The 57,671-nt window shown below is 43.8% G+C and carries 47 protein-coding genes (2 of these 47 running past the window's edge); 46 read left to right on the top strand and 1 reads right to left on the bottom strand.

The window, feature by feature from the left end:
• The 39 genes from QNO02_RS27365 to QNO02_RS27175 form a co-directional block, all read left to right on the top strand.
• Positions 1 to 1,754 carry the 3' end of an S-layer homology domain-containing protein gene (locus tag QNO02_RS27365; protein ID WP_289390505.1) on the top strand. It extends 1,807 nt beyond the left edge of the window, so 1,754 of the gene's 3,561 nt are visible here — the last part of the coding sequence; its start codon lies beyond the left edge, outside the window; the stop codon is at positions 1,752 to 1,754.
• Between the two features lie 138 nt (positions 1,755 to 1,892).
• On the top strand, positions 1,893 to 4,541 hold the full coding sequence (locus QNO02_RS27360) for a hypothetical protein (protein ID WP_289390504.1): 2,649 nt from the start codon (positions 1,893 to 1,895) through the stop codon (positions 4,539 to 4,541).
• A gap of 135 nt (positions 4,542 to 4,676) precedes the next feature.
• Positions 4,677 to 5,270: a hypothetical protein gene (locus QNO02_RS27355; RefSeq protein ID WP_289390503.1), complete on the top strand. Its 594-nt coding sequence runs from the start codon at positions 4,677 to 4,679 to the stop codon at positions 5,268 to 5,270.
• 148 nt (positions 5,271 to 5,418) lie between these two features.
• Positions 5,419 to 5,691, top strand: a complete 273-nt coding sequence (locus QNO02_RS27350) for an alpha/beta-type small acid-soluble spore protein (protein WP_017691962.1) — start codon at positions 5,419 to 5,421, stop codon at positions 5,689 to 5,691.
• A gap of 255 nt (positions 5,692 to 5,946) precedes the next feature.
• Positions 5,947 to 7,149, top strand: coding sequence for a methionine adenosyltransferase (metK, locus tag QNO02_RS27345; RefSeq protein ID WP_091036339.1), 1,203 nt, complete (start codon positions 5,947 to 5,949; stop codon positions 7,147 to 7,149).
• 208 nt (positions 7,150 to 7,357) lie between these two features.
• A complete protein-coding gene (locus QNO02_RS27340) occupies positions 7,358 to 11,182 on the top strand; it encodes an S-layer homology domain-containing protein (RefSeq protein ID WP_289390502.1) in 3,825 nt (1,274 codons plus the stop codon).
• A gap of 117 nt (positions 11,183 to 11,299) precedes the next feature.
• On the top strand, positions 11,300 to 12,523 hold the full coding sequence (locus QNO02_RS27335; RefSeq protein ID WP_289390501.1) for a stalk domain-containing protein: 1,224 nt from the start codon (positions 11,300 to 11,302) through the stop codon (positions 12,521 to 12,523).
• A 230-nt stretch (positions 12,524 to 12,753) separates the two neighbouring features.
• Positions 12,754 to 15,477, top strand: coding sequence for a stalk domain-containing protein (locus QNO02_RS27330; protein ID WP_289390500.1), 2,724 nt, complete (start codon positions 12,754 to 12,756; stop codon positions 15,475 to 15,477).
• A gap of 47 nt (positions 15,478 to 15,524) precedes the next feature.
• On the top strand, positions 15,525 to 16,685 hold the full coding sequence (locus QNO02_RS27325) for a sensor histidine kinase (RefSeq protein ID WP_074092506.1): 1,161 nt from the start codon (positions 15,525 to 15,527) through the stop codon (positions 16,683 to 16,685).
• A 7-nt stretch (positions 16,686 to 16,692) separates the two neighbouring features.
• The gene (locus tag QNO02_RS27320) at positions 16,693 to 17,415 is read left to right on the top strand and encodes a response regulator transcription factor (RefSeq protein WP_026081439.1); all 723 of its coding nucleotides are present in this window, start codon (positions 16,693 to 16,695) and stop codon (positions 17,413 to 17,415) included.
• A gap of 324 nt (positions 17,416 to 17,739) precedes the next feature.
• Positions 17,740 to 18,150: a hypothetical protein gene (locus tag QNO02_RS27315; RefSeq protein WP_219845530.1), complete on the top strand. Its 411-nt coding sequence runs from the start codon at positions 17,740 to 17,742 to the stop codon at positions 18,148 to 18,150.
• A gap of 456 nt (positions 18,151 to 18,606) precedes the next feature.
• Positions 18,607 to 20,496, top strand: coding sequence for a helicase-related protein (locus QNO02_RS30435; RefSeq protein WP_289390499.1), 1,890 nt, complete (start codon positions 18,607 to 18,609; stop codon positions 20,494 to 20,496).
• 66 nt (positions 20,497 to 20,562) lie between these two features.
• Complete coding sequence (locus QNO02_RS27305; protein ID WP_289390498.1) at positions 20,563 to 21,453, top strand: ComFC family protein; 891 nt, start codon at positions 20,563 to 20,565, stop codon at positions 21,451 to 21,453.
• Positions 21,454 to 21,696: 243 nt separating this feature from the next.
• On the top strand, positions 21,697 to 22,101 hold the full coding sequence (locus QNO02_RS27300; protein ID WP_289390497.1) for a TIGR03826 family flagellar region protein: 405 nt from the start codon (positions 21,697 to 21,699) through the stop codon (positions 22,099 to 22,101).
• Positions 22,102 to 22,278: 177 nt separating this feature from the next.
• The gene (gene flgM, locus QNO02_RS27295) at positions 22,279 to 22,563 is read left to right on the top strand and encodes a flagellar biosynthesis anti-sigma factor FlgM (protein ID WP_047840678.1); all 285 of its coding nucleotides are present in this window, start codon (positions 22,279 to 22,281) and stop codon (positions 22,561 to 22,563) included.
• An 11-nt stretch (positions 22,564 to 22,574) separates the two neighbouring features.
• Entirely contained in the window at positions 22,575 to 23,078 is a 504-nt protein-coding gene (locus QNO02_RS27290; protein WP_289390496.1) for a flagellar protein FlgN, read from the top strand.
• Between the two features lie 19 nt (positions 23,079 to 23,097).
• Positions 23,098 to 24,654 carry a flagellar hook-associated protein FlgK gene (gene flgK, locus QNO02_RS27285; protein ID WP_289390495.1) on the top strand — a complete coding sequence of 519 codons (1,557 nt, stop codon included), beginning with the start codon at positions 23,098 to 23,100 and terminating at the stop codon, positions 24,652 to 24,654.
• A 24-nt stretch (positions 24,655 to 24,678) separates the two neighbouring features.
• Positions 24,679 to 25,599: a flagellar hook-associated protein FlgL gene (flgL, locus tag QNO02_RS27280; protein WP_289390494.1), complete on the top strand. Its 921-nt coding sequence runs from the start codon at positions 24,679 to 24,681 to the stop codon at positions 25,597 to 25,599.
• A gap of 18 nt (positions 25,600 to 25,617) precedes the next feature.
• Positions 25,618 to 26,187 (top strand): DUF6470 family protein, encoded by a 570-nt coding sequence (locus tag QNO02_RS27275; RefSeq protein WP_289390493.1) that lies wholly within the window; start codon positions 25,618 to 25,620, stop codon positions 26,185 to 26,187.
• Between the two features lie 39 nt (positions 26,188 to 26,226).
• Positions 26,227 to 26,712: a flagellar assembly protein FliW gene (fliW, locus tag QNO02_RS27270; protein WP_353959133.1), complete on the top strand. Its 486-nt coding sequence runs from the start codon at positions 26,227 to 26,229 to the stop codon at positions 26,710 to 26,712.
• A gap of 1 nt (position 26,713) precedes the next feature.
• Entirely contained in the window at positions 26,714 to 26,953 is a 240-nt protein-coding gene (csrA, locus tag QNO02_RS27265) for a carbon storage regulator CsrA (protein ID WP_289390492.1), read from the top strand.
• A 150-nt stretch (positions 26,954 to 27,103) separates the two neighbouring features.
• The gene (gene hag / locus QNO02_RS27260) at positions 27,104 to 27,994 is read left to right on the top strand and encodes a flagellin Hag (protein WP_289390491.1); all 891 of its coding nucleotides are present in this window, start codon (positions 27,104 to 27,106) and stop codon (positions 27,992 to 27,994) included.
• Between the two features lie 165 nt (positions 27,995 to 28,159).
• Positions 28,160 to 30,037, top strand: a complete 1,878-nt coding sequence (locus tag QNO02_RS27255; RefSeq protein ID WP_289390490.1) for a glycosyltransferase — start codon at positions 28,160 to 28,162, stop codon at positions 30,035 to 30,037.
• Between the two features lie 133 nt (positions 30,038 to 30,170).
• Entirely contained in the window at positions 30,171 to 30,959 is a 789-nt protein-coding gene (gene rfbF / locus QNO02_RS27250; protein ID WP_289390489.1) for a glucose-1-phosphate cytidylyltransferase, read from the top strand.
• 25 nt (positions 30,960 to 30,984) lie between these two features.
• Positions 30,985 to 31,665: an LbetaH domain-containing protein gene (locus QNO02_RS27245; RefSeq protein ID WP_289390488.1), complete on the top strand. Its 681-nt coding sequence runs from the start codon at positions 30,985 to 30,987 to the stop codon at positions 31,663 to 31,665.
• Between the two features lie 20 nt (positions 31,666 to 31,685).
• Complete coding sequence (locus QNO02_RS27240) at positions 31,686 to 32,600, top strand: NAD-dependent epimerase/dehydratase family protein (RefSeq protein ID WP_353959087.1); 915 nt, start codon at positions 31,686 to 31,688, stop codon at positions 32,598 to 32,600.
• A 71-nt stretch (positions 32,601 to 32,671) separates the two neighbouring features.
• A complete protein-coding gene (locus QNO02_RS27235; RefSeq protein WP_289392902.1) occupies positions 32,672 to 33,670 on the top strand; it encodes a class I SAM-dependent methyltransferase in 999 nt (332 codons plus the stop codon).
• A gap of 41 nt (positions 33,671 to 33,711) precedes the next feature.
• A complete protein-coding gene (gene rfbC / locus QNO02_RS27230; RefSeq protein ID WP_289390487.1) occupies positions 33,712 to 34,266 on the top strand; it encodes a dTDP-4-dehydrorhamnose 3,5-epimerase in 555 nt (184 codons plus the stop codon).
• A 12-nt stretch (positions 34,267 to 34,278) separates the two neighbouring features.
• Positions 34,279 to 36,093 (top strand): glycosyltransferase family 2 protein, encoded by a 1,815-nt coding sequence (locus tag QNO02_RS27225; protein ID WP_289390486.1) that lies wholly within the window; start codon positions 34,279 to 34,281, stop codon positions 36,091 to 36,093.
• A gap of 26 nt (positions 36,094 to 36,119) precedes the next feature.
• Positions 36,120 to 37,214, top strand: a complete 1,095-nt coding sequence (gene rfbG / locus QNO02_RS27220; protein ID WP_289390485.1) for a CDP-glucose 4,6-dehydratase — start codon at positions 36,120 to 36,122, stop codon at positions 37,212 to 37,214.
• A gap of 244 nt (positions 37,215 to 37,458) precedes the next feature.
• Entirely contained in the window at positions 37,459 to 37,848 is a 390-nt protein-coding gene (locus QNO02_RS27215) for a flagellar protein FlaG (protein WP_289390484.1), read from the top strand.
• Between the two features lie 12 nt (positions 37,849 to 37,860).
• On the top strand, positions 37,861 to 39,441 hold the full coding sequence (gene fliD / locus QNO02_RS27210) for a flagellar filament capping protein FliD (protein ID WP_289390483.1): 1,581 nt from the start codon (positions 37,861 to 37,863) through the stop codon (positions 39,439 to 39,441).
• A gap of 22 nt (positions 39,442 to 39,463) precedes the next feature.
• The gene (gene fliS, locus QNO02_RS27205) at positions 39,464 to 39,850 is read left to right on the top strand and encodes a flagellar export chaperone FliS (RefSeq protein WP_289390482.1); all 387 of its coding nucleotides are present in this window, start codon (positions 39,464 to 39,466) and stop codon (positions 39,848 to 39,850) included.
• Positions 39,843 to 40,199, top strand: a complete 357-nt coding sequence (locus QNO02_RS27200; protein ID WP_289390481.1) for a hypothetical protein — start codon at positions 39,843 to 39,845, stop codon at positions 40,197 to 40,199. The genes fliS and QNO02_RS27200 overlap by 8 nt, the downstream gene beginning before the upstream one ends.
• Positions 40,200 to 40,447: 248 nt before the next feature.
• On the top strand, positions 40,448 to 40,645 hold the full coding sequence (locus QNO02_RS27195; protein ID WP_024631599.1) for a cold shock domain-containing protein: 198 nt from the start codon (positions 40,448 to 40,450) through the stop codon (positions 40,643 to 40,645).
• Positions 40,646 to 41,066: 421 nt separating this feature from the next.
• The gene (gene hpf, locus QNO02_RS27190) at positions 41,067 to 41,630 is read left to right on the top strand and encodes a ribosome hibernation-promoting factor, HPF/YfiA family (RefSeq protein WP_017691993.1); all 564 of its coding nucleotides are present in this window, start codon (positions 41,067 to 41,069) and stop codon (positions 41,628 to 41,630) included.
• Positions 41,631 to 42,418: 788 nt separating this feature from the next.
• Complete coding sequence (gene secA / locus QNO02_RS27185; protein ID WP_289390480.1) at positions 42,419 to 44,923, top strand: preprotein translocase subunit SecA; 2,505 nt, start codon at positions 42,419 to 42,421, stop codon at positions 44,921 to 44,923.
• A 353-nt stretch (positions 44,924 to 45,276) separates the two neighbouring features.
• Positions 45,277 to 46,390 (top strand): peptide chain release factor 2 gene (gene prfB, locus QNO02_RS27180; protein WP_124116498.1). Its coding sequence is split into 2 segments (ribosomal slippage): positions 45,277 to 45,348 and positions 45,350 to 46,390, totalling 1,113 coding nucleotides; the frame shifts between segments, so codons are not numbered across the junction.
• Between the two features lie 134 nt (positions 46,391 to 46,524).
• Complete coding sequence (locus tag QNO02_RS27175; RefSeq protein WP_091013287.1) at positions 46,525 to 47,433, top strand: YitT family protein; 909 nt, start codon at positions 46,525 to 46,527, stop codon at positions 47,431 to 47,433.
• Between the two features lie 317 nt (positions 47,434 to 47,750).
• Here the strand turns inward: QNO02_RS27175 and cls are convergent, their stop codons facing one another.
• Positions 47,751 to 49,199 (bottom strand): cardiolipin synthase, encoded by a 1,449-nt coding sequence (gene cls, locus QNO02_RS27170; RefSeq protein ID WP_289390479.1) that lies wholly within the window; start codon positions 49,197 to 49,199, stop codon positions 47,751 to 47,753.
• A gap of 331 nt (positions 49,200 to 49,530) precedes the next feature.
• On the opposite strand from cls, the gene argC reads away from it, so the two are divergent.
• The 7 genes from argC to argH form a co-directional block, all read left to right on the top strand.
• Complete coding sequence (argC, locus tag QNO02_RS27165; RefSeq protein WP_091036394.1) at positions 49,531 to 50,580, top strand: N-acetyl-gamma-glutamyl-phosphate reductase; 1,050 nt, start codon at positions 49,531 to 49,533, stop codon at positions 50,578 to 50,580.
• Positions 50,581 to 50,711: 131 nt separating this feature from the next.
• On the top strand, positions 50,712 to 51,950 hold the full coding sequence (argJ, locus tag QNO02_RS27160) for a bifunctional glutamate N-acetyltransferase/amino-acid acetyltransferase ArgJ (RefSeq protein ID WP_289390478.1): 1,239 nt from the start codon (positions 50,712 to 50,714) through the stop codon (positions 51,948 to 51,950).
• A 338-nt stretch (positions 51,951 to 52,288) separates the two neighbouring features.
• The gene (argB, locus tag QNO02_RS27155) at positions 52,289 to 53,128 is read left to right on the top strand and encodes an acetylglutamate kinase (protein ID WP_289390477.1); all 840 of its coding nucleotides are present in this window, start codon (positions 52,289 to 52,291) and stop codon (positions 53,126 to 53,128) included.
• A gap of 359 nt (positions 53,129 to 53,487) precedes the next feature.
• Complete coding sequence (locus QNO02_RS27150) at positions 53,488 to 54,741, top strand: aspartate aminotransferase family protein (protein ID WP_289390476.1); 1,254 nt, start codon at positions 53,488 to 53,490, stop codon at positions 54,739 to 54,741.
• 199 nt (positions 54,742 to 54,940) lie between these two features.
• The gene (gene argF / locus QNO02_RS27145; RefSeq protein WP_017692003.1) at positions 54,941 to 55,906 is read left to right on the top strand and encodes an ornithine carbamoyltransferase; all 966 of its coding nucleotides are present in this window, start codon (positions 54,941 to 54,943) and stop codon (positions 55,904 to 55,906) included.
• A 324-nt stretch (positions 55,907 to 56,230) separates the two neighbouring features.
• Positions 56,231 to 57,466 (top strand): argininosuccinate synthase, encoded by a 1,236-nt coding sequence (locus tag QNO02_RS27140; RefSeq protein WP_017692004.1) that lies wholly within the window; start codon positions 56,231 to 56,233, stop codon positions 57,464 to 57,466.
• 106 nt (positions 57,467 to 57,572) lie between these two features.
• On the top strand, positions 57,573 to 57,671 hold the start of the coding sequence (argH, locus tag QNO02_RS27135) for an argininosuccinate lyase (RefSeq protein ID WP_036612430.1). Its footprint extends 1,305 nt past the window's final position; only the first 99 of its 1,404 coding nucleotides appear in the window; it begins with the start codon at positions 57,573 to 57,575; its stop codon lies off the right edge, out of view.

Here is a 57,671-nt window from a genome sequence, read left to right as displayed (position 1 = left end):
ATAACGATACATTCCCAGTGAAAAGTGTAACTCCAGCTGATGCAAGTAACAAAATCTTCTATGTTGAGTTTTACACTCCTTTGGAGCAAGGCACTTACAGCTTGAAAATTGCCGATATCAAAGATACAACTGCACTTTCTAATACTCTTGTAGAGTACAATGGTACTTTTGTTGCTACGGATGTAAATGCACCTAGCGTGTTCAAATCCGATTATAACAATGCAAATCACAAAGTTACATTGAACTTTGGTAGAGAAATGGATTTGGCTTCTCTGAGCACAAAATCCAATTACTACATCGAGTTCAAAAAAGGTACTGCGGCAGCACAAACTATCGCTTTGCCTGTTGAAGTTACTGTGAGCCCTGTGAATAATGGAAGATCTGTAGTGCTGACGTTCCCAGAAAACATTGATGGAACTGCAGTAACATTTGGTACTACGGGTTCAGTTCGTTCTATCACTGCAGCAGGAGTTAAATCTCAAACTGGCCAGTTTGTTTCTCTTACACCAACAGTACTTTCTAACGTAGAAGACAACAGACTTGCTTGGGATACTGTGGTACAAAAAGATGCTAAAACTTTCGAGTTGACGTTCTCTCATGTTGTATCTGGTGCATCCGTAGGTGATTTCACAATCAACGGAACTTATCCTTCTTCTGTTACTGTAAAAGATAACAAAGTAACATTGAAAACAAGTGATGAGTACACTGGTAATAGCGTAATTAGATTGCTCACTAACAACGGAGTACAAACTTACGCTGGCAATAAAGTGAACAACACTGCAGATGTTGTTAAAGAAACAACTAATGCTATTGCGCCTAAAGTAACTGGAAGCACTAGTGTAGCATTGCAACAAACAAATCGTGCTTTTGTACTTCCTTTCTCTACAGAGTTGGCAACAACTTTTGAAGGAGTAACTTTAGAAACTCAAATCGCAAACGATTTGATCGTAAGAGATTTGTCTGTTATGAACACTGAGCCGTTAACTCCGCTTGCTGATTACACAACTAAGATTGTTAGTGTAGATGGTGGTACAAACAATGCTGTTGAAGTAACACTTAAAAAAGTTTATGAAAACCCATTGTCTGTACAAGTTAGCAACAAAGCGCAATTCATTCGTGCTCAAGCTGACAAAACTAAAGTTGCTGGTGAGTCCAGTGTCTACAATGTAGCTGGTAATCAAGAGAAAGCTGATTCCAGTATCGCTGTAAGCAATGCTCGCATTACAACTGCACCAGTTGCTAGTGTTAAAGCAGAAGTTACTAACGGTGGTATTAAATTAGTAGCTAAAGAAGGTGGAGTTAACACGGATACCTTTACTTTTGCGAAAACTGGTGTTGCTGGTCATGTTGTAACGGTTAATGCTACTGGAGTAACTGCTCAAGATGATGCTACTGTTGCTGAAATCGTTGCTGAGCTCAACAAACCAGTACACAACCTGAAATTTACAGCTGAAGTAGTAGATGGAACAACTCTTCCAACTGGTAATTTCACTTTTGATGGTGGTTCCGATGCTACTGCTGGAAAAGTAACTATTAAGCTGAACAAAGCTGTAGCTGCTATTATTGGTCAAGTGGAAATTGGTGAAGGTTCTTACGATGCTGATTTCGTATCTGCAACTGACAAATCTACAATTGTCGTTGATACTAAACAAGCAGCTAATATTGCTGGTCAATCTGCTGTCTTAAAGGTTGAAGATGTTAATGGATTTGCCATTACTCTTAACATTCAAGCAGTTGGTGTTCTGCAACCATAAGCTTTTAAAATAGTTATCAAGAAGGAAGCCGGAGATTAAATTCTCTGGCTTCTTTTTTTATACAACAACATCGTAACTTTCTCTCCCTGCTAAACGTTTATACTATATAGCAACAAGCAACTTATGGGAGGTTTGGAAGTGGATCATAAAAAGGTCATAACGACTTTGATAACTAGTATGTTATTCATCAGTTCAAGTGGAGGGCTAGTAGCTGCCGCAAGTACACCAGCTAACTCAGGTAAACCTGCTACAAATAACAGCGCAACAACAAAGAAGCAACAGACAACAACCACGAACAAAGTAGTACATACACTGGCCAAGGTACCTGTGGTCAAAGTAACTGCACGTAGTACCGTGAAGTTAACCGACGTCAATATCTTGTCTCAAGACGACGGGAACACGGTGACGTATACACTGACGTATAAAAATAATGACAGCACACCTATGATGATGCTCGATTATTGGAGCAAAGTGAAAACAAAAGGCGGAACAAGCTTCTCTCCAAAGCTGATCGCTAAGGATCAGGAGAAAAAGACGGTATCACCAGGTTCCACGGTGGATCTCACATATGTTATGAAGGTTGGACGTGAAGTGAAATTAAGTGATCTGAACTTCCTGATTGTAAAATGGGATTTCAGTAAACCGAATTATGAAAGCACGCTGGGGAAATTCAATGTTCCCGCATCATATAGCATCACTACACCTGTAGGCAAAACGAAGACGGTTCGTCTGAGTGATTCGGCCGTCAAGGTTAAAGTCTCGGGTATTAAAGTGTATCCAGGTGAAAATAAGAAACAATACGTCAAAGTTGGCGTGAACTTGAATAATATCAGTTACAAGCTATTGGATAATCCAAATATCAAGTGGATTCTACGTACACCGGGAGGTACGAATTATCCATTGACCCCGGATAAGGATAGTACAGGTGTCAGTATTCAGGCACAGGCCAATAAAACGTTAAATTTAATGGCTTCTTTGCCTACAGCATTGAAACTGGAAAAGTCTGAATTACTTCTTGTGGAAGAACAAGGTGAAGAGAAGACTGCTCTGCCAGTGGCAGCACTACAGCTTCCTGAAGCTAGCCAAACCAATGTAAACGTAGCAGCCAATCAACCTAACATCATTTCAATCGATGGACAACCTGTATCGACTCTATTGGAATCTGCTCGTGTCCGTGGTGAGGATGAAGAGTTTGATCTAACGATGCAGTGGGTCATTAAGAACCAAGGGAAAAAAGAAGTTAAGGTTCCCAAATACGCATTAGAGATCCGTACAGAAGATGGTACTTCCTATCCGATCGAGACGAAAGCGCTAGATGATCTGAAGTTGAAGCCAGGTGCGACTAAAACGATCAAGCTGATCACTACGATTCAAGGAGATGGGGATACTAGCAAGATTAAACTATATGCGATGACACCGACGACCAAAGATGAGAGCAAAGAAGGGGAAACGTCTGGTGGAGGCACGAGTGGTTTTGAGTTCTCCTATCCGGTTGGCATCTATGCTATTCCTGAATCCGTAACAAGTGGAGATGGACTTACGACAGAAACGGTAATTAAAAATAGTAAAGGTACATTCGGTGTATCTGTAGGCTCCTTGCAACGGCTTCCTTGGACAGACAGTGATATTATTGCTGCCAAGGTCACTATTCGTAATGCATCAGCCAAAACGGTCCAATTGCCTGAGCTGGAAGCGATGTTCACAATTGATTCCGCTAGAATTGATGGAGATACGAAGCTGATTAGCGCGCAAGGCGGTAAGTTGCTCGGTTCGGGGATGGTCATGGAAGCTTATCTTCTGACGAAGATTCCATCTGAACTCAACATGAGCCGCCTGGAATTGACGTTGCTGGAGAAAGTAAGTGAGGAAGAAAAGAATGATTGGATTACTCTTAGTACATCCGGTTTAATTCAGCCCCTCTCTTATGTAGGCGAAGGGAAAACCTATACTCAAGGAACTGCAGACAAAGAAACAGAGCTGGGCATACGCAGAACCTATGTGTATCCGGGATCTTCGTCCGATATTGTATATACCGAATTCGAGATGACGAATAAGTCTCTGCGTCAAAGTGGCCTTGCGAAGTTGGTAGGATACTACAAAACAGCAGATGGTCAATATTACAAAGCAACAGCCAAGCAGGCAAACCGTGTACCAGGGCCAGGTCAGAAGAGCATCGTGACGTTCTGGGCTAAAGTGCCGAAAAGTGTAAAAACATTATCTGATATGCGTTTGATTGTAGGTGAAGGAGTTGCTGATAACAAGTTTGTCACCGGTGAAGGTGAGGCGACGGCTTATGTTAATGCCATGTCATTCGAGGTGCAGCCGAAATCATTATCTGTTCTATCTTCTCTGAATGATATAGACTTGTATCCGTTCAAATTCTCGGGCAGCAATATTAAAGCTTATCTTACAGGAGGAACGGCAGTACAGATTGAGATGATCTACTCTTTAACACAGGAGGAAGCTGTGGATAGTGGAGAGTATGGACACAAGCTGATTCTGTCTCTAACCGATGGGTCAGGTAAAGTATTTGATAAAGAGATCACACCAGGAACTGATCTGAAGACAGGCACTAACCAGACGCTGAACTGGAGTATTGATGATACGGTATTTGATAAAATACGTGGTGGCTCATATCGCGTAGCCTTGTATGATGTTTTTGAAGGTCAACGAATTCGTCTTGCAGAACAAGGTTATAGTTACGATGTATCCAAACTGCCTAAAGAAGAACCGATCATCCCGGAGTTCCCGGAAGAGGGTTCTAATAATCCCAATAATAATCGGTAATTTGTACGAAAATTAAGATATTTTAAAGCTAAGACCTCGCTTCCACATCTACGGAAGCGAGGTTTTGCTTGTCGCATGGCGCTTTTTTCTCTATAGTTAAAATTAATAGATTACCAGAGGAGGAAAATGATTCACATGAAACCTTATATGAAAGTATCCCTTGCTGCACTCGCCATTGGTGTTGGCGTCTGGGTTGGGTCGGTATACAGCAATACAGCCATTGGAGCAGGCACCAGCCAACCAGGAACAGCAGATGATCCGGTTGTAACAAAGAGTTATGTAGATCAGCAGATTCAACAGGCTTTGGGCGGTAAGATCCCGACAGGAAACGGTAGTACCAATACGGGAACAGACAGCAATGCAGGAAATGGTAACAACACCGGCTCTGCAGGAACCGGGAACTCCGGTAGCACAGGTGGAGACACATCCCTTCCTCCACTGGTCTCGGGCGCTTCTGAAGCCGTTGAGATCGTAACCGTGAAGCCGGGTCAACAGCTGATCGGCAAGTCTGGCGCGGAGTTCATTGTACGTAGCGGCAAAGCTGTGATCGTCAGTGAAGGTACGAACGGTGTAGCTGATCTGACAGACGGGATTGACCTGACGAATGGACAGGCAGCGCCGACCAATCACCTGCTCTCTTTTCCAAGGGATGGACGAGGGATCACGGTATTGGAAGGAAACAAATACAGCTTAACTGTAATGGTTCGTGGTGGATATACTTTGAAATAGGATTTGTAGCTGTTAAAGGAATTATTCATTAGTCATACATTTCATTTGCTCAGATTACCCAGTTCTAACAAACATTAATACGGCTAGCCAACCTTGTTCCTGCTCACTCTATAACTGTTGACAATCATTTAATGGAGGTGCAGGAACCATGGCTAGAAGCAATCGCAAAGTGGTACCCGAAAGTCGTCAAATGCTGGATCAGATGAAGTATGAGATTGCTGCAGAGTTTGGTCTCAATGTGGGCTATGGTGGCAGAGGGTTGGCTGGTGCGGATACAGAATTTGGATCTGAACTGGGTGAAGTGAGTGATCATTCTTATGGGCAATACAAAGGGTGGGGACACCTGACTTCCCGCGAGAATGGATCGGTTGGTGGAGAGATCACCAAAAGGCTAATTCGTCAGGCAGAACAGCACTTATAGGGCATTTTCCTTACCCCGTTTCGTTTGACACGTCTTGACAAATACGTTAAGATGGCATTTGAGGTATGCAACCTTTTCCACTAGGGAAAGGTTGATTTTCGTTTGAGGCAATTACCTGAAAAATCCTTATCTTCGGTACTGCGGACCCTGCGTCCTTATTCCATTTTGGAAAGCTTCGAGGGTACAGTGAACGAATCGCTGTCATGTTTTGTTCGGGCAATCGCCATACTACTAGTTATGGGAGGTTGAAACTTCATGTCTGTTAAAGGCCGGCATCTATTTACATCGGAGTCTGTAACTGAAGGGCATCCGGATAAAATCTGCGATCAGATCTCAGACGCCGTATTGGACGCGTTTCTTGCAAACGACCCCAATGCTCGCGTAGCTTGCGAAGTTTCCGTAGCCACAGGCTTAGTGCTTGTCATCGGTGAAATCAGTTCAGCTTCTGAATACGTGGACATTCCGTCCATCGTTCGTAATACAATTAAGGATATTGGCTACACACGTGCCAAGTTCGGTTTTGATTATAACACTTGTGCAGTTCTGACTTCTCTGAATGAGCAGTCCGCTGATATTGCCCAAGGTGTTAACGCAGCGCTTGAGAACCGTGACCCGGAACAAGTCGCTCGTGAAACAGAAAACATTGGTGCAGGTGACCAAGGTCTGATGTTCGGTTTTGCAACGAACGAAACACCGGAACTTATGCCTTTGCCAATCGCTCTGTCCCACCGTATCGCACGCCGTCTGGCGGAAGTGCGTAAGAACGGTACATTGGAATATCTCCGTCCGGATGGTAAAACGCAAGTAACGATTGAATACGACGGTGACAAGCCGGTACGTGTGGATACAATCGTTGTGTCTACTCAGCACGCTGAAGAGACTACACTTGCGCAGATCCAAAAAGATATCAAAGAACATGTAATCTTGCCTGTTGTTCCAGCCGAATTGCTGGATGAGCAGACTAAATATTTCATCAACCCAACAGGACGTTTCGTTATTGGCGGACCTCAGGGAGATGCAGGCCTTACGGGACGTAAAATCATCGTAGATACCTACGGCGGTTATGCACGTCACGGCGGTGGTGCGTTCTCTGGTAAAGATCCGACAAAAGTAGACCGTTCCGCAGCATATGCGGCTCGTTACGTAGCGAAAAACCTTGTAGCTGCAGGACTTGCAGATAAAGTGGAAATCCAGCTCGCTTACGCGATTGGTGTAGCCAACCCGGTATCGATCAACGTGGATACATACGGAACTGGCAAAGTCAGCGACGAGAAATTAGTTGAGCTTGTGCGTAACAACTTCGATCTTCGTCCGGCTGGCATCATTCGTATGCTGGATCTGCGTCGCCCAATCTACAAACAAACTGCTGCTTACGGTCACTTCGGCCGTACAGACCTGGATGTACCTTGGGAGCAAGTGGACAAAGTAGATCTTTTGAAAACTCAAGCAGGTCTGTAAGTTAGGTGCAATAGTAATGGAGCCCTTGATTCCGATAAGGAATTAAGGGCTTTTTTGTGCTTCCATCGATTTTACTGCTTGTCATGGACAAAGGAAAAATTATGGAATAATTCCCCAAATAACTAAATGAAATCCCTTCTCTAACCGAAATACATAATGAGGTCTGTACATCAGACAGGAGAAGAAATGCAGATAAGGGGGAAGATCAGTGGAATTGAAGAGAATTGCAAGAAAAGGCATACTTGGACTCTTGATCGTCATGCTAATAGCTCAAGGTTGGCTTACGGGTTGGAGAGGAATGGATCAAAGAGCATATGCTGGAGGTGAGTTAACTGCAAACGGAATAGTAAATACAGTTCCTGCGGTGAACGGCAAAAACGTCGATGGATCATCGCCTTTACGTATTGAATTTGCGAGACCCGTTTCAAAAGTAATCGGTCCGGAAAGTAAGATATCCATTAAACGTGTCAACGATGATTCTGAGGTTGTTTCTGTAGACGTATCCAGTGAACTGGTAACGATTGAAAGCACAGGGCCAATCACGAATCCTTCTGTACCTGTGAACGATACCGAACCGTCTACAGGAGAAGATACAGCTTCACCACCACCTGAAGGGAAATTTGTAAGCATCCAAATCCCAAAAGGGAATATTATTCCAGGTGGAACCTATTACGTTCAAATTGATGCAAATGCATTTGCTTACACAGATGGTGAGAATCTTACTTTATTTCCAGGATTATTGAACAAAGCGTGGACGTTTAGTACTCAAAATATAGGCTTGCCGGCAGTTACAGGCAAGAGACCCCAGAACGCAGCAGTTCAGGTGAAGCCTTCGGATCATCTGACAATGTCGTTTAGTCTACCGGTTGTTGCTGGAGCAGGCACGCTTCAGATTTATCAAGGGAGCGTAACAGGAACTGCATTTGAAGCAATTCCAATCACGTCTAATGGATCATCCCGTATTTCAGGATTAGGAACTCAGACGATTACGATTGATCCTGTGAAAAATTTTAATAATAATAGTACATATTACATTGTAATACCTGAAGGTTTTTTGCGAGATCAGCAGGGAAATGACATCCGTGGAATCAGCGGCATGGATTGGGGATTCAATGTGCAGTCGGACCCAACTTCCCTGACGGTGTCCACGTTGTCTCCTACCAATGGCACCACGAATGCGCCTTTGTCGGGCAATCTAACGGTGACGTTCAACAAGGAACTGGACCGTAGCTTCCCAGGTCAAGCCATTCTCAAGAAAGCAAATGGAGCAACCGTTGGTTCGACGACAACCTTTAGTTCGAACAACAGACAACTGATTATTACGCCAACAAGCACATTAGAGAATAATACGAATTATGTTGTCGATATTCCTGCCAATACGTTTCGTGATCAAGCAGGTAATACATTCGCAGGTTTGAATGGGTCTACATCGTGGGCTTTCAAAACCTTAAGCAGAGATACAACATTACCTGTAATTAAGAGTGCCAAGATGCACAGTAACAACACGATTCGTCTAACGTACGACAAGTGGCTTAGCAGCATCAGTCCACTGAGCAGCAGTTATACCGTTACCGTGAATGGAGAGAAGCGAAACGTTAGTTCCACTTATATTTCAGGTGACAGTGTATATGTTGTCTTGGATACGGGTGTAGCGGTAGGACAGGTTGTGCGGATCGCATATGCACCCGGTACTACAGGTAATCGTCTTACAGATCAGTCATCCAATGCTGCGGCTGCTTTTGGCGCAAGAGATGTGGAGAATGGTTTAGATTCTGTCATGTCCAAGCCGCGGGAAGGTAACGTGTATTACAGTACAATTACGTTGTACTACCCTGAGACGGTATATATTACTTCAAGTGATGCAGCAAGACAATTCAGTGTAACGGCGGATCAGTATGCTGTAGGCATCAATAGCATATCGATCAATGGCAGCTCTGTGGTGACGTTGAACCTCAGTCGATCCATTACGGATGGTGAAGTCGTTCGGGTTGCATACACGCCAGGTTCATGGCCTGTAAAAGATACACGTGGACAGGCTCTTGCTGGATTCAGCGGCTTCTATGTCCGCAATTCAATTGATACTAAACCACCTGAGTTTAAGAGTGCTGAGGTGAGTGGTAACAAGTTATGGATGCGTTACAATGAACCACTGAGCACGACAAATAAACCGCTTAATAGCCAATATTCTGTTCTGGTCGATGGTAAGCCAGTCTTCGTTAATGATTCCGAGATCGAAAATGATCTGGTCACGTTAACGTTGGCTTCGACGGTGAAAGATACGCAAAATATATCGTTATCATATGTACCTGGAGCATTGCGATTAACGGATCTCAACAATAACCCAGCAGGATATCTCAATCTGACTCCAGTAACGTACACATATGGTAATGGCAAAATCCTGTCGGCTACGCTTCAAGGAGACACGGTTCAGATTAATTTCCGTGATTCAATCCAGTCCCAGGCTGCACTAACAGCATCTCAGTTCAATGTAGTGATTGGTAATTCAACGACAACCGTATTGTCTGCTTCAGCTTCTGGCTCTGTGGTGACGTTGAAAGTGGATACTTCAACAGTAGCATCGACAGCTACTCCGACGGGAACGGTGAGTTATGTACCTGGGGCGGTGCCGTTACGTGATGCGTCGAATGTCACGATAACAGCATTTGGTCCACTTACGTTACAACAGACGAATAATAGTTCCAACAACAATAATCAGTCGGGAAATCGTCCTTCCTGGTTGTCGGAATTGGATGCATCGAGCTATGGTCAGTCTTTACTTGTAATGAATAATACTACGGGTTCTGCTGTATCTGCGATGTCCCATTATAATCGCCCGACTCGTCAATTCAACGTGGATGCAACCAAGTTGCTTCAGTCCTTTGAATACGCTGGAGCAAACGGGAAATTGACTCAGCCGGTGGTATTTGAGATACCGGATAGTGAATCGGCTGCGTATGTTGGCTTCCCATTAAGTGCACTGACTCAGATTGCTGCAAGTTATCGTACAGGCACTATTGGTGTGAAATATGGAGATCTTCTCTGGACGGTGCCACTGTCTAATTTAGATATGGCGGCTATGAGTCGGAGTGTAGGAACGTCAAACACAAGTACAACGACAGGAGCAGCAGTTCCATCCTTATACGTTCAGTTAGAGACGGTACCTGTGTCTTCATCGGGGACGATGGAAGGCTTGATTGCAGGTGCAGGAGCGCAGAAGCTTGGCAACTATACGGACGTATATTTGTATGTCGGTAATGGAACAAGCGATCAACGTGTAGATCAGAATGTCAAAAGCCAACTGGCCATGCAATTGGCTGCCAATACCCCAAGTTTAACATCTGGATTTACGTATATTGATCCAGTAACGTTTAGGTTATCCAATGTACCTAGTTCCTTTAAAAATACGACAGGTGGTGTAGTTGTCCGAGGACAGCTGAATGGTAATCAGTCGGTAGTCCCTGTTAACAACATCGTTAGTTATCCGGATACGGCGTCACACTGGGCTAGTGAGGTCATTAAGGAACTCTCAGCCAAATGGATTATTAGCACACCGGCTGGTTCCTTCTACCGACCAAATGAGAACATTACACGTGCGGAATTTGCTGAATTGGTTGCTAGAGGTCTTGGACTAAATGGAGAACCTACCGCAGCAAGTCGTTTCCAAGACGTTCGCAGTGGTAGTGTGACAAGTGCCTATATCGGTGCTGCAGCTGAAGCGGGAATCATTACAGGAAATACCGATGGTACCTTTAAGCCGGATCGCCCCATTACGCGTGAGCAGATGGCACTTATGATGGTACGTGCGATGAACTACGGTGGGAAAACAGTTTCTCTTCAATCTTCGGCTGCCACCACTCTTTCCAAGTTCAAGGACAGCAACAAAATCCAGTCCAAGGATTCTGTTGCCAAAGCGGTGCAGGAGGGAATTATTCAAGGCATGACAGCGAGAACATTCGAACCCCAAGGGAACGCGACTCGCGCTCAGGCAGCAGTGATGTTGAAACGGGTTTTGGACAAGTTAGGATATCTATAATAGTAATTAGCTCTTTTATCTTAGTGAAGCGAAATCGATCAGGGGAATAAGTTCAACTGGTTGGTTTCGCTTTTTTATATTATAAAGTCATAAATTTCATGGATAGAGGGTGTAAATTTGCTTAAAAAAATGCTAGTATTTGTCCTCATTCTGGGATTAATATCTATACCTTCACTGGCTTATGCTCAAAATAATAAAGAATCCATACAACTGTACGTTAATGAAAAGCCTACAGACATCAAACTGATGACAAAATCAGGAACGGTGTATGTTCCGTTTCGAGAGTTTATTCAATTAATGGGGTACCAAGCGGATTACTCAGTGGTAGATCGAGAGATTTCAGTTAAGATCGGGAATTCAAAATTTATCTTCCTACCGGATGATGGTTACATTAGTGGATCGGGAGATTACTACGAACTACAAAGGCCGGGTATTCAAATTGATGGGAAATTCTATTTGCCTATCCGTTATGCCGCCTGGTTAACCAAGCACTCGGTTAAGTATGATCAAAAGTCGAATACGGCGTGGATGGTGCAGTATGGGTATGGTCAAGAGAAAGAGATACTTGATTTGATAACAACATATGATAGAGCTTTCACTGTAGAACTACTAGCTTCAGATCATATGCAGAGATCTTATTTGACGGATAGTAAGATAGCACCCCAAGTGAGCGAAATCCCTGATCGAATCTACAATGTTGATATCACAAGCATTACATATGAATCTGCGAACCAGGCATTATTGTACGTTACTTATATTCATAATAATCAGGTAATGGACGACCAGCATGAGATCGTATTCAGAATTAAGAAAGAAAATAATATGTGGAAAATTCTTCAATCAGAGTCTCTGTCCAGTTATACCAATCTTCCAAAAGATATGGATACATCTGCTGATAAAATAAAGGAGAATTTTAAAGAAAAGCAACAAAGCGTATTGTCAGATTTGAGGACATATTATGAAGCCTTGAATCAGGAAGATTATAATTTAACATATAAATATACTTCGCCATATAAGATTGAGCAAAGAAATGCAGATGCTCTTGCTGACTGGATGACTTGGGAGAAAAGCATAATGGCTTCTTTTGAATATGAAGATACGGTGCACCGTATCTCCAACGAACGTGTTGTGTTTCTTGGGGAGAAGCAAGCTGTTGTCCATGCTACGATGCAATGGAGTAGTGTTTCAGAGAAGAGAGAACAGCATAGTTCTGAGTATAACGCACTGATCTATCTTGATTATGCCAATGGGCACTGGAATTATAGTGATGAATTTAACCTGGATGCTAACTATGAAGAAACCAATAGAGAGTTACCTGAAATATTTTTTCCAGAATTATAATATGATTCAACATAAATCATTATTCAGGTAGAACCCAGGTGCGCAGTTAATGGCGTGCCTGGGTTTCTTTTTGCCAAGAATATCCTCAAAGTTAGCTATGGGCGTAACTTTTTCCACAAAAAGCAGTCTATTAATAGAAGAGTATACTAGAGATCTCGCTATCGGCTGCCTACTTGGCAGTGTTCGTGATGTCTAAGATTGATATACAAGATGGGAGAGACGTTTCAGACATGCTGGGGAAACATGGGAAACAGCTGGAAGACGTTAAGGGCAGTAAGGTGAAGAAATGGGCAATTGTGACGCTGGCGGGTGTGATCTGGATTGCACCGGTGATGAGCGCAGGTGGACAGATGTGGTCAGGCACTTCGTGGCAATCGGTGGCCGCAGCGGCATCTACGAATACAAGCAAGTTGAGTGAAGAAATTCTGACTTCGGGTGCGAAGCTCATGAAATACAGATATACAACAACACGTTCCGGTTCCAAGGTCAACGTACTAGCGGATGTAATCCAAGTGGATCTGCAGAATCCGTATGTGAAGCTGGATGTGATGACAGGCAAAGGCGGTAATCTGAACAGTAAACAGAGCACTGGTGCCATGGCTAAGGAAAATGGTGCAGTAGCCGCTGTGAATGGCGATTACTTTAATGTATCCGGCGAGCTCGCGCCCATTGGTGGACAGGTCTCCGATGGCGTGCTGGTCTCCACACCTTCTGAACTGTCAGGCATGTATGCCCTCACGGTGACCAAGGATGGCAAGCCAATGATCGACGAGTATTCTTTTGACGGAACCGTGAAGGCACAGGATGGTTCAACCTTTGCTTTGCGTGGGATAAATAAAGAGGACTATACAGTAGAGTCGGGCTCGGTGAAATATAGTCATGCCAACTCGATGTATATTTATACACCGGCATGGACATCCACCAAACGTCCAAATGACCCTTCCACAACGCCAACAGAGGTACTCGTGCAGAACGGAGTCATTACCCAAATCTCGGATAAAAAAGCGTTAAACATGACGGTGCCGCAGGATGGGTACATTTTGCGTGCGCATGGAACAGCGGCGACATGGATCATGAGTCATCTATCCGTTGGGCAAACCTTGGATGCGGATTACAAGCTGAAAGCCAAAACAACCGGGCAATCGGTCGATCCAAGTAATCTGGAGATGATGATTGGCGGTCATACGATTCTTGTGAACGGTGGAAAGGCAGCATCCTTTTCCCGTGATATCGCATCTTCCGGCATCGGTGGCATTCGTGCAAGAACGGCAGTAGGGTACTCCCAGGATGGTCGGTATGTCTACATCATTGCAGCGGAGAAAAACAGTAACAGCAGCGGGATGTCGCTGACGGAACTGCAATCCTTTATGACCAGTGTGGGTGTCTGGAAAGGCATGAACCTGGACGGAGGCGGCTCCACAACAATGGTAACACGTCCGCTAGGTGAGCAGACAGCCGGTCTGACGTTTAACACAGAATATGGCACCGAGCAACGTCAGGTTGTAAACACGCTAGGTGTGTTCTCTACGGCTCCTGTAGGTAAACTGAAGGGCTTTGCCGTGAGTGGCAGCCAAACGTTGCTGGTGGGACAAGAGGGCAAGTACACAGCCAAAGGATATGACACCTACTACAACCCGATTGCAACAGGCGATATCAGCATGTCCTGGAAGTCCAGCAACAACGGCATCGTGAGTGTTAGCAACGGCACAATCAAAGGCGTGAAGCCAGGTACAGCAACCCTGACGGCAACGAGCAATGGAGCTTCATCCTCCATTAAAGTATCGGTACTGGGTGGAAGTGAATTGGCTTCCCTGACAGCAGGATCAGGTCTCGGTTCCCTCAAAGCGGGCACAACGATGTCCATTCCGGTAACGGCAACAACGAAGAGCGGACAAAGTGTTACGGTTCCAGCGGACTCGCTGACATGGGAATTTATCGGATTCAAAGGTAAAGTTACTGCTGACCAATTAACCGTATCTTCCGTCAATTCTGGTGCACAAGTGGGATATGCGATTGGTCGTTATGATGGTTACAGCACAGTTGTAGTCCTCTCGGCTTCTGCAAGCGAAACGATCTGGGAGAACTTCGAAAACGTGAATTATCCGATTAACTTCACAACGAACGCAGCGGGTGTAACTGGTACGGCAACCGTTACAGCAGGAACTGGTGAAAAAGCCGGCTCCAATGTACTGCAACTCGGTTATGATATGACTGCTGGAACAGGCAAAATGTACGCTTATGCACAACTGAATGGCTCTACCGGTAGAGAGGTATCTGCTGCAGCTACATCGATGTCGATGGATGTTATGGGAGATAAGAGCCTAAACTGGTTACGTGCCGAATTCACAGATGCCAATGGCAAAACGGTATATGCCGATCTCGCCAAGGCGATTGACTGGAACGGGTGGAAGAAGCTGAGCGTGGACCTAAACGGACTGAACATCGCCTATCCGGCGAAGCTGAAGCGGGTCTATGTGGTGAACGTGGAAGAAGGTCAGGATGAGCGTGCGAAATCAGGTACGGTTGCTTTTGACAATATCGCATTCACGATGCCTTCCAAGTCCAGTGAAGTAGGATTGCCTACGGGGACAGCTTCGCTCGTGCTTGGACAGAAGTCGATGACGGTGAACGGAACGAAAAAAGCCATTGATGCAGCACCGGTCCTGAAAAATGGTACGACGTATGTGCCAATCAAACATGTTTTGGACGCTTTTGGTGGTCAGGCAAGCTGGGATAGCAAAAATCAGCGGATCACGGTATTACGTGGTGGCAAGCTGATTGATCTGGTTGTAGGGCAGAAAGAATTCATTCTGAATGGTAAAAGACAGAGCGCAACTGTTGCACCATACGTAACGGGTGGTAGGACTTTAGTCCCGCTTAGACTCGTTTCCGAGCAACTTGGTCTGACTGTAAAATGGGAACAGAAAACGAAGACCGTTACCATCTCATCGTGATATGGTATGATATATACCGGAAACGATAGAAATGGAGTCGAACAAACGTGGATTTACAAGCCGATGCCATAGACCGCGTCATTAAAAACGCCATACAAGTCATGGAAAACAGCAAATATCAAATGTTCGAAATTATGGACGCAACTCGCGATGAGCTGAAAACACTCAACGAGGAGTTAAAGTCGGTACTGAAGGAGACGGCGGAAACGATCGAGAAAGTAGATCAATTGGAACTGAACTACCGCCGTTCCCGGATCCGGCTGACTGAGGTTAGCCGTGACTTTGTCCGTTATTCCGAGCATGATATCAAGCAGGCGTACGAGAAAGCAACACAGCTGCAGCTGGATCTGATGATTTATCGTGAGAAGGAAATGTATCTGAAGGCCCGTCGGGATGATCTGCAGAAGCGTGCCAAAAATGTGGAAGCTTCAGTGGAACGTGCCGAGACCATCGGTTCGCAGATGGGTGTTGTACTCGAGTACCTGTCAGGTGAACTGGGTCAAGTGACCCGGATCATCGAATCTGCCAAAAATCGACAAATGATTGGTTTGAAAATAATTTTGGCCCAGGAAGAAGAGCGGAAACGTATTGCTCGTGAGATTCATGACGGGCCTGCGCAGATGCTCGCCAATCTAGTGCTTAGGACGGAAATTGTAGAAAGAATGCTCATTAAGCAGGATTTTAAGATGGTCCAGGCCGAAATAGTAGATTTGAAAGGCCAGGTTCGTTCCAGTCTTGAAGAAATGAGAAAAGTTATTTTCAATCTGCGTCCTATGGCACTGGATGATCTGGGACTGATTCCAACGCTTCGGAAGTACGTGCAGGATTTTGAGGTAAAAACGAAAATCCGGTCGCTTTTTGAAACAAGAGGTAAAGAACACCGTTTATCTTCTGCGATGGAGGCTGCGATCTACCGCCTTGTGCAGGAAGGTCTGTCGAATGCTGCAAAGCATGCTTATCCCACTTATGTTGTGGTGGAGATTACATACCAGGCTCAGCTCGTCAAAATTGTCGTTCAGGACAATGGGCTTGGGTTCAAACCGGAGCTTCTTGCGAAGAAAAGCAAGGATCATACCCACTTCGGTCTGATTGGGATGAGAGAACGGGTTGAACTGTTAGAAGGAAGAATAGAGATTGAATCCGGAGAAAATCAAGGAACCAAAATAGTGATTCATATCCCGACAAACGTGGATAAGGGAAAGGAGTAGCAGGATGATGGAAAACCGTGATACTGGTAAAGCATCGATTAAAGTTCTTTTGGCTGATGATCATCAGCTGTTCCGTGAGGGACTGAAACGCATTTTAAATATGGAGGACGACATTGAGGTCATCGGCGAATGCGGCGATGGTATTCAAGTGCTCGAATTCTGCAATCAGGATAAACCTGATATCGTATTGATGGATATCAACATGCCAATCGAAAATGGGGTAGAAGCAACGGAGAAATTGCGTGAGCTGTTCCCTGATGTCAAAGTAATTATCTTGTCCATTCATGATGATGAAAGTTATGTATTTGAGACGCTTCGTAAAGGGGCTAACGGATACTTGCTGAAAGATATGGAGGCCGAGTCTCTGATCAATGCGATTCGTTCCGTGCATGAAGGACATGCGTTCATTCATCCGAAAGTAACAGGCAAACTGATTATGCAGCTGCGTCGTATGACGTATCTTAATGAAACAGGGGCAATGAGTGAAGGAGCTTCGAAGGAAGCAGGTGTTAAATTTGTCGCTGGCGACAATAACCCGCTCACACGTCGTGAGGCTGAAGTACTTCGCTTGATGGCAGAAGGTAAGAGCAACAAAATGATTGGTGAATTCCTGTTCATCAGTGAAAAAACAGTAAAAAACCATGTCAGCAGTATTCTGCAGAAGATGGAAGTGGACGACCGTACGCAAGCTGTTATCAATTCGATCAAATATGGTTGGGTTACGCTCTAATACCTTATGTTTTTCGTAAAGCAGTATTCTTACGGTAAGTCAGTCCATTGGTTGATTCAACCTAGACGAAGTATAGATTGGTGTTCACTCGCGCCCTTTCCAGAATGTTGGATTGGTCTGCGGGTTAATGGACTTTATCACTGCAAATGAGCAAAGTGTAAGGTTGTGCGGAACATATGTTCAAGCTTAGGCGTGAATGAATGACCTGGCCTGTCTTTCTTCGTCCGGTGTCGATCAGCGTGGAATATGAGTGATAGGAAATGCAAGTGTAACCCTTCAGAAAGTACAGCATATACTTGTTGTATACAGGGATGTTCGCCATGGGTGAGCATGACCTTCCGAGGAGGTGCAGTTGCCATGGTTGCTCATCTGACTATGATTCTGCTCATATACTTCCTGGCGGCAATGGCCGTTCATGCCATGCACCAGCGCCATCTTTCCCGTCCGGAATCTGAAGGTTTCGAGCAGATCCTGCTCATCCCTTCCAATCAGGCAGGGCGGATCGAAGGCATTGTAAGAGAACTTTGCCGGGAATTATTATACCGTGGTAAGAGCTTCAGATTAACCGTTGTTGCTGATCGTACAGAAGCGGAAACGATTACGATTATTGAAAAGCTTATGCAAAGGCAAGGAATGGAGACATCTTATCTGCCTGCTGTCCCTGCTGATATTGAACGGGTAGCACAGACCGATCACACTTTTCGACTGATTGATTTGCGTGAGTCAGAGCAATAAATCATCATGTGAACGGGAAATGGGAATAACATTTCGCAGATCTACAGTGAAAAGATTACAGCAGAAGCTGTAGTCTTTTTTTGTAATTGTAGCCAAGTCTGCTTTTAAATTAAAAATGGGTTTTTATGCAATCTATGGTTATTGGCTGGGTATGAGGAGTTCTTGATCACAGAAATAAGATTTTCGAAGTCAGAACTCTTAATTTAAAAGTATAGACGATTCAGATTGGAAAAAGTTTCGCAATTTTATAGAAAGATTCTGGTTATTAGCAGAATTGTATGATGGTATCATGTTGTGTGACTAATCTTGTGATGTAGAGATTCAATTGGTATAGTGATAAGTAGATTAATCATAAGAAGATGAAATATGGACATGAAGCACATGCTCCGGCGAACAGCCGGGTTGGCATGTGCTTTTTTTGCGTTTAGGAGAAAGTAGGATGGGGGAGGAGAGTAAATGAAGGTTGCTTTGTATGTGTGCCGTGTAGGGGAAGGGTGGAGCATGATGTTATCAATCGACATTCGAGTGGATGTGGCTTGGTGGCTGGAGGGTGGAAGTGGGCGACATGTGCTGCGCTGGTTGTTGTTAGATAAGGCGTTGCCATTAAGTCAGGCATCTTGGTTGGTTGAACATTTTGAGATGGAGCGGGGCATGGATCAGTGGGGCGAGCGCGAATGGCAGAGTTATCTTGCGCGGAAGCTGGATGTGTATGAACTGGCCTCGGGTGAAACAGAGGCTAGGAAAGCTACAGCGGGCAAAGCGGGGAGTGCCGCTGTGCGTGGCATTCAGGTAGGCGGGATGCCAGAGACGTATCCCGCCGGACAGTGGGCTCAGCTGGAGCAGCACGCGGCCCTGCTGGCTGAGCGGATCAGCGGCCGCCAATTACTGGCGGCCGAGGCGGAGGCGTTGCTGGCGGATACCGCCCTGCCGCCAGGGGAGTGGCGCGCGGCGGCGCAGCTCGCGCGCTTGCACGGGCGGCTGAGTATCACAGCCGCCCTCAAAGGGCCTGCCACGCGCCGTCCGCACGCGTGGCTTGGACGCGCGCGGAGCGCGCCCCGCTGCCACCGTTGTGGCAGCGAAGCCAGGCAGCGCGTGCCCTGCGCTGCCTGCGGCCTGGCGGCGTGCGCCTACTGCGAGGCTTGCCTCGCGCTGGGGCGCAGCCGTGCTTGTGCGCTGTTGCTACGCAGTGCAGCGCAAGGGGCCGTGTCACGACGCGGCGAAGCATCGCGTGGCACGGCTTTGGCCCACACCGGCGGCGGGCTCGCCCGGTGGGGGCTTAGCGCAGCGCAGAGCGCGGCAGCAGCCGCGGCGCTTGCGTTTTTGGCCCGGCCACCCGCAGGGGATGGGCCGGGGCGGTTCTTGCTGTGGGCCGTGACCGGGGCCGGCAAGACCGAAATGATTTTCCCCCTGCTCCAACATACATTGGACCGCGGTGGACGAGCACTGGTCGCTACGCCGCGCAGGGATGTGGTGCTGGAACTAGCTCCGCGTCTGGCCAAAGCTTTTCCGGACACCTCACTCGCTACCCTTTACGGAGGCAGTGACGAACGCTGGAAAGACGCGCAGCTCACGCTCGCGACCACACACCAACTGATGCGTTTTTATCAGGGGTTTGATCTCGTTATCATCGACGAACTGGATGCGTTCCCTTATCACAACGATCCCATGCTCGCTCACGCGGCAGCATCCTCCTGTAAACCGGACGGGAATTTTGTCTATCTATCTGCCACACCGCCAGCTCGGCTGCAGAAGGAAGCGGCAAAGGGGACGCTCGCCCATGCCAAAGTCCCGGTACGTTTCCACCGTCATCCGTTGCCTGTTCCGCGCTTGGTCAAGATGGTTACCGTTGCTGAATGTATTAAGAAACGAACTCTTCCTTCTGCTTTGAAGACTAACATCCAAATTTCATTGAAGCGTGACGCCCAGGTATTTGTGTTTGTGACACGCATTGCCCAGATTGAGGCGTTCGTGAACTTGATGCGTCGTAGTTTTCCCGGAATCCATATTGAAGGAACATCATCTCAGGACCCCGATCGTGCTAGCAAAGTTAAAGCCTTTCGTGATCGCAACATTCGTTTGCTCGTAACGACAACGATTCTGGAGCGTGGCGTGACCATTCCGCGCAGCGATGTCTTTATTTTAGATGCAGACAATGGTCTCTTTGATGAAGCTTCACTGGTTCAGATGGCGGGCAGAGCAGGGCGTTCCATGGATGACCCGGCGGGTAGAGTGGTTTTTGCATCGTCTCGTCGGACACGTTCTCAGGTGAAGGCCGTTGCACAGATCCGAAAAATGAATACCATCGCTCGTCGCAAAGGTTATCTGCACCCACCATCCCAAACCTAATTGGCATCTGCCAATTTCGGTTCCACATTTCATATTACATTCCCAAAACTGGAGGTTTACTCCCCTATGTTCAACTGGCTCAGTAACATAACCGATTATGCGCAGCACCTGACCGGGCGTCTTCATCACCTGCTCGCCCCACCTGGGGCGACTTGTCTGACATGCGGCACTCGAGCGATTCTGTCTTCAATCTATCCGGGCATATGCCCGCGTTGTATGAAGCAGATTCCATGGATTCGTTCCATCCGCTGTCTGCGTTGTGGTCGGGGTGTCGGTTGTCCGGACTGTGCTCGTCCACATATGCAAAACCATTCTTTTATCCTCAACCGCAGCGCCGTACAATACAACACTCTTATGAAAGAATGGATCGGCATGTACAAATTCAGAGGCCATGAACGATACGCGCCGCTCTTAACCGCGCTGTTGATTCAAGCCTTTAAAGCGATGAGTGAGGAGCAGAATTCTGCTTTGGCAAAAGAACCCCCAGCCCCCGTGGCTCATCCCGCCACACTTGCTCAACAGTCGCAATGGCGGCCTGACGCGGTCACCTATGTCCCGGTGAGCAGCGAGCGCCTGGCCGAGCGCGGCTTCAATCAGGCGGAGCGGCTGGCTGCTGGACTCGTCACCGCCTGCCGCCTGCCCATCGTTGATCTGTTGCAGCGCCAGATCAACACCACCAAACAAAGCTTCAAATCACGGGGTGAGCGTATTGAAACGATGAAGAACGCTTTTTCCATCAACCCGGACGGCATGAAGTTAATTGAAGAGCTATACAGGGGATCTCATCTGCCAACACGAAAGGGCATATCGCATGCCAAACCCATACAGTTACTGCTGGTTGATGATATATACACAACAGGTAGCACCTTAGACGCTTGTGGGCGGGTTATTCTAAATGCTGGCTTCCACATGGAGATTCCGGTCGAGATTTACACACTAACACTGGCAAGATCCTAATTAATAAATGGACGTTTAATATATTTATGGAATAAATTTTATTATTAATGTACGAATAGTATGCTCCGCTGTAGGAGATTGGAGCGATATTATAAGCAATATGGCCATGAGTGTGATTTCGTATATGTGCATCCTGTTCCCCTCTTTTGTTTTGCAAATAGACTATAGCTTCATCAGAGAAAATAAGGTAATGTATACTTATTATCTATTCGGAAATGGAAGTTTGAGAGGGGCGTTTTAGCGATGAATCTAGGCAATTGTCCTCGCTGTGGTAAATTATATGCGTTGAATTTTCGAGATGTATGTTCAAACTGTATTAAGGAAATAGAGAAGGAATATCAGATCTGTGTAGATTATTTGCGCGAAAACAAGGGCACCAACATACAGGAGCTATCCGATGCAACAGAAGTTTCAATTAAAAACATTACCAAGTTCATCCGTGAGGGACGAATTTCCATCGAGAATGCCCCGAATATGATGTATCCTTGTGAAGTATGCGGAACATTGATTCGTGAAGGTCATATGTGCGACTCTTGCCGCAATCGTTTAACGAAAGACTTGGCAGGAGCAGCTCGTGAAGTAGGTCAGAAGGATAACAACAATTTAGGCGGACGAACCTACAATGCTCTCGACAAACTACGCGATTAATAGGAGCGAGGGCTCAAATACATGTTTTGCTATAACAAATGTTTTGAAACGTACCGATAAACTTATTAAAGATTATCGGTTTTTTTATTATCCTAATCATTTTGACAACATAAAGATTAAAGTAAGAAAAACGTATATCAACATAAACTCCTAATCATGGAAGGAAGTGCATTTTAAATGAAAATCAATGAACCGAGTAGAATTGGCGCCATCAATTCATATCAAAGGAACGTTGAATCCAATCAGCAGGCTGATGCCAAGAAGAGCCGCCGTAAGGACGAAGTATCCATTTCTCCGGAGGCGATGAAGATGCTTGAGGAACAAAGTCGTACACAGGATGCAGGACGCATACAGCGGATACAGGAACTGAAGGAACAGGTCAGTTCCGGAACGTATCAGGTAGATAGTAGCAAGCTTGCTGACAAGCTGCTGCCGTATTTTAAGTCTTTTGATAAGGAATAGGTGATTACGTAATGGCAGCACTGGACAGATTGATTGCAGTTTTACAGCAAATGGAACAAAGTCACCGCGATATGCTGGCACTCAGCGAGGTCAAGAGACAGGTTATTGTCAAAAATGATGTAGATGAACTCATTGCCCTCCTCAACAAAGAATCTCGTTTCATGAAACAACAGGAGCCATTGGAGATCGAACGGCAGAGTGCAGTTCACGAACTGTTGCAGGAGCGGGGCATTAAGTCCATGCTGAACCTGAATATCACCGAGATCTCAAAGCTGATTTTTGATCCGGCTGACAAACTGCGATTGCTTGAAGTCCAGAAGAAGCTGGCGGGAACACTGCAGGAGTTAAAAGAAATTAATCAACTGAATCAAAAGTTGATCGAGCAATCGCTGATGTTTATTGACTTATCTATGGACATCTTTGCTTCTCGACCAGAACAGGATGCCACATATCAGCATCCTGCTGATAAGAACGGTAATCCAGGGCGAATCGGTCTGTTTGACACGCGTGCCTGATTAATTAGGGGGAAACCAGGTGACATCTACATTTCATTCAATCGAAACGGCTAAACGCAGTTTGTTCACACAGACGACAGCTCTTAGCACAACAGGCCATAATATAGCCAATGCCAACACGGAAGGTTACTCACGCCAAAAGGTAAACATGCAGGCATCTATTCCGATGGAGCCGTTCGCATTTCTGCATAGTACAACACCAGGACAGCTCGGTACAGGGGTAGAATTTGACTCCATTACACGTGTGCGTGAGAAGTTCCTGGATGACCAGTATCGCAATGAAAACACCAACTTCGGGAGTTGGTCCATTCAACGAGATACTCTTGAGAAACTTGAAGCTATTGTAAATGAACCATCAAACACTGGTTTTCGAACCGTTATGGATAATTTCTACAAATCATGGTCAGATCTGAGTAAAAATCCTGAGGATGTCACAGCACGGCGGATCGTAAAAGAAACGACGTTGGCTCTGACCGATGCGATGAATCAGATTAGCCGTCAACTGGATGCACTTAGCGAGGATCTTGATAGTAACATTGCTGTGAAAGGCAATGAAATTCAGGGCTACCTGGGTAATATAGCGAACCTTAATAGTGCAATTGTAAAAGTCGAGTCTCTTGGCGACAATGCCAACGATTTACGTGACCAACGTGATCTGATGACAGACAAGCTTTCCAAAATCATGAATGTTACCGTTACGGATTCTCCGCAAGGATACCAGGTTCAGATGAATGGACAGGCACTCGTCACTGGTGGGGCGGTACAAGTAGCGGTTGATCCTGCTTTTCTGAATGCTGCATATACAGCAGGCACGCTCACCAACGGCGAGGTCCACGGTATGATCAAGTCCAGAGACACTTTGGTGAGTGATTACCAGAAGCAAATGGATGACTTAGCCAACACGTTGGCTAACGGAGATATCCAACTTACGATTCCTGCTGGTTCTGTCCTGCCTGACAACACTGTTTTGGATGGTGTTACATATACAGGGGCTGCTCGTACACTGGTTGCAGATCTGACGGTAACAGTAAAAGGCTTAAATGGTCTGCATCAACTTGGTTACAGTATGGACGGAACGACCGCACCGGGCCTACCATTCTTCACAGCATCGGGTGGTGGAACAGCGATCACAGCAGGAAATATTTCTTTAAATGCGGCGATTCTAGCTGATCCAAATAAGATCGCAACCTCTTTGCGCACAACTACCGATTCTTCAGGGGCGGAAACAGTAATTAAAGGTAACAATACACTGGCTAATCTGCTGGCTAATTTGAAGGATACTCCAATGAAATCCGTTGATGGTTTGCGTAATGCAACGATTGGCGCTCAGTTTAGTGCAATCGTTGGACAGTTGGGTGTTCAATCTCAGGAAGCGGCACGTCAAACGTCCAATTCTGAGTTTCTCGTAGAACAAGTGGACACTCGCCGTCAATCGGTCAGTGGTGTTTCCTTGGATGAAGAGATGGCCAACATGATTAAATTTCAGCATGCTTATAGTGCTTCTGCACGTTTTATGACCACATATGACCAATTGCTCGAAAAATTAATTAACTCTACCGGCGTAGTAGGCAGATAATAGAAAGGAGTGACATAATAGACGATGAGAATTACGAATAATATGTTGAGCTCGCAATTGATTCTTAACTTGAACCGTAATGCACAACAGATGAATAGTACACAAACTCAATTGGCAACGGGACGTAAGATCAACAAACCTTCTGACGATCCGGTAGGGATTACGTACTCCCTTCGTTATCGTGCAGAACTGTCTTCCAATGAACAGTATCAAAAAAATGTGGATAGCGCTGTATCATGGTTGGATTTTAATGATACAGTAATGGACCAAGCAGGCAGCGTGGTTCAGCGGTTGAGAGAATTGACGGTACAGGCAGCTACGGGGACTAACCCTCAATCTGCACTAGATAGCATCAACGAAGAGGTCAAACAATTAAAAGCACAACTTGTTGATATTTCAAACAGCACGTTGAATGGGAAGTATGTATTTAATGGTGAAACCTACGATGTGAAACCTTATGACTTTCCTACCAGTGCTGACGGTTCGTTCGATACAACTAATGCTGCTTCCGTCGTTACTGATTCGGGTAAAATTAATTTTATCGTGGGTGAGAGTATCCAATTACCAATTAACGTAACCGGTAATGAAGTGTTTGGTGATTCAACGGAAGCCGATAATCTATTTGTAATCTTTAATACGATTAGTCAGGCTCTCGCCAGTGGGGATCAAAAAGAAGTGTCGAATCAGCTTGCAAACATTGATACTCGAACAAACAAGATCCTCGGAATTCGTGCAGAAATCGGGGCGAAAACCAATCGCGTCGAACTCATGCAAGGTCGATTAAGTGATCTTGAAGTGAACTTAACGGATTTGCAAGCAAAGGTTGAGGATGCAGATTACGCTGAGTTATCAATAAAGTCTAAAATCCAGGAAAACATATATAATGCTTCACTTTCTGCTGGTGCTAAAATTATATCTCAGTCATTAGTTGATTTTCTTAGATAACAAAGGAGAGATCATCTGATGAATACTCTTCCAGTGGTACAAATACACACAACGCCCACGCTATTACATATCGATGCGGACATTGGTCAGTATTCGATTCGTCAGCCGAAGGCGGAGGTCCAACTCCATACCAAGCCTAGTAAATTAACGGTGCAAAGCCATGCAATAGAGCTGAATGTGGATCAGTCCAAGGCTTTTTCTGCCTATCATGGTGGGAATATGATTGATATGAATGCCCGAATATATTCGGGTATTCAGCAATTATTCATGCAGAATATGGCTGAACGTGTGCAACAAGGGAATGATATGGCAGCCATCCACAAACCAGGCAATACAATTGCCAATATTGTAGGAACCAATTGGCAAGCTAAGCCGTTCCCGGAGACACGCACGGCAGCTTCCTCTGATAATGTGGATGTACGTGTGTTTACGCAAGCACCAGACATTCGCTTTGAAGCAGCGGAATCCGAGATGAATGTAATTGTGAACAAGCCAGAGATTGAATATCAACGAGGTAAATTGGATATTTATGTGCAGCAATATGCTTCCATACAATACACTCCACCTACGATTGATATGGAATTATAATATATAATGTAGAGCTATAGACGGTTATAATACCCCGCTATAGCTTTTTTCTATAAAATCATCGCCAAGGAGGCGTTTATTATTTTTATTGAGACAAGTACATGGGGAAAAATTGAAGTAGATGAAAACAGCACATATCAATTTCCAAGAGGTCTACCTGGTTTTGAAAATGAAACTAGTTTTGCACTGATCCCTTGGGAAGACACGCCATTTAGTTACTTGCAATCATTAACGGAGAAAGAACTCTCTTTCTTGGTAGTCAGTCCATTTGAGTTTAAACAGGATTATAGTTTTGAACTGAGTGAAGAAGATAAAGAAGAACTCAAAATTGAAAAAGATGTAGCCGTTTATTCCATAGTCACTATACATTCAGATGTGACAAAATCAACGATGAATCTCTTGGCCCCAGTTATAATTAATCCTGCACATCGGGTAGGCAAGCAAGTTGTTCTTCAGCAAACAGGTTATATGACTAAACATCTCATATGGACAGAAGAAGCGACTTCGGCTAAGGAGGGGGTCTGAAATGTTAGTATTGTCACGTAAAAAGGGCGAATCTATTATCATTCAAGATAACATTGAAGTAACTGTATTGGCAGTGGAAGGTGATACAGTGCGAATTGGTATCTCCGCCCCCAAACAGATTGATATCTTTCGGAAAGAGGTATATGCATCTATTCAGGAGGCTAATCGCGAGTCTGCAAAACCCGATGCTCCTAGTGTCGCTGCTTTTATGGAGTTGCTCCAAGGTATTGAAAAAAAATAAAAATAAAAATATTCCTTTTTACTATTAACAGTTCTTCTCTTCCTGTCGATATATAGTTTAGACGCTGCTTCGGCAGGGCGGCCGACCTTAATGTCGCGGCGTTTACCACAAGGATGTGGAACTAACTTATTTTCAGGGAGGAAATTTCTAATGATTATCAACCACAATATTTCTGCAATGAACACTCACCGTCAATTGGGTGCAAACACAACTAACACAAACAAAGCAATCGAGAAATTGTCTTCGGGTCTGCGTATCAACCGTGCTGGTGACGATGCTGCAGGTTTGGCAATCTCCGAAAAAATGCGTGGACAAATCCGCGGTTTGGATATGGCTACTAAAAACTCTCAAGATGGTATCTCTTTGATCCAAACTGCCGAGGGTGCATTGAACGAAACTCACTCTATTTTACAACGTATGCGTGAGCTGGCTGTTCAATCTTCGAATGATACTAATACAAATAAAGACCGTGTAAACCTTCAAAATGAAGTGGACGAGCTTGCAAAAGAAATCACTCGTATTTCTAACACAACTGAGTTTAACACTAAAAAATTGTTGGATGGATCTGCAAGTACTGGTGCGCATGCTAGTGCTTCCAACTTGACATTCCATATTGGTGCAAACGCAGCTCAAAATATTTCTTTGACAATTAAAGCGATGGATGCGGGTACTCTTAAAGTAGCTGGCGCTGGTGCTAGTACAGCGGCATCTAATACTGCTGGAGCAACTACAAATGATGGCATTAGTATCTCATCACAGGCTTCTGCAGATGGAGCTATTACAACAATTAACGATGCTATAGAAACAGTTTCTGCAGAGCGTTCTAAATTGGGTGCTTACCAAAACCGTTTGGAGCACACAATTAACAACTTGGGAACTACTTCCGAGAACTTGTCTGCTGCTGAATCCCGTATTCGTGACGTAGACATGGCTAAAGAAATGATGAACCAAACGAAAAACAACATCTTGGCTCAAGCTTCCCAAGCGATGTTGGCACAAGCAAACCAACAGCCACAAGCTGTTCTGCAATTGCTTCGTTAATTTCAATAAAAAAATATCAAAACAAAAAGGCTGTCAGGTTTTCCTGGCAGCCTTTTTGTTTTATTCGCAGTATAATTTCAAGATGTTTGAGACTTATCTTTTCTAACAAAAGACATTACATTTTCCGACATATAGTATAAGACTATTAGAGATGAGAGGACAAACATGAGCAAAACAATATCGTTATGTATGATTGTCAAAAATGAAGAACAGGTACTCAGTCGATGTCTGGAAAGTGCCAAAGATGTCGTTAATGAAATTATTATTGTTGATACGGGGTCAACGGATACAACTCTTGATATTGCTCGTAAGTATACAGATAAAATATATTCCTTTGAATGGGTAAATGACTTTTCAGCAGCAAGGAATGAATCACTTAAATATGCAACTTCAGACTATATATTGGTATTGGATGCTGATGAATATTTAGAAGTAGGAGCGAATTTTCAGGAAAACTTGGAAAGTGACTGTGACTACTATTTATTGAAAATTAGAAATGAAATATCGTGGGATAGAAATTTTACTTTTACAGCAATTAGATTATTTAAAAATTATATCTCGTTAAAGTATGAAAATAGATTGCATGAGCATTTGAACATCGTTAGGGACACGATAAAGTACAATATGGGCGAATCCAACTTGCTAATTAATCATGTTGGATATACCGATGATAAGATGCTCGAAAAAGATAAACATAAGCGGAATTTGCCTTTAATGGAGCTTGAAGTAGCAGAAAATGCTACAGCTTATAATCTTTACAATATGGGAAAAACCTATTTTGCTATTCAAGAATATACGAAAGCGGTAGATTTTTTCAAACAGGCATATCCACTAAGTAAAGATAGAGTCTTTCTTCCAGAGTTGCTTACGAAATTAGCTTATGCTTTGGCTGAAATTAGTCATATGGAAGATGCTTTATCGATACTAACAGATGCAGTCATGATGTTTCCTAAAGAAACTGAAATGAGATACATTTTGGGGTTGGTTTACCAGAAAGCTGAGCATTACCGGGATGCTGAGGCGTGCTTTCGTAAATGTATAGAACTTGGAGACCAGGGCTCCCTAGTTACTGAAGGTAGCGGCGGTTATATGGCTCATATGAGGTTATCCGAATTGTATGAGGAAATCGGACTTTTAGAAGATAGTTATAAAGAATTAGCATGTGTGTTAAGTCTAAAGAAGAACTTTGCCCCAGCTCTTCAACAGTTTTTAAATCTCACGCTCAAACTAAACATGAGATCCGAGGACATTCAAACTGGAATTCAACAGCACTATACGTTAAAAAGTGTAGATGATTTACAACAGTTGTTAGATATTATGTATTGCGTACGTAATCCTTTATTGGATTATTACCTTACAACTTATAACATAACAGTACAACCTAATGTTCTGGCAACTTCTAAAATTTACAACAAAAAGTATAGAGAGGCCAGCTCATTATGGAATGAAATAGCGGATAAAGAACATGAAAATGTACAGGATTTATTGCTGTTAGCATTCCTTCTGAATGATATTAGTAATTTAGTGCATATACAAAAATTATTGAAATTAAGTAACAAAGAAAGAAATACTCTGGAAAAGATGATCACGGGTCAGGATGGTAAATACATGTTCTCTTCCGTGATTGAGAGTCTCTTGTTGGAAAATTGCCGTCAAATGATTATTTTGGAAGAGTTTGAACAATTTCAGAGACTTGTCGAGAAAATGATAAAAATCAATTCGGAGACAAGACTGAATATCGGCAAGTTGCTAAGTGATTATCGATTTGATGAGTTGGCTATTGATATCTTAATCACTATGTTCAAAGCTAAACCCAATAATGTTCAGCTTGTCGGGTTGCTAGGTGATCTATGTCTTAGAAATGATTACTTTGAGGATGCGAAGTTGTTCTATAGTAAGCTTCTTATACTTGAACCTAAATACAATTCGTATGAAAGGATTTTAAATTATTATGAAAAGGTAATTGACACTGAAGGAGTTGTAAAGATAAAGATGGAGATGGAAAAGCGATATCCTTACGCTTTACATTTGCAAAAAGCATAGTGAGAACATAAGGTACTATTGAATAATTTGGTATAGTTAACTCTCTCTATACGATAAACTCACTTTTAAAAATTACTAATTTGTAAACGAAGTTTATTATGATTAAGTTGCTGCCAAAGGGGGATATTAGCAAATGAAAGTCGTTATATTAGCAGGTGGAAGAGGTACTCGGATAAGTGAAGAGTCTCATTTGAAGCCTAAACCCATGATTGAAATTGGAGATGCACCAATACTATGGCATATTATGAAAACTTATTCTTCCTTCGGATATCATGAATTTATTATATGTCTAGGGTACAAGGGTTACATTATTAAAGAGTACTTTGCCAATTACTATCGACACATGTCTGAAGCAATTACGTATGATTTCTCTTCAGGATTGGATGCCACAGTAAGTGTTCATAGAAATTCAGTTGAACCTTGGAAAGTTACATTGGTGGATACAGGGTTAAATTCCATGACTGGCAGCAGAATTAAGATAATTGAACCATATGTAGGAAATCATCCATTTATGCTAACATATGGAGATGGTTTAGCTGATATTAATATTGAGCAGTTGGTAAAAAATCATAAGGAAAGTGGGAAGCTAGCCACGATTACAGGCGTACAACCTGATGGCAGGTTTGGACGACTAGAACTGGATGGTAATTCAGTCACTGGCTTCACAGAGAAGGTAAAGGGAGATGGTGGTTGGATCAATGGTGGCTTTATGGTCTGCCAACCGCAAGTTTTTAATTATATTGAAGATTTTGAAAATACAATTTTAGAGCAAGAACCGTTACAAAATTTAGCAAAAGATGAACAACTTAATGTCTATAAACACGAAGGGTTTTGGCAACCAATGGATACTCTTCGTGAAAAAATTATATTGGATGAGCTTTGGCATGGACATAAAGCACCTTGGAAGGTTTGGTCAGATTAGAATATATACAGATAATGGAGGGTATATGTTTAAGACTTCGATGACTGAAGATGAGCTACAAAAGTATGTTATTCATCAATTAAATAATTTCTATCCAGACAACCGGTTATCGAATAAAGAATATATATTCAAATGGGCAATAAGAGAAGCACTTGAACGCACGCATTTTTGTTTCAAACATGTTTCGTTACCAGCGTATCACCGCGATGGGACAACGTATTTTTCTCATTTGCACTCCGATCAATATACCGTCTTTATATGGTTCTTATCTAATGCGATATGGAAAAGATTCAAAGATGCTGAAATAGCTGCTAAGTTGTTTAATCTAAACAAGGCGCTAAACGGTTTTCTATGTATGTATGATGCAGAGTTACCTGATATTTTTCTTGTTTTACATGGGAACGGAGTAGTGTTGGGCAAGGCTTCTTATAGTAACTTCCTTGTATGTTATCAGGGATGTACTGTGGGGGCTATAGAGGGCCAATACCCTAAACTAGGTCGTGGTGTTGCTTTAGCTCCTAACTCAACAGTAATTGGTGAATGTAATGTGGGGAATTTAGTCACTATAGGGAATCAAGCACTCCTCAGAAATACAGATCTGAGTGATGTTTCATTGTACTACCGTCATATAGACACAGGTAAGCATATAAATCAATCAACAGACACTCCTTGGGCACAGACATTTTATAATGTACCTATTTCATGACATGGAGATGAATCCTGACAGTGAAAACAATTTTAATTAGTGGTGCGAATGGTTATATTGGTCTTCACATGGCCACGGTACTTGAAAGTTTGAACTACAGAGTACTTAAAGCTACCAGAGATTCGTACGGAGATCTCCTGATGGATTTTACTGATCCGGATAAGGTAGCTGAAATGAAATACAGCGATATTGATGTGATGATACATCTGGTTTCACCTAGCGATAACACGCACTCAGAATCAAATCATGAAGCTATAATTGACAATACTGCTAAGGTTTGTGCAGCACTAACTTTCTGTGAGAATAATAAAATACCTAGTTTCATATATGTATCAAGCTTTCATGTTTTCGGAGTATCCCCAGGTGAATTAACAGAAGATTCCCCTCCCATGCCAATTAATAATTATGGGCTTGCACATTATGAGGCTGAACAAACAGTAATCAGGTTTAATAGAACAAATGGAGTTAGAACTTGGATAGTTCGCCCGTCCAATGTTTTTGGTGTACCTAAGGATTTAGCTAAATTCAAAAGATGGAATCTCATACCTTTTGCATTTTGTGAAGAAGCAGTAAATAATCATGAAATTATACTCCGTACTTCAGGGAAACAACTACGTAACTTCGTAGGTGTTACTGATCTTTGTCGAAAAATAGCTTGGATTATTAGAGAGAAACCTTCTTATGAAATTTTACATGCTTATGGTGAGGAAACGATGAGTGTTCTGAATTATGCGTATCTTGTTCAGAAAGTTTCGCAAGAAAGATTCAATATGCCCGTGCAAATTATTCATCCCGAAGTGGAAGAAAAGGTAGTTCATTTTCAATTTACAAGCTCAAATGATTGTCCAGAACTGTATCCTACGGAGAGCTTGGAAATATTCGTATATAAAATGCTGGGAGAGCTCCTTAAGCGCTCATCAGAAAGGAAATACTAGACATGATATGTTGTATATGTGGACAAGTCTGTCATTTTGAAGAAATATATAACGGTGCTCCACACAGTGTGATGCTTGATTATGATACGGAACAAGTTCAGGTGCGCGATATTGACATTTACCACTGTCATTCATGTGGACACACTCAGATTCCGTCTCATATAAATGAAAGCTACTATGAAGAATATTCAATGGGCTCTTTTTGGGGGGCGAGTTTTAAAAGTGTTCGAGAGCAACAAGTTGAACGTTTATCTTTACTTGCTCCATCAAATAATAAATTCCTTGATATTGGATGTGGTGTTGGACACTATCTTGAGTTGGCCCAGAAGTACTTCATAGAAATTCAGGGTGTGGAACCTTCTAGTTCTAGTGTTCTAATTGCTCGGGAAAAGGGCTTCAATGTGACTCATGATTTTTTTCATCAAGGATTAAGTTTTGAATCGGGATTTGATGTAATAACTTTAATAGAAGTTTTGGAACATCTTGAAGATCCGCTAGAGATGATAAAGCAAGCAGCGACACATCTAAAAGAAAGCGGTGTGCTGTTGGTTGAAGTTCCTAACGGACAACGAATTTTTGAGAAAAAACTGTATAATAATCTTTGTACTGATCACATCCAATATTTTTCAGTAACCAGTCTATCAGCAATGGCCTGTCGTGCTGGATTGAGTGTTGTATGTGTGCAGGAATCAGCAGATCCTAATTTACTGGAAATTTATATGAGAAAGGTGCCGAAATCTCTAGTGGATTTTAGCACGAAGCGGCAAAAGGATCTTAATAGAATCGTCTCTCAACTCTCTCCCAATTCTAAGGTTGCAGGTTGGGGCGCAGGAGCGGAAGCCACTTGTTTTTTGGCAATGTTAAGAAATGAAATCCAGATACAATGTCTCTTTGATAGTGACAACGCCAAGCATGGACATTATCTTTCTCGCATTCTCATTAAAAAACCTACATCTGAAGCGGTCTCTGAATTAAATACTATTATTATTTTTGCTAATGCACATATAAATCAAATACAAACTCAGCTTAAACAACTTGGATTTTCTGGGGAAATAATAACATTCAAATAATAAAATCACAATCTAAGTAATAGAAAGTTAGGTGGACATGCATGTTGATTCATCCTACGCCGTTGAATAAAGCGGCAGTTATTGAATTAGAACCTATTACGGACAGTCGCGGATATTTTGCCAGAAGTTTTTGTCAGACGGAAATGAAAGCAAAAGGGATTAACTTCAATATGACTCAATCCAATGTAGCTTTTAACTTGAAATCCGGAACACTCAGAGGTATGCACTTTCAAAAACCACCCTATAGCGAAGACAAAATCGTAACGTGCTTCAGTGGTGCGATATACGACGTTATTATAGATTTGAATTATAAAAGTTCTACATTTGGAAAATGGTATGGGGTGACACTGTCGGAAAAAAATCGCTTTTCTTTATATGTTCCTAAAGGTTTCGCGCATGGTTATAAGACCCTAACAGACAATACAAATATTCATTATATGGTAAGTGAGAGCTATACACCTTCACATGAATCTGGAGTTCGTTGGAATGATGAGGCGTTTGGCATAGAGTGGCCTGAGTCAGAACATACCATCATCTCACAAAAAGATGAATCATGGAATGCTTTTAATATGAAAACAGATGGTATTGAATTATAAAGGGAGACTAAAATGGATAATTTGACCGCAACAAAACTTCTTGAATCTCTGCATGTTGGACGTGAAGGAATAATTTATTTGGAAAATTGTATTAAACAAGAAGAAATGAGCCTTTCAAACATGGGAATATTCGATGAATTCCTAGGCTTAATACGTGTAGTAGAAAACTTAACAAACACATCAACTATACCTAACAGAGTTAAGGAAATTAATGCTAATATAATTTTTTATATTAATGAGCTTAAACTAAATATGAAGTCTGATAAAGTAGAATCTTTTTTATATAATTTCAAATTTCATTTTACCTCTTTGTTTAGAATTTTAGAGTATGAAGTAGCTTATTTGGTAGAAAACATAGTTACGAAGAGGGACTACCCGGATTTTTATCCTGAGATTGGGATTGTGGACCATGAAGATATTATTATGAAGGGTAAAAATTCAAAGTGTAAAGTCAGTATAGTTCTACTGGCATATAATAATCTCAGTTATACCAAGGATTGCGTTGAGAGCATTTTAATGAATACTGGCGATGTAGATTATGAATTGATTTTGGTAGACAATGGTTCTACTGATGGAACAAAAGAGTATTTTGATTCTATTATTGGGGCAAAAGTAATTCATCTAAAATATAACATACATCTCGTTAAAGGATTTAATATTGGATTAATGGCAGCAGAAGGTAAATATTGTGCTGCTGTATGTAATGATTTTATTTTCACACCGAATTGGATAGAAAATTTGATGATTTGTATCGAATCAGACCAAAAAATTGGTTTTGTCTCACCAGGTGCAACATTTATTTCAAATTTGCAGCAAATTCCAGTTCCATTTGTCTCTAAAGAAGATTTTCAAGAGCGGGCTAAAGATTACAATGTAAGTGATCCTGCTAAGTGGGAAGAGCGTGTAGTATTATTACCCAATGTGTTGTGTTGTCCCACAGCTCTTTTAGATCGAATTGGATATTATGATACACGTTATTATCGTGGTGAATTTTTGGACGATGACATAAGCTTTAGAATCAGAAGAGCGGGATATAAGCTCGTATACTGTGGGGATACTGTAGCTCACCACTACGGTAGTTTGACTACAGCAGTTGACCACCAATCTAATTCCTTGCAAGAGGGAAGAGAAACTTTTCAGGAAAGATACGACTTGGATGCTTGGTTGGATGCGCGTATGAATGTAGCCTATCTCGATGTTGATGAAAATTTACTTTCAGGAGTTAATTCAATTCTGGGTATTGATGTAAAATGTGGGGCTACTTTATTGCAATTAAAGAATCGTATTTGGTCAAATTATGGGAATAAACCAATGGTTTATGTTTGTTCTACAGAGAGAAAGTATGATCTGGATGTTAGAAGTATTTCTGAGCAAGTCGTTGTGCTTGAAAATTTAATTCAACTTTCTTCGGTTGAGAATGTCAACGTTGACTTAGCTTATATTGAGAAACCATTGGATTTATATTCTGAAGATTTAGATACAATATTTAGTAGTGTCGCTGACAAGATGAATACCAATGGTAAGTTGATTTTTATGGTTAACAACGTAATTAGCATTGAAGTATTATACGAAATGTTGAACTCTTCTCATTCTATTCATAATCGTAAACATTACATCCCTGACGTAATTTGCATTCAAGCAAGGATGCATGGTTTTGAATTAACATCAATTACTAACTATGCTTCACAACAAAGTGCTGATCGTGATCAGATTGTGAATAATTTAGCAAGTTTTTTAGCTAAGGGTGAGAGAAAAGAAACGGAATATTTGAAATCATTACTAAACCATAATTATGGATTATATCAAATGAATTATGTTGGAATTTAAATTTATAAGAAAGTCAAGAGGTTGATATGGTGAAAACAGGCATCGTGAATCGTAACTTTTGGTCGGGAAAAAATGTGTTTATAACTGGACATACTGGTTTTAAAGGTAGTTGGCTGACTCTATGGCTTCATAATATGGGGGCGAAAGTTACGGGTTACTCTCTGGACATTCCTTCAAGTCCTTCGTTATTTAAGCTAGGTAATATTGAAGAAGTTTTAGTTGAATCCACTACAGACGGTAATGTAACTGACTTATTAAATCTTACTAAATCTATCAATAAAGCAAATCCGCAGATCATCATTCACATGGCCGCGCAACCTCTAGTTAGAAAATCCTATGAAAGCCCTGTTGAGACATACGCAACCAATGTAATGGGTACTGTTAATGTAATGGAAGCAGCACGTAGTTGTTCATCGGTCAAAGTCATTCTAAATGTTACTACAGATAAATGTTATGAAAATCAGGAATGGGAGTGGGGATACAGGGAAATTGATCCTTTGGGTGGTTATGACCCCTATTCAAGTAGTAAAGCTTGTTCAGAACTCATCACCTCAGCATATCGTCGTTCTTTTCTTCAATCTTCTGGGATAAATGTAGCTACTGCGAGAGCAGGCAATGTAATCGGAGGGGGGGATTGGGCTGAAGATCGACTGATCCCTGATTTTGTTAAATCACTGATAAATGGAGAGAAGATTCAGATTCGTAATCCCGGTGCTATTCGTCCTTGGCAACATGTACTAGAACCCTTATCAGGTTATCTATTACTTTGTCAAAATTTATACTCTGAAGAATTCAATCATGCTGAGGCCTGGAACTTTGGACCTCAGCATGATGAGGCTAGATCTGTTGAGTGGATCATTAATCAGATGCTTAGCAAATGGCCTCATGATAATCGGGGGTACCATATTATAAACCAAGATTCAAAACATGAAGCAAACATGCTTAAACTGGACTGCTCCAAGGCTTTGAAGCACCTTAATTGGTTTCCCAAGTGGTCTCTCGATAAAGCACTGGATTATACAGTTAAGTGGTATGTTGATTACTTGGTTGGGAAAAGTGTTAAAGAGGTATGCGAGTTTCAAATTAGCCAATATGAAAATGATAGTTTGACACAAAGTTAAACTCTATTATATAGAGGATCATCTTCAATCTATCTATTCAGTGTGTTTAGCTTCTAAATTGGAGTAGATGACAGAAGGTTATCATAGTTTTTTCACGCCCTCCCATTGGAGATCATTTACTTTCATTATGTAGTACATTCTATATGTTTATTTTAGAAACATTCATTGTACTAATAAATATCTATTCAATCTCAATCCTCGCTAACCGATAAATATAATAAATAATTCCATCGGAGGATGAGCGATGAATCTACAATTTTCATTTTCGACGAATATGGTGAATGGAACGTTAGGTTCAATAAGTCAGCCAAGCGAAACATCACAAAATCCAAACAGTAAACTTTTGCAAGCAGTCAGGAATGGAGTGGATTTATCTAAGCTGGAACAGCAAGGAGTTAACATTCCTTTTGGAGATGAGCACCTTATCAAAGCAATTGATAGGGCGGTAAAAGCTCTTCAGGGGCCTTCAACTACTTTGGAAATGAGCGTTCATGAGAAAACACATCAAATTCTGGTGAAGGTGCTAAATAAGGAAACAGGTGAGCTGATTCGTGAAATCCCTCCAGAGAAAACCTTGGATTTAGTTGCCAAGATGATGGAAATAGCCGGAATTATAATAGATGAAAAGGTATAGGGGGTTTGGTAGATGAGTATGCGTATTAATGGTTTTTCAGGAATGGATATCGACAGTATGGTTAAATCAATGATGACAGTGAAGAGAGTTCCGTTGGATAAATTGAATCAACAAAAACAAATTCTCGATTGGACAAGAAATAGCTACAGGGAATTAAATAGCAAAATCGTACAGTTTAGTCAAAAACTTGCAGATATGAATATGTCTAAAGCGACAAACACTCAAAAATCCACGGTCAGTGGTAACACAACAGCAGTTAAAGCCGAAGCAAACGCGGATGCTAGTGCTGTAGCTTTAACTGTTGAAGTAGTGACACTCGCCAAAAAATCTGGTATACAGAGCAATTCGGGCTTACTTACAACGGGTGGAGATAATGCGAAGTCAAGCACTACGTTGGGGGAGTTATCAGGTAATGGAGGACTAAATGAGTTTGATCTTAATATAAACGGGAAAACAGTTCAATTTTTAAAAGGGGATTCAATATCTACTGTGGTTTCACGTATTAACTCGTCAATTCCTACAGTAACCGCAGCCTTTGATGAGGTAAGTGGTAAATTCACAATTACTAGTAAAGAGTTTGGTAAAACGATCTCGGATTTGGGCGAAAAAAAGGATATTGATCCAATTACAGGTGAAGTAACGATTGTTAACGAGTCTAAATCCAGTTCCCTTTTCGCAGTAATCAATTTTTCTGATACTACTGATCCATTAAGTAATGGGAAAAAGTTTGGTGAAGGGGGGACTCTTAATTTTACTAAAGGTGAAGTTAAAATTACTAGCGCCTTAGATGATCCTACCAGTACTACCGCTAAGTCTTTTTACCCTGAGAGTGATACACTAACAGTGAATGGGATTAAATTGACTCTTTTGGAGACGACGTCAGGTACTCCTTCAAAAATTACCACACAGTCTGACCCATCTAAAGCTGTAGAAACAATCAAGTCATTTGTTGACACCTACAACGAATTATTGGGGTTAATGAACTCTAAATTATCAGAACAAAAGTATAGAGATTATACTCCGCTGACATCTGAACAAAAGAAAGATATGACAGAAGATGACATTAAGAACTGGGAAGAAAGAGCCAAAAGTGGACTTTTAAAAAATGACACCATTTTAAGCTCAACAGTAGCTTCAATGAGAACTATAATTACTAGTAACTTAAAGGGTTTGAGTGAGGCTGGAATAACAACAGGGCAATATTATGAAAAAGGTAAGTTGCAAATAGATGAAGCCAAACTTAATGATGCACTGTCAAGCAATCCAGATAAAGTTCTGAGTATTTTCCGAGGCTCCATTTCAGATATCGATGGTAAAGGGATCTTTAGTGGATTGAGAACTGAGTTAAATTCAACATTAGACCTTTTTGTGAAAAAGGTAGGTACTTCCAATAGAGATTCTGACGCAAGCATGACACTGAAGACTGAAAGTATTATGGGCGAACAACTAAAGAATTACAACAAAGGAATTTCTGATCTTGAAAGAAAAATGACAGCTTGGGAAACACGGTATTATAAGCAGTTTGCTGCCATGGAAAAAGCGATGAACCAGTTCCAATCACAGTCGTCTAGTTTATCAAGTTACTTTCAATAATTAAAGGGAGGAATAATTCCATATGATTACATCTCCTTATGAGAAATATAAACAATCCTCGGTACAAACCTCTACGCCTGGACAGTTGGTTATTATGCTATATGATGGAGCCATCCGATTTGTGAAGGTTGGTCTAGAGGGTATTTCAAGCAAGGATTACATGAAGGCTAACGTCAATTTGGGGAAAGCCCAAACGATAATTAGTGAATTGATGTCTACCTTGGATCACTCGTATCCTGTATCTGAAAATTTGTTCTCAATGTATGAGTATATGAATCACTTGTTAATTCAATCCAATATTAAAAAAGAGACACAACCTGCAGAAGAGACATTGAACTACTTGCAGGAACTTCGTGAAACCTGGGTCGTCGCCAATAAGCAATATATAGGGACACCAATGAATGAATAGTAACCATGCAGCCATAAATACGGTTTTAAGTGAACTTTCGCATCTTACACATAGTTTTATGCTGCAATTGGAAACAAAAAGTTCTGATGAGACCGAAAATTTCGTTAATAAAAGACAGGCATTGGTGGGACAACTGCAAGAGGTTCTGGATGTTCAAGAGATGGATAGCGAGCAACAACATGAGCTGAAGCGTATTCTGGGGTATGACCAAAGAATACAGGGTCATATGTTATCTCTTAAAAATGAGGCGCAACAGTGGCTGACTCAGCGAAGTGCAGCAAGATCTCAGCGGAGCGTGTACGAGAACAACTACGCAGTAGATAGTTATTTGATGGATAAACGGAAGTAAACTAATGTCGAAACCAGTATTGCTCTTTGCAGTACTGGTTTTTCTGCACTTACCAACCCTCCAATTACCTGATATATTCAAGATATCTCACCGTTCAACACAATCCCCAATTAATCTACAAAAAATTCCAAGAAAACATTTACTTTTCCAATTGACAATGGATAACTTTGGATGGTATTATCTGAATTGTGGGCAGAGGTTAAGGCCGAAAGCTTCACTTCATTTGATGACGAAGGGAATGTTAGTGCATGCAAGGTAAAGTAAAATGGTTCAACGCAGAAAAAGGTTACGGTTTCATTGAGACTGAAGATGGCGGCGACGTATTCGTACATTTCTCCGCAATTCAATCCGAAGGATTCAAAACTTTGGAAGAAGGTCAATCCGTAGAATTCGACATCGTCGAAGGCGCGCGTGGACCGCAAGCAGCTAACGTAATCAAATTATAATCATCCGGACAATCCGACCTACATATATGGTTAGATGGTTACCTAATTGAATTATCGCTAGCATCAGACTCCGGTACTTTCCGGGGTCTTTTTTTGTTTCAATAGATTAGAGATTTGAGAATCATCCGAGGAACATTTTTCTATTGAATTTAATAGATTCAAGAGATAGATTGAAGTTCATTTTACATATTAGATTGAGCAAGCTCAAAAACGGTTAAATACATCATCAAGCGCCTAATAAGACATTCCATGCAAATATACGATTATGGCTGAATATGATGAAATATCGCGAAATATGGCGTTATGCCTACGTTGGCAGATGTGGCTTGAACAGATGTCATTATTCGGTCACCGGGAGTTTTTACATGGCGCTTACATTCGTGTTATAATGAAGTGGCAAAGGAAAAAGGAGGAGTGCCCTATGAATTTAAGTATTCGAGGTCAACAAATCGAGGTTACTGATGCTTTGAAGGATTATGTCGACAAAAAGTTGAGTAGACTCGAGAAGTATTTCGATGCACCCCTTAACTCTGACGGTGCTGTTACATTGAGCACGACGAGAGGTTTGCATACGGTAGAGGTGACGATCCCTTTGAAAGGCATTGTGCTCCGCGCCGAGGATGAGAGCGACGATATGTACGCATCCATTGACTCCGTGGTGGACAAGCTGGAACGTCAGATCCGCAAACACAAAACAAAAATTAACCGTAAGTTCCGCCAGGAAGGCAGCCTGAAAACACTCTTCGTTGAAGATCCAACAGGTACTGTAGCTACAGCTGAACTGGATGCGGACACGGATGACGATGATTTTGAAGTCGTACGGACGAAACGCTTTATGTTGAAACCAATGGACGTGGAAGAGGCCATCCTCCAAATGAACATGGTTGGTCACAATTTCTTCGTATTCTCCAACATTGACAGTGAAGAAGTTAGCGTAGTTTACAAACGGAACGATGGTAAGTACGGATTGATCGAACAAGGTTAATCTTAAGGTATAGGATCATCGGATCGGATTTGCGTATGAATATCTAATAATAATGAAGACAGGGACTGTAGTTTCCTGGATTAGACTTAACAAGAGCTTCCATCCCTTAGGGGATGGGGCTCTTTTGTGCGTAAAGGAGCTGGGAAATGACCTTTGGAAATAAAATGGTGAAACTATTCCCTATGCTGCTGCGTCTAATAGATAGTAAGAAGAAGCACAAACTGTAAAAGTTTACTGCCGGATTCAGATGGTTATGAAAATATTCGTACACCTACATTCGAGAGCTGGATATTGAGATTTTCATCCAAATTTACCATCAAAACTCGTTGACAGGGCTGTCTACCGTGCAAAATCAAACATGGCAATCGATGGCTTCCGCTAACGACTATGATTTTTTGCACTTAAACTCCATTTGATATGTCTCATAAGTTCAAAGAAGTGTGCCGTGGCGTGTTGCGGCGGCCCTTACAAACTGTTACAATTTATGCAAAGAGAATCATTGTCCTGATGAAGAATTGTCAACGAATGATCGCTAATCATAATCAATGACAGGCACAGCACCATGAACATGATTCGCAAGGCTCGGGCTTCGGCTAGTTTTTAATAACCGAATCCGTTTGAATACCGAATCAGCTTCATGAGGAACCCTTGGCAAGCCTGGAGTTGATTCATCCATATTACTTTTTATATTGTTTGTCACCCCCGGGCAAGTGGATGCAACATCCATCCGATGGTGTCGCGTGGCGGCAACAGGGGGTCTATTCTGTTTTGCACGAAAGGGGTATACCATGCTAGGACTTGTCAAAAAGATCTTCGGCGACATGAATGAACGTGATGTTAAACGTCTGATGAAGACGGTCGATGTGATCAATAAACTGGAACCACAATTTCAGGCGTTGTCTGATGAACAACTGAAAGGTAAAACGGACGAATACCGTGCTCGTATTGAAAAGGGAGAAACGACAGATGAACTTCTTCCAGAGGCATTTGCAACCGTACGTGAGGCTTCACGCCGTGTACTGGGCAAACGTCACTACGATGTACAGATGCTGGGCGGTATCGCTCTGCATGAAGGCCGTATTTCCGAGATGAAAACGGGTGAAGGTAAAACGCTGGTAGGAACACTTCCGGTATATCTGAACGCGTTGATGTCCAAAGGTGTACACGTGGTCACAGTCAATGACTATTTGGCACAGCGGGATAGCCAGGAAATGGGACAAATCTACGAATTCATGGGCATGACGGTAGGGGTTAACCTGAGCGGTATGGACCATGCTTTGAAACAACATGCATATGCATGTGATATTACGTACGGAACGAACAACGAGTTTGGTTTTGACTATCTGCGTGACAACATGGTGCTCTACAAAGAGCAAATGGTACAACGTCCATTGTTCTTCTGTATCATTGATGAAGTAGACTCCATCTTGGTCGATGAGGCGCGTACGCCACTCATTATCTCTGGACAAGCTCAGAAGTCGACGGATATGTACTATGCAGCAGATCGTTTTGTGAAACGTTTGGTGCCGGAAGAAGACTTTACGGTAGACATTAAGGTGAAATCCGTAGCGTTGACTGAGGCGGGCGTGGCAAAAGCAGAGAAGGCATTTGGTATCGAGAACTTGTATGATCATGCCAATGTAACTCTCAACCATCACATCGTGCAGGGCTTGAAAGCTAATGCAATCATGCGTCGTGACGTGGATTATGTAGTCAGTGATGAGGAAGTTATGATCGTTGATGAATTCACAGGTCGTCTGATGTCTGGACGTCGTTACAGTGATGGATTGCACCAGGCGATTGAAGCCAAAGAAGGCATTGAAGTACAAAACGAGAGCATGACGCTTGCTACGATTACCTTCCAGAACTATTTCCGGATGTACCGTAAACTTGCGGGTATGACGGGTACAGCGAAAACCGAGGAAGAAGAGTTCAAAAAAATCTACGGTCTCGAAGTACTGCAAATTCCAACCAACCGTCCGAACAAACGGGATGACATGGCAGATGTCGTGTATAAGAGCATCGATGGCAAGTTCAATGCCGTTGTAGAAGAGATCGTGGCACGCCACAGTAAGAACCAGCCGGTTCTGGTAGGTACAGTATCCATCGAGAACTCGGAGCGCCTGTCTGACATGCTCAAACGCCGTGGTGTTAAACACCAGGTACTGAACGCCAAGTACCATGCGGAAGAAGCAGAGATCATCTCAGGAGCTGGTCAAGCGGGTGCAGTAACGATTGCAACCAACATGGCTGGACGGGGTACGGATATTATCTTGGGTGAAGGTGTAGCTGAAGTAGGCGGCCTTCATATCATCGGTACAGAGCGTCACGAATCACGCCGGATTGATAATCAGCTGCGTGGTCGTGCAGGGCGTCAAGGTGACCCGGGTTCAACACAATTCTACCTGTCACTGGGTGATGAATTGATGAGACGTTTCGGTGCAGACAATGTACTGAACATGATGGAGCGCCTTGGTTTTGAAGAAGACCAACCGATCGAGAGCCGGATGATTACCCGTGCAGTAGAATCGGCGCAGAAACGTGTTGAAGGTAACAACTTTGACGTGCGTAAAGTCGTTCTCCAATACGATGATGTTATGAACCAACAACGTGAAATTATCTATAAACAGCGCCGCGAGGTACTGGAGTCCGAAAACATCAAACAGATTGTTATGGATATGATCAAACCTTCCATTGAACGTATCGTTGAAGCACACTGTGGTGACGATATTCCAGAAAACTGGGAGCTGCAGGAAGTTGCCGATTACATGAACAGCAAATTGCTGGATGATGGTTCGGTAACAAAAGATGATCTGTGGGGCAAGGAAGCAGAAGAGATTATCGAGTACCTGTTTACGAAAGTTCAGAACAAGTACAATGCACGTGAAGAGCGAATTGGCGAAGATATGGTTCGTGAGTTCGAGAAAGTGGTTGTGCTTCGTGCAGTAGACAGCAAGTGGATGGATCATATTGATGCTATGGATCAATTGCGTCAAGGTATCCACCTTCGCGCCTACGGTGGTACAGATCCACTGCGTGAGTACCAGTTCGAAGGCTTTGAGATGTTCCATCAGATGATCGCTTCGATTCAGGAAGAAGTAGCGACTTATGTGATGAGAGCACAGATCGAGAGCAATCAGGAGCGTCAAGCGGTTGTTGAGGAAAGTCAGATCTCGACAAGCGGTGAACCTGCTGAGAAACGTCCAGTGAAGGTTTCTGACCAAATCGGACGTAACGATCCATGTCCATGTGGTAGTGGCAAGAAGTTCAAACACTGCCACGGTCAAGAGTAGTACAATGGTTTATACACTTTAGTGTAATAAGTTGGACCTTGATTTTACACCATTACGGAGAGTGCAGAAGCGATCGAAGATGCTACTGTAATCGGAGTGGCAGGTGTAACATTTACTAGGTCAACTTAAATAGCATGACATGAACGGCTCCTTGCAGCCGGGTATTCCATAAGATGAAGTGAAGGATGCAAAACCGGTTAATGGTGCATAGTTATAATAATATGACCATGATCATGGAGAAGAGATATACTGATACAACAGTTGTCTCAACACCAGGGTGACGCTTCGCATACTTGATCTGGAGGAATACCCTGGATGCGGGGAGCTTATCTTAATGAAAAGAGGAATTGCACATGATCGATCCAAACGTGAAGCATGACCTGCGTGAAATAGGCAAGAAACTAACAAACCTTAGGGGGTCTCTTTGACTTAGATCTGAAGCAAGAGATGATCGGCAACTTCGAAGTGAAGATGTCTGCCCCGGATTTCTGGGACGATAGTGACAAGGCACAATCCGTAATCGCTGAGCTAAATGCGGTGAAAGGATCTGTGGATCAATACACCAAACTCCAACAGGACTATGATGATGCAGTGATGATGATCGAACTGGCGGACGAAGAAGGCGACGAAGACCTCGCTACCGAGATTGGTAACAGTATTACCGCGATCGTGAATAAGGTTGCAGAGTTTGAACTTCAGCTTCTCCTGAATCAACCATACGACAAGATGAATGCGATTCTGGAGCTTCACCCGGGTGCGGGTGGTACCGAGTCCCAGGATTGGGGACAGATGCTGCTCCGGATGTACACTCGTTGGTCCGAGAAGCGTGGCTTCAAGGTTGAGGTACTGGATTATCTGCCAGGTGATGAGGCTGGGATCAAAAGTGTTACGTTGTCGATTAAGGGACATAACGCTTATGGTTATCTGAAAGCCGAGAAGGGTGTACACCGACTGGTGCGGATCTCTCCTTTTGACTCATCGGGCCGTAGACATACGTCCTTCGTATCCTGTGATGTGGTACCGGAGATTGATGACACGATTGAATTGGACATCCGCACAGAGGACCTCAAGATCGATACGTACCGGGCGAGTGGCGCGGGTGGACAACATATCAATACCACCGACTCTGCTGTACGGATTACTCACCTTCCAACAGGTGTAGTTGTAACGTGTCAGAATGAACGTTCACAGATCAAGAACCGTGAGCGAGCGATGACGATGCTCCGTTCGAAATTGTATGAGCGTAAAATTGAAGAGCAAAAACAACAGCTGGATGAAATCCGAGGAGATCAGTCGGATATTTCATGGGGGAGCCAGATTCGCTCCTATGTGTTCCATCCCTATAGTATGGTAAAGGATCACCGTACAAGCGTAGAGACTGGGAATACAGGTGCAGTAATGGACGGCGACCTCGATGCATTCATCGATGGTTATTTGCGTAGCCAGATTAAAGTAGAAACCGATTAATATAAGTTCCTGTATGGACCCATACGTGTAGGCGTATGCTGGTGTATATGGGAGCTTTTTTTTGAATAATTTTATAGGATATAGAAAAAATGAGCGAACAATTGATCAGTCACATAAAAGGAGAGCACGAGAACATGCAACAACGATCACAACTTCACAACAGCCGCAAAAAGAGGATAACTAGCCTCATTCCACTCAATGGTCCATGGAGAAACGTCGTGGACACGGTATCTATCATTTTAGGTTCGTTTTTAATTGCAGTGGCCTTTAATTTATTTTTATTACCGAATCAGATCGCATCGGGTGGGGTGTCCGGGTTATCAATTCTGGGCAAGGAATGGCTTAATTGGGAGCCGGCATATACCCAATGGGCAATTAATATCCCACTCCTGATTGCAGGGTTTCTGCTCATTGGCAAACAGTATGGTATCCGTTCAGTTCTCGGCAGTATTGTCCTGCCATTGTTAGTCTATCTGACGAAGGATTGGGCCATTCCAACAACGAATCCGCTTCTGGGTTCACTGTACGGTGGAATTGGCGTTGGTTTAGGGATTGGAATTGTATACCGCGGTAGAGGATCGACAGGTGGCATGAGCATTCTTGCCAGAATCGTACAGAAATACAGTGGACTGAGTTACTCATTGTGTGTAGTCATCATGGATGCTACGGTTATTATTATGGCTGCTTTTGTATTGTCATTGGAACAGTCTCTCTATGCACTAATTGGGTTGTATGTTACCGGTAAAGTGATCGATGCTGTAGAGATGGGGCTCGGCTTCTCCAAGGTGGCTTATATTATCTCCAACCAGACAGAAGCGATTAGCAAAGTGATTCTGGATGACCTGGATCGCGGATTAACAAAGCTGGAGGCCAAAGGCGGTTACACCGACGATCAGCGAACAGTACTGATGGTAGTCGTTGGGCAAAATGAGGTGCCAAGACTCAAAGCGTTGATCCGGTCTGTGGACCCGGGAGCTTTTGTCATTATCAGTAACGCGCACGAAGTGCTCGGCGAAGGTTTTAAGCGGGGAGAACATGTGTGAACGGGTGTGAAAAATAGCGAGTAAGCCGTGTAGGTTTAATAAGATATGACTGTATCAAAAAAAGCAGGTATATCCTTCTCTAAGATAACGGAGAGGGAGTACCTGCTTTTCTCTTATTAAAAGTTTAACTTAACATTTCACATAACGGAGAGGACAGAAATATCCTGAAGAAGTGGAACGTTCGCCTAAAAGCTTTCTGAAAGAAAGCTACTTCGGAAGCATATGCTATCCCCGGATTTTCCCCTTTAGAATAGAGAATCAAAAAAATCTGGGGATAACAGCGATCGGAAGGATGTTCTGTCATCGGAGTGCCACCACTACAGAATCGGAGACAACAGACGGGAAATTGCTTCTTTGAAGCGGATAATCAGACTGCGTTTCTGGTATTCATCGAGCGTCATCTCACGCGATACATGCAGGTCGTGCTCAAAGGTTTGTACAAGTGCTGTCGCAATCGTTTCATCATACATAAAGGCATTAACCTCAAAGTTTAACCGGAAACTGCGGTAGTCAATATTGGCGGTTCCCACGGATGCAACCAAACTGTCAATGATAAGTGTTTTGGCATGAATGAAGCCATTATCATATATAAATACTTTGGCGCCAACTTTTAACAACTCACCAATATAAGATAACGTAGCCCAATATACAAAGGCATGGTCGGGTTTATTTGGAATCATGATGCGAACATCTATGCCGGACAGACACGCGAGACGAATAGCTTCGAATACACTGGCATCCGGGATAAAATAAGGTGTTTGAATCAGAATCGAATGTTTGGCACCATTAATCATCTTGAGATAACTGTTCTTGATATGCTCGGTCTCTGCATCCGGTCCACTAGAGACAATCTGCATGGCAATCTTTCCTGTACCCTCGATATGTGGGAAATGCGCCGGAACGTAAGGCGTGTCGTGTTGCTTGGAAGCTTCATTCCAATCCAGGAGGAACCGGGTCTGCAGCGCATGAACGGCATTCCCCTGAATACGCAGATGTGTGTCACGCCAGTAACCGAATTTCGAGTTCAAGCCGAGATACTCATCTCCCACATTAAACCCGCCCGTGTACCCAAGGTTACCATCAATGATGACAATCTTCCGGTGGTTCCGGTAGTTCATACGCAAGTTGATCAGACTGAATTTGGAGGGGAAAAAGACTTCAACCAAACCGCCTGCTTCGCGCAATTCTTTGAAAAAGCGTTTCGAAACCCGCCGTGATCCGAGCGCGTCATACAGCAAACGAACTTTGATGCCTTCCCGCGCTTTGCGGATAAGTGCATCCCGAATTCTTTTGCCCAGACGGTCGCCTCTATAAATGTAGTATTGTACGTGCACGTGATCCTGAGCCGCTTCGATGTCGTCCAAGAGCCGTTGGAACTTGTCTGTTCCGTCCGTAATGATCTCAACCGCATTATCCTCCGTTAACAGAGCACCGTTCTGCTTCAGGTTCATATAAATCATGTCCTGGCTACTCTCGGTTGCTTGGTTGCGGAAAGGGGTGCGGTTATCGTGCAACTGCGTGAGCTGGGCTTCAATACGTTCCTCTAGCCCGAGCTTCTTACGTTCTTTCCACTGGAAAAGCCGGTATCGGGTCAGATTCTGACCGGTTAAAAGATAAAGTACAAACCCAAACACCGGAATAAAGTTCAAGACGAGCAGCCAAGCCCAGGAAGCGCTGGCATCCTTCCGTTCGAAGAAAACGACTGCTGCCGCAAAAATAATATTCAGGCCTAGGAGCACAATAAGTAAAATGGATTCGATATGCACTATAGTCCCCCACGTCTCATAATGACCATCATGAATCTATTCATATGTCCTTGACTAGCAGGTTAGTTATGAATGAGACCCTGATTGTAATGTTTCCTACTAATACGTATTTTAACAGAAGTATACCTATTCGTCCCGGATGTTAAATAAAGATATGTTCGGATTGGATGGAAATCCATGTGAAATTGATGATAGAGTGTTGTATTTATATAACCAGAGTCGTATAATAATACACAAATATGCATATAAGCGACGGAATTGCTGTGTTCGGGCCTCATTCATGCAAGGGCATAGCACAAGTAGCGCATACATCGAGATTGGGGGAGCGAGAGTGAATAACAAATTAAAAGTAGCAATCGTCGGTTCCACCGGCTACGGCGGGGTGGAACTGATTCGTTTTTTCCAGAACCATCCGCAGGTTGAAATCACATCGGTGATCTCATCATCGAGCAGTGGTGAGTCCATCGCAGATGGATTTCCGCATTTGACGGGCGTGATTCACAGGCCACTCGACGGTGTAGATCCGGCTGAAATTGCGAGTCGTGCGGATCTGGTATTCACAGCGACCCCGTCCGGCGTAAGTGCAAAGCTCGTACCAAGCTTGCTGGCAGCAGGCCTTAAGGTCATTGACCTGTCTGGCGATTTCAGACTCAAAGATGGAACAGTGTACGAAGAGTGGTACAAACATCCGGCTCCTTCAGCTGATTTGCTGGAACAAGCGGTATACGGCATGGCTGAAGTGTATGGCGAAGAAGTGAAGGGGCAGAATTTTATATCGAACCCGGGCTGTTATCCAACGGCTACACTTCTTGGACTGATCCCTGCAGTAGAGGCAGGTTGGATTGATCCTTCTACTATTATTATTGATGCCAAATCAGGCGTATCCGGAGCGGGACGCGGAACAAGTCTGACCAACCATTATGCAGAGATGAATGAAAATTTCAAAGCCTATAAACTGAACAAACACCAACATATTCCCGAGATTGAACAAGTGCTTGGTGATATAACAGGAACGCCTGTTACGGTCACTTTCACAACACATCTGGTGCCAATGACACGTGGAATCATGAGTACGATGTATGCAAAACTCATTGGGGAACACAGCGACCGGGAGATCGTAGATTTGTATCGTAAATATTATGAGAACAGACCTTTTGTACGTGTACGTGAACCGGGCATCTGGCCTTCGACCAAAGAAGTGTACGGATCCAACTATTGTGATATCGGATTTGCGGTGGATCCTCGCACAGGGCGTTTGACGATTATTTCGGTCATCGACAACCTGGTGAAGGGTGCATCCGGGCAAGCAATTCAAAATATGAACCTGATGATGGGATGGGAGGAGAACCTCGGGCTGAACATGACACCGGTATATCCATAAGGGATTGGAATTCAGGAGGAGCACTTGAACATTCGGTGTAAAAGTGCTCTCTCAGAGTCTTCTAGGGAGAACGGATCAGGTTAGGCAGGCGGATCATCGGCATATAGCTGAACGCATACGGGGGATATGATATGGGAACGAATGTGGAGCAACAGAACTTTACCGTGGTTGAGAACGGAACAATTGTAACCCCTGGGGGATTCACTGCTGGTGGACTTCACTGCGGATTGAAAAAGACATCTCGCAATGACATCGGAGCGATCCGATGTGATGTACCTGCTACAGCTGCTGCTGTATACACAACGAACGTGTTTCAGGCCGCACCACTCAAAGTAACGCGCGAAAGTTTGAGCAACGGACGCCTTCAAGCTGTTATCGTTAACAGTGGTAATGCCAATGCATGTACAGGGCAACAAGGTGAAGAAGATGCTTATGCGATGCGTTCGGCCGCTGCGCGGGAGCTGGGTGTGGCAGAAGAGGATGTGGCTGTGGCATCCACAGGTGTCATTGGGGAATTGCTCAAGATGGATGCAGTACATTCAGGAATTACTGGACTTCCAGCACATATGGGCAAAGAGTCTAATGAGGCGGAACAATTTTCACAAGCGATTCTGACAACGGATTTGGTGAAAAAGGAAGCTTGCGTCTCCGTTCTGGTTAACGGTAAGACGGTTACAATTGCGGGAGCCGCCAAAGGCTCGGGTATGATTCATCCGAATATGGCGACAATGCTCGCTTTCATGACCTCCGACGCGGTCATTGGTGCAGAAGCGTTGCAGCGCCTGCTGCGCCAGGCAACGAATCACACATTTAACATGATTACCGTCGATGGAGATACAAGCACAAACGACATGCTGGTAGCCATGTCCAGTGGATATGCAGGCAATGAAGAGCTGAGCACAGAGCATCCGGATTGGGAAGCTTTTGCAGCCGGTTTCACCTATGTATGCCAAGTGTTGGCCAAAGCCATTGCTCGTGATGGTGAAGGAGCAACAAAACTGGTCGAGGTAGAAGTTACAGGTGCAGTAAGTGATGAATCCGCACAGGCAATTGCCAAAACTGTCATCGGGTCCAGTCTGGTGAAATCCGCCATGTTTGGCGCTGATGCTAACTGGGGACGGATTATTGCAGCCGTAGGGCGTGCAGGACAGCCGGTAAACCCGGATACGGTGGATATTCGTTTGGGAGAGATCTCGGTACTTGCACAGTCCCGTCCAGTCGTGTTTGACGAAGAATTGGCCTTGGCCTATTTGCAGACCGATACAGTTCGGATTGTGGTGGATTTGCACCACGGCGAAGGAACAGCAACAGCCTGGGGCTGTGACCTGACGTATGACTACGTCCGAATTAACGCCGCATACCGCACGTAATAAGCCTTTGGGATAAAGGTTTTGCGAAACAGCTGTCTTCTATTGTGAAGCTGTTTCGTGAGATGTTTCAAAAATTTATCAATGAAATTTAAACTTGTTGTTTGGTGTTGGACATATAGCGATAGTAATGGAGAAGACGGAATTGATTCTGCAGAAGCGGAGCGGTCGCCTTTGTCTCCGGGTGTTCCCCCTATATAGGGATAATTCAAGAAACCTGGAGACAACAGCGATCGAAAGAACAATCCGAATTCGGAATGGCCTCCTACCAGCCTTTGTCACCTTATAAAAGTGTTATATTTTTTTGAATATAATTTTTACTATGATAGGAGCTTGCCCTCATGAATTCAACAATGCCAAACAAGAGTACCGCAACGGAAGCGAGCACAGAGAAACAGATGTTTGTCATGAAATGTGGAGGCAGCACGCTGGCAGCATTGCCCGAGTCTTTCTTTGCGGATCTGCGTGATTTGCAGTCTCAGGGTACACAGCCAGTCATCGTGCATGGCGGAGGTCCTGCGATCTCGGATAACCTGGCGAAGCTTGGTATCGAAACCGAATTCGTTAATGGCCTGCGCAAAACGACTGAACCTGTGCTGGACGTAGTGGAGATGGTACTCGCTGGAAGTATCAACAAACAGATCGTGCGTTTGATTCAACGTGTGGGCGGTCGTGCACTAGGCTTGTCTGGCGTGGACGGGGGTCTGATCCAGGCTAAACCTGTTACAAACCACGCAGAGATCGGTTGGGTAGGCGATGTCACTGGTGTGAACGCAGAGATTATCCAAGGAATTGTGAACATGGGATACATGCCGGTTATCGCACCAGTTGGTGTAGATGCAACTGGACAACGCTACAACATCAACGCAGATACAGCTGCGGGTGCAGTGGCGTCTCATCTTGGCGTAAGTCGGATGATTGTCGTGACTGACGTTCCTGGCATCATGAAGAACGTAGGGGGCGAGAAAAAAGTACTGCCATCCGTATCTGTACAAGAGATTGAGGACATGATCCAGACCGGAGAAATCTATGGCGGCATGATTCCCAAAGTGCGTGCAGCTATCGCTTGTATCCATGGTCAAGTACGTGAGGTCATCATCGTAGACGGCAGCGAACCTCAAATCCTGAGCCGAGTGCTCGGCGGAGAAATCATCGGAACAAGAATCATCCGTATGCAATAATTTGCTCTCGAAGTGCTAGGGTCTTACTAGCCTTATATTATATAAAAAAATATGTGCACGATTTTTTTGTGAATCTGGGCATAACGCGATAACGGAAGAGTGCAGAGCCAATCTGAAGAAAAGACGCAAGAACGGAGAGGACAGAAATAACCTGAAGAAGCGAAGCGTGCGCCTTTATCCCCGGAGTTCAACCTTTAGAAAATTAATCAAAGAAATCCGGGGATAACAGCGATCGGAAGGTTGTTCTGTCATCGAAGTGGAAGTATGCATACGTTCGGAAGATGGACTGCAATCGAAGTGGTCTAGTGTTATGTTTATTCACCTTAGGCGTGCACCAACCAATAAGGAGTGATATGGTCATGGCAAAAGGCAACGAACAGCCAGGTTCTGGCACAGCGGTAGCGGGCGCAACAGCAACAGGTGCAGCAGCACAGACGGAAAGCTCGCTTTTCCAAACGTATGCGCGTTATCCAATCAGTCTGGTTAAAGGTAAAGGCAGCTGGTTGTGGGACGACCAGGGCAACCGCTATCTCGATTTCATGTGTGGCCTCGCTGTAACTAGCCTGGGCCATGCACCGGAGAAAGTTGGAGCCAAGCTGAAAGCTCAGATTGATGAGCTGTGGCATGTGTCCAACCTGTTCCAGATTCCAGGCCAGGAGAAGGCAGCAGCATTGCTGACAGCCAATACATGCGCTGATGCAGTGTTCTTCTGTAACAGTGGTGCCGAAGCGAACGAAGCGGCTATTAAGGTAGCCCGTCGTTATCACCAGAAGGTGAAAGGCACAGATCGCTATGAAGTGATTACATTTGCCCAATCCTTCCATGGACGGACGCTTGCAACACTGACAGCAACCGGACAGGATAAGGTGAAAGAAGGATTTTTGCCATTGCCAGCCGGATTTGTAACCGTACCTTTGCATGATATTCCTGCACTGGAAGCGGCAATTGGACCCAACACTGCAGCTATTATGCTGGAAATGGTTCAAGCCGAAGGTGGTGTATATCCGGTCGAACCGGAATTCGTCAAACATGTACGGAGATTGTGTGACGAGCATGGGTTGCTTCTGATTGTCGATGAAGTACAAACAGGAATGGGACGTACGGGTAAACTGTTCGCGCACGAACATTATGGCATTGAGCCAGACGTGTTCACCGTTGCCAAAGGTATCGGCAGTGGTTTCCCTGTAGGCGCAATGCTGGGTAAAGGCTTCTTGCGGGATGCGTTCACGCCAGGAAGTCATGCAACGACATTTGGCGGAACACCACTTGCTTCATCCGTTGTGATTGCTACAATCGAAACGATGCTTGAAGATCGCTTGCCAGAGCGTGCAGCGGAGATGGGTGAATACCTGATGAGCTCCCTGCGGAATCGTTTGGCGGGCAATTCCTTTGTGAAGGAAGTACGTGGCTTGGGATTGTTGGTCGGTATTGAATGTGCTGAGCCGGTAGGTGATATTGTGCTTGCTGGGCAAAAACGCGGTATCTTGTTCGTCTCTGCAGGACCAAATGTGATTCGTTTGCTTCCGAACCTGTATGTGAGCAAAGAAGAGATCGACGAGGCCGTATCGCTGGTAGGCACATTGATCGAAGAGCACGTAGCGGCGAAAGCCTAATATAAAAATGAGAACCTTTCTGTCTCGGGGCCATTACCGGCCTCGAAGCAGAATGAGATGATGAATCCCTGTAGCCGCGCGGTGAACTTGCAGAAGGTGGAAATGAATAAAATTGAGAAGCACCAAGACACAGTGTCAACGTTGCTCTCTCTTCTGCCCATGCGGGTGCAGGGAACCGGAAATAAGGAGGACATTATACATGACAGCACAACAGACGGAAAAGGTTCAAAAGATTGATCTGAGAGGCCGGGATTTTATCGAATTCACGGACTACACAGCAGAGGAAATTCGTTATCTGCTTGATCTCGCGATTGAGATTAAAGGCAAGCAAAAAAGCGGTGTACCTTTTCAACCGTTGAAAGGTAAAACGATCGGACTTATTTTTGAAAAATCATCCACACGTACGCGTGTATCCTTTGAAGTAGGCATGTTCCAATTGGGCGGACACGCACTCTTCCTGAGCAAAAATGATATCCAACTGGGGCGCGGGGAAACAACACATGATACAGCCAAAGTATTGTCCCGTTACCTGGACGGCATCATGATCCGTACCTTTGGACACCATAATGTAACTGAACTGGCAGAGCATGCGGATGTGCCGGTCATTAACGGACTGAGCGATGCAGCGCATCCTTGTCAGGTACTGGCAGACTTCCAAACGGTGCTGGAGCACAAAGGTAAGCTGGCAGGTCTGAAAATGGCTTACATCGGAGATGGCAACAACATGGCACACTCCCTGATGCTCGGTGCAGCGAAGATGGGAATGCATGTTGCTGTAGCAACGCCAGAAGGCTATGAGCCGGATAGCGCAGTTGTGGAGCAGGCACGCATTATCGCACAGGAGAGCGGTTCTGAAGTGACTGTAACCTACAGTGCACAAGAAGCAGCCAAAGATGCAGATATCGTGTACACGGATGTATGGGCAAGTATGGGCTTTGAAGAAGAGCAGAAGATTCGGGAGCAGGCATTTGCGGCATATCAAGTAGACGAGGAACTGATGAAAGGCGCGAAGCCGGACTACATGTTCTTGCATTGTCTGCCAGCACACCGCGGCGAAGAAGTGAGTGCCGGTGTAATTGACGGACCGAACTCCCTGATCTTTGATCAGGCGGAGAATCGCTTGCATGCACAGAAAGCATTAATGGCTGCGTTAATGAGCGAATAGCTGCTATTTCATTGAATGGGTTGATTTTAGGCGCAGATTTCGCGATGATAGATTCATCTATAATGTACTTTAAAAAGTTAATTAAATAAGAAGCATACACAAACACGGAGAGACAGAAAAAGCCTGAAGAAGCGAAGCGTGCACCTGAAAGCTTTCTGAAAGAAAGCTGCATCGGAAGCATAGGCTATCCCCGGATTTTACCCTTTATCATAAAGGGATGAAAAAATCTGGGGATAACAGTGATCGGAAGGGTTTTCTGGCTTGTAGGATTCAGTGTATGAAGGCTCTGTTTAACTTAACTGATCTTGGGGAGGACCATTGAACATGGCTAAGGAAAAAATTGTACTCGCATATTCAGGCGGGTTGGACACATCTGTAATATTGAAATGGTTGAAAGAAACGTATGATGCTGAGATTATTGCATTCACAGCGGATATTGGACAAAAGGATGAATTGGACGGTTTGGAGGAAAAAGCACTGGCAACAGGCGCTTCCAAAGTATACATCGACGATCTGCGCGATGAATTCGCAAAAGATTTCATCTATCCGATGTTCCAGGCGGGTGCCCTCTATGAAGGACAATACCTGCTTGGTACAAGTATCGCTCGCCCACTGATCGCTAAACGTATGGTGGACATCGCTCGTGCAGAAGGGGCTACGGCCATCGCTCACGGCGCTACAGGTAAAGGAAATGACCAAGTTCGCTTTGAGTTGAACGCGGCTGCGCTGACACCAGACATTAACGTAATTGCACCTTGGCGTCTGGAAGAATTCCGTAACCAGTTCCCGGGACGTGCCGAGATGATTGCTTACGCTGAGAAACATGGTATTCCGGTAACCGCATCTGCAGCTAAACCATACTCCACAGACCGTAACTTGCTGCATATCAGCTATGAGAGCGGTGTGCTCGAAGATCCTTGGTTCGATCCAAGCGCGGACGAGAACAAAGACATGTTCTTGCTGAGCAGTGCACCTGAAGATGCACCAGATCAAGCGGAATATGTTGAACTGGAATTCGAACAAGGTGACTGTGTCGCGCTGAACGGTGAGCGCCTGAGCCCGCTGCAAGTGATGGAGCAACTGAACGAGCTGGGTGGTAAACATGGTATTGGCCGTGTAGATATGGTTGAGAACCGTTTTGTGGGTATGAAGAGCCGTGGCGTGTACGAAACACCAGGTGGAACGATCTTGTTCACCGCACATCGCAAAATGGAATCCATCACGATGGACCGTGAAGTGATGAACCTGCGTGATAGCCTGATCACACGTTACAGCACACTCGTTTACAACGGTTTCTGGTTTGCACCGGAACGTCTGGCGCTGCAAGCGCTGGTGACTGAAAGCCAGAAGAACGTAACAGGTACGGTTCGTGTGAAACTGTACAAAGGCAACATCATCGGCGCAGGTGTGAAAAGTCCTGTCAGCCTCTACAATCCGGACATCGCAACGATGGAAGCTGATCCAACGCAAGCCTACGATCAAGGTGATGCAACAGGTTTCATCCGCCTGAATGCACTGCGTTTGAAAGTAAACTCCGGCGTGGAGCAAAACAAAAACTAATTTCAACCTGCACAATAAAGCTACACCAATATAAATGACAAGGCAGGCCGTTCTTGCACATCTGGCAGGAGCGGCTTTGTCCATGAGCGAAAGGGGAGTACTCACTGTGAGCAAGCTGTGGGGAGGACGTTTCACAAAACAAACCAATCATTTGGTTGAGGAATATACGGCATCGATCAATTTTGACAAGGCTTTGGCTGAGGAA

It is taken from the genome of Paenibacillus sp. PK1-4R, from assembly GCF_030369595.1.
GTDB lineage: Bacteria > Bacillota > Bacilli > Paenibacillales > Paenibacillaceae > Paenibacillus.
Note: the sequence above shows the minus strand (reverse complement) of the source record. Positions and strands in the feature narration are given on the sequence as shown.

Excerpts from the sequence above, each read along its gene's own strand:
- QNO02_RS27355 (WP_289390503.1), top strand. The coding sequence starts at position 4,677 with ATGAAACCTTATATGAAAGTATCCCTTGCTGCACTCGCCATTGGTGTT.
- QNO02_RS27350 (WP_017691962.1), top strand. The coding sequence starts at position 5,419 with ATGGCTAGAAGCAATCGCAAAGTGGTACCCGAAAGTCGTCAAATGCTG.
- metK (WP_091036339.1), top strand. The coding sequence starts at position 5,947 with ATGTCTGTTAAAGGCCGGCATCTATTTACATCGGAGTCTGTAACTGAA.
- QNO02_RS27330 (WP_289390500.1), top strand. The coding sequence starts at position 12,754 with ATGCTGGGGAAACATGGGAAACAGCTGGAAGACGTTAAGGGCAGTAAG.
- QNO02_RS27320 (WP_026081439.1), top strand. The coding sequence starts at position 16,693 with ATGGAAAACCGTGATACTGGTAAAGCATCGATTAAAGTTCTTTTGGCT.
- QNO02_RS30435 (WP_289390499.1), top strand. The coding sequence starts at position 18,607 with ATGAAGGTTGCTTTGTATGTGTGCCGTGTAGGGGAAGGGTGGAGCATG.
- QNO02_RS27305 (WP_289390498.1), top strand. The coding sequence starts at position 20,563 with ATGTTCAACTGGCTCAGTAACATAACCGATTATGCGCAGCACCTGACC.
- QNO02_RS27300 (WP_289390497.1), top strand. The coding sequence starts at position 21,697 with ATGAATCTAGGCAATTGTCCTCGCTGTGGTAAATTATATGCGTTGAAT.
- flgM (WP_047840678.1), top strand. The coding sequence starts at position 22,279 with ATGAAAATCAATGAACCGAGTAGAATTGGCGCCATCAATTCATATCAA.
- QNO02_RS27290 (WP_289390496.1), top strand. The coding sequence starts at position 22,575 with ATGGCAGCACTGGACAGATTGATTGCAGTTTTACAGCAAATGGAACAA.
- flgL (WP_289390494.1), top strand. The coding sequence starts at position 24,679 with ATGAGAATTACGAATAATATGTTGAGCTCGCAATTGATTCTTAACTTG.
- QNO02_RS27275 (WP_289390493.1), top strand. The coding sequence starts at position 25,618 with ATGAATACTCTTCCAGTGGTACAAATACACACAACGCCCACGCTATTA.
- csrA (WP_289390492.1), top strand. The coding sequence starts at position 26,714 with ATGTTAGTATTGTCACGTAAAAAGGGCGAATCTATTATCATTCAAGAT.
- hag (WP_289390491.1), top strand. The coding sequence starts at position 27,104 with ATGATTATCAACCACAATATTTCTGCAATGAACACTCACCGTCAATTG.
- QNO02_RS27255 (WP_289390490.1), top strand. The coding sequence starts at position 28,160 with ATGAGCAAAACAATATCGTTATGTATGATTGTCAAAAATGAAGAACAG.
- rfbF (WP_289390489.1), top strand. The coding sequence starts at position 30,171 with ATGAAAGTCGTTATATTAGCAGGTGGAAGAGGTACTCGGATAAGTGAA.
- QNO02_RS27245 (WP_289390488.1), top strand. The coding sequence starts at position 30,985 with ATGTTTAAGACTTCGATGACTGAAGATGAGCTACAAAAGTATGTTATT.
- QNO02_RS27235 (WP_289392902.1), top strand. The coding sequence starts at position 32,672 with ATGCTTGATTATGATACGGAACAAGTTCAGGTGCGCGATATTGACATT.
- rfbC (WP_289390487.1), top strand. The coding sequence starts at position 33,712 with ATGTTGATTCATCCTACGCCGTTGAATAAAGCGGCAGTTATTGAATTA.
- QNO02_RS27225 (WP_289390486.1), top strand. The coding sequence starts at position 34,279 with ATGGATAATTTGACCGCAACAAAACTTCTTGAATCTCTGCATGTTGGA.
- rfbG (WP_289390485.1), top strand. The coding sequence starts at position 36,120 with ATGGTGAAAACAGGCATCGTGAATCGTAACTTTTGGTCGGGAAAAAAT.
- QNO02_RS27215 (WP_289390484.1), top strand. The coding sequence starts at position 37,459 with ATGAATCTACAATTTTCATTTTCGACGAATATGGTGAATGGAACGTTA.
- fliD (WP_289390483.1), top strand. The coding sequence starts at position 37,861 with ATGAGTATGCGTATTAATGGTTTTTCAGGAATGGATATCGACAGTATG.
- fliS (WP_289390482.1), top strand. The coding sequence starts at position 39,464 with ATGATTACATCTCCTTATGAGAAATATAAACAATCCTCGGTACAAACC.
- QNO02_RS27200 (WP_289390481.1), top strand. The coding sequence starts at position 39,843 with ATGAATAGTAACCATGCAGCCATAAATACGGTTTTAAGTGAACTTTCG.
- QNO02_RS27195 (WP_024631599.1), top strand. The coding sequence starts at position 40,448 with ATGCAAGGTAAAGTAAAATGGTTCAACGCAGAAAAAGGTTACGGTTTC.
- hpf (WP_017691993.1), top strand. The coding sequence starts at position 41,067 with ATGAATTTAAGTATTCGAGGTCAACAAATCGAGGTTACTGATGCTTTG.
- secA (WP_289390480.1), top strand. The coding sequence starts at position 42,419 with ATGCTAGGACTTGTCAAAAAGATCTTCGGCGACATGAATGAACGTGAT.
- QNO02_RS27175 (WP_091013287.1), top strand. The coding sequence starts at position 46,525 with ATGCAACAACGATCACAACTTCACAACAGCCGCAAAAAGAGGATAACT.
- argJ (WP_289390478.1), top strand. The coding sequence starts at position 50,712 with ATGGGAACGAATGTGGAGCAACAGAACTTTACCGTGGTTGAGAACGGA.
- argB (WP_289390477.1), top strand. The coding sequence starts at position 52,289 with ATGAATTCAACAATGCCAAACAAGAGTACCGCAACGGAAGCGAGCACA.
- QNO02_RS27150 (WP_289390476.1), top strand. The coding sequence starts at position 53,488 with ATGGCAAAAGGCAACGAACAGCCAGGTTCTGGCACAGCGGTAGCGGGC.
- argF (WP_017692003.1), top strand. The coding sequence starts at position 54,941 with ATGACAGCACAACAGACGGAAAAGGTTCAAAAGATTGATCTGAGAGGC.
- QNO02_RS27140 (WP_017692004.1), top strand. The coding sequence starts at position 56,231 with ATGGCTAAGGAAAAAATTGTACTCGCATATTCAGGCGGGTTGGACACA.